This window comes from Acetobacterium sp. (assembly GCF_041752335.1).
Classification (GTDB): Bacteria; Bacillota; Clostridia; order Eubacteriales; family Eubacteriaceae; genus Acetobacterium.
Window position 1 is genome coordinate 1 of record NZ_JBGSHG010000066.1, and the last position, 55,445, is coordinate 55,445.

General features: G+C 43.0%; 50 protein-coding genes and 3 riboswitches. Of the genes, 47 read left to right on the forward strand and 3 right to left on the reverse strand.

From position 1 onward, the window contains the following. Positions 1 to 110, forward strand: a riboswitch (cobalamin riboswitch). This riboswitch is flagged as partial in the annotation. A 115-nt stretch (positions 111 to 225) separates the two neighbouring features. The 19 genes from cobK (at position 226) to ACEW8F_RS08695 (ending at position 26,076) form a co-directional block, all read left to right on the forward strand. Beyond that, on the forward strand, positions 226 to 999 hold the full coding sequence (gene cobK, locus ACEW8F_RS08605; protein WP_373483066.1) for a precorrin-6A reductase: 774 nt from the start codon (positions 226 to 228) through the stop codon (positions 997 to 999). 42 nt (positions 1,000 to 1,041) lie between these two features. Further along, positions 1,042 to 1,911, forward strand: a complete 870-nt coding sequence (gene cbiQ / locus ACEW8F_RS08610) for a cobalt ECF transporter T component CbiQ (RefSeq protein ID WP_373483067.1) — start codon at positions 1,042 to 1,044, stop codon at positions 1,909 to 1,911. 23 nt (positions 1,912 to 1,934) lie between these two features. Continuing rightward, complete coding sequence (locus tag ACEW8F_RS08615; RefSeq protein WP_373483068.1) at positions 1,935 to 2,777, forward strand: energy-coupling factor ABC transporter ATP-binding protein; 843 nt, start codon at positions 1,935 to 1,937, stop codon at positions 2,775 to 2,777. Between the two features lie 139 nt (positions 2,778 to 2,916). Further along, entirely contained in the window at positions 2,917 to 3,681 is a 765-nt protein-coding gene (locus ACEW8F_RS08620) for an energy-coupling factor ABC transporter permease (RefSeq protein WP_373483069.1), read from the forward strand. Further along, positions 3,681 to 4,013: an energy-coupling factor ABC transporter substrate-binding protein gene (locus tag ACEW8F_RS08625; protein WP_373483070.1), complete on the forward strand. Its 333-nt coding sequence runs from the start codon at positions 3,681 to 3,683 to the stop codon at positions 4,011 to 4,013. The genes ACEW8F_RS08620 and ACEW8F_RS08625 overlap by 1 nt, the downstream gene beginning before the upstream one ends. A gap of 42 nt (positions 4,014 to 4,055) precedes the next feature. Next, a riboswitch (cobalamin riboswitch) is annotated at positions 4,056 to 4,254 on the forward strand. A 185-nt stretch (positions 4,255 to 4,439) separates the two neighbouring features. Beyond that, on the forward strand, positions 4,440 to 5,474 hold the full coding sequence (locus ACEW8F_RS08630; RefSeq protein ID WP_373483071.1) for a FecCD family ABC transporter permease: 1,035 nt from the start codon (positions 4,440 to 4,442) through the stop codon (positions 5,472 to 5,474). Next, on the forward strand, positions 5,471 to 6,682 hold the full coding sequence (locus ACEW8F_RS08635; protein ID WP_373483072.1) for an ABC transporter ATP-binding protein: 1,212 nt from the start codon (positions 5,471 to 5,473) through the stop codon (positions 6,680 to 6,682). The genes ACEW8F_RS08630 and ACEW8F_RS08635 overlap by 4 nt, the downstream gene beginning before the upstream one ends. 1 nt (position 6,683) lies before the next feature. Next, positions 6,684 to 7,841 (forward strand): adenosylcobinamide amidohydrolase, encoded by a 1,158-nt coding sequence (locus tag ACEW8F_RS08640; RefSeq protein WP_373483073.1) that lies wholly within the window; start codon positions 6,684 to 6,686, stop codon positions 7,839 to 7,841. Beyond that, complete coding sequence (locus ACEW8F_RS08645) at positions 7,825 to 8,997, forward strand: ABC transporter substrate-binding protein (protein WP_373483074.1); 1,173 nt, start codon at positions 7,825 to 7,827, stop codon at positions 8,995 to 8,997. Before ACEW8F_RS08640 ends, ACEW8F_RS08645 begins: the two co-directional genes overlap by 17 nt. Before the next feature lie 9 nt (positions 8,998 to 9,006). After that, positions 9,007 to 12,756 (forward strand): cobaltochelatase subunit CobN, encoded by a 3,750-nt coding sequence (cobN, locus tag ACEW8F_RS08650; RefSeq protein WP_373483075.1) that lies wholly within the window; start codon positions 9,007 to 9,009, stop codon positions 12,754 to 12,756. Between the two features lie 14 nt (positions 12,757 to 12,770). Beyond that, positions 12,771 to 14,735, forward strand: coding sequence for a VWA domain-containing protein (locus ACEW8F_RS08655; protein ID WP_373483076.1), 1,965 nt, complete (start codon positions 12,771 to 12,773; stop codon positions 14,733 to 14,735). 42 nt (positions 14,736 to 14,777) lie between these two features. After that, entirely contained in the window at positions 14,778 to 15,812 is a 1,035-nt protein-coding gene (locus tag ACEW8F_RS08660; RefSeq protein ID WP_373483077.1) for an ATP-binding protein, read from the forward strand. Between the two features lie 132 nt (positions 15,813 to 15,944). After that, positions 15,945 to 17,078: an ABC transporter substrate-binding protein gene (locus ACEW8F_RS08665; RefSeq protein ID WP_373483078.1), complete on the forward strand. Its 1,134-nt coding sequence runs from the start codon at positions 15,945 to 15,947 to the stop codon at positions 17,076 to 17,078. A gap of 13 nt (positions 17,079 to 17,091) precedes the next feature. After that, positions 17,092 to 18,114, forward strand: a complete 1,023-nt coding sequence (locus tag ACEW8F_RS08670; protein ID WP_373483079.1) for a FecCD family ABC transporter permease — start codon at positions 17,092 to 17,094, stop codon at positions 18,112 to 18,114. Positions 18,115 to 18,239: 125 nt separating this feature from the next. Then, a complete protein-coding gene (locus tag ACEW8F_RS08675; RefSeq protein WP_373483080.1) occupies positions 18,240 to 19,457 on the forward strand; it encodes an ABC transporter ATP-binding protein in 1,218 nt (405 codons plus the stop codon). 115 nt (positions 19,458 to 19,572) lie between these two features. Beyond that, positions 19,573 to 23,325, forward strand: coding sequence for a cobaltochelatase subunit CobN (gene cobN, locus ACEW8F_RS08680; RefSeq protein WP_373483081.1), 3,753 nt, complete (start codon positions 19,573 to 19,575; stop codon positions 23,323 to 23,325). Between the two features lie 107 nt (positions 23,326 to 23,432). After that, on the forward strand, positions 23,433 to 24,275 hold the full coding sequence (locus ACEW8F_RS08685) for an ABC transporter ATP-binding protein (protein WP_373483082.1): 843 nt from the start codon (positions 23,433 to 23,435) through the stop codon (positions 24,273 to 24,275). Next, positions 24,275 to 25,009 carry an ABC transporter permease gene (locus ACEW8F_RS08690; RefSeq protein WP_373483083.1) on the forward strand — a complete coding sequence of 245 codons (735 nt, stop codon included), beginning with the start codon at positions 24,275 to 24,277 and terminating at the stop codon, positions 25,007 to 25,009. Before ACEW8F_RS08685 ends, ACEW8F_RS08690 begins: the two co-directional genes overlap by 1 nt. 14 nt (positions 25,010 to 25,023) lie before the next feature. Beyond that, entirely contained in the window at positions 25,024 to 26,076 is a 1,053-nt protein-coding gene (locus ACEW8F_RS08695) for a radical SAM protein (protein ID WP_373483084.1), read from the forward strand. 50 nt (positions 26,077 to 26,126) lie between these two features. On the opposite strand, the gene ACEW8F_RS08700 is transcribed toward ACEW8F_RS08695, so the two are convergent. Further along, positions 26,127 to 26,591 (reverse strand): EutP/PduV family microcompartment system protein, encoded by a 465-nt coding sequence (locus ACEW8F_RS08700; protein ID WP_373483085.1) that lies wholly within the window; start codon positions 26,589 to 26,591, stop codon positions 26,127 to 26,129. Positions 26,592 to 26,603: 12 nt separating this feature from the next. Beyond that, positions 26,604 to 27,251 carry a hypothetical protein gene (locus tag ACEW8F_RS08705; protein WP_373483086.1) on the reverse strand — a complete coding sequence of 216 codons (648 nt, stop codon included), beginning with the start codon at positions 27,249 to 27,251 and terminating at the stop codon, positions 26,604 to 26,606. A gap of 172 nt (positions 27,252 to 27,423) precedes the next feature. Then, a riboswitch (cobalamin riboswitch) is annotated at positions 27,424 to 27,608 on the reverse strand. 208 nt (positions 27,609 to 27,816) lie between these two features. Between ACEW8F_RS08705 and modA the strand changes: the two genes are divergently transcribed. The 18 genes from modA to ACEW8F_RS08795 all read left to right on the forward strand — a co-directional run bounded on the left by modA (position 27,817) and on the right by ACEW8F_RS08795 (position 42,605). Next, entirely contained in the window at positions 27,817 to 28,614 is a 798-nt protein-coding gene (modA, locus tag ACEW8F_RS08710) for a molybdate ABC transporter substrate-binding protein (RefSeq protein ID WP_373483087.1), read from the forward strand. Positions 28,615 to 28,622: 8 nt separating this feature from the next. Then, positions 28,623 to 29,444, forward strand: coding sequence for an ABC transporter permease (locus ACEW8F_RS08715; protein WP_373483088.1), 822 nt, complete (start codon positions 28,623 to 28,625; stop codon positions 29,442 to 29,444). Continuing rightward, the gene (locus ACEW8F_RS08720) at positions 29,441 to 30,205 is read left to right on the forward strand and encodes an ATP-binding cassette domain-containing protein (RefSeq protein WP_373483089.1); all 765 of its coding nucleotides are present in this window, start codon (positions 29,441 to 29,443) and stop codon (positions 30,203 to 30,205) included. Before ACEW8F_RS08715 ends, ACEW8F_RS08720 begins: the two co-directional genes overlap by 4 nt. Positions 30,206 to 30,285: 80 nt before the next feature. Then, positions 30,286 to 31,131 (forward strand): ModD protein, encoded by an 846-nt coding sequence (gene modD / locus ACEW8F_RS08725; protein WP_373483090.1) that lies wholly within the window; start codon positions 30,286 to 30,288, stop codon positions 31,129 to 31,131. Positions 31,132 to 31,262: 131 nt separating this feature from the next. Beyond that, entirely contained in the window at positions 31,263 to 31,625 is a 363-nt protein-coding gene (locus ACEW8F_RS08730) for a NifB/NifX family molybdenum-iron cluster-binding protein (RefSeq protein WP_373483091.1), read from the forward strand. 98 nt (positions 31,626 to 31,723) lie between these two features. Further along, a complete protein-coding gene (locus ACEW8F_RS08735) occupies positions 31,724 to 32,233 on the forward strand; it encodes a C-GCAxxG-C-C family protein (RefSeq protein ID WP_373483092.1) in 510 nt (169 codons plus the stop codon). A 114-nt stretch (positions 32,234 to 32,347) separates the two neighbouring features. Continuing rightward, the gene (locus tag ACEW8F_RS08740; RefSeq protein ID WP_373483093.1) at positions 32,348 to 32,704 is read left to right on the forward strand and encodes a DUF134 domain-containing protein; all 357 of its coding nucleotides are present in this window, start codon (positions 32,348 to 32,350) and stop codon (positions 32,702 to 32,704) included. A gap of 38 nt (positions 32,705 to 32,742) precedes the next feature. Continuing rightward, positions 32,743 to 33,111, forward strand: coding sequence for a NifB/NifX family molybdenum-iron cluster-binding protein (locus tag ACEW8F_RS08745; protein WP_373483094.1), 369 nt, complete (start codon positions 32,743 to 32,745; stop codon positions 33,109 to 33,111). Between the two features lie 2 nt (positions 33,112 to 33,113). Then, on the forward strand, positions 33,114 to 33,416 hold the full coding sequence (locus ACEW8F_RS08750; RefSeq protein ID WP_373483095.1) for a BMC domain-containing protein: 303 nt from the start codon (positions 33,114 to 33,116) through the stop codon (positions 33,414 to 33,416). After that, positions 33,413 to 34,270, forward strand: coding sequence for a 4Fe-4S binding protein (locus ACEW8F_RS08755; protein WP_373483096.1), 858 nt, complete (start codon positions 33,413 to 33,415; stop codon positions 34,268 to 34,270). Before ACEW8F_RS08750 ends, ACEW8F_RS08755 begins: the two co-directional genes overlap by 4 nt. Next, the gene (locus ACEW8F_RS08760; protein WP_373483097.1) at positions 34,248 to 35,114 is read left to right on the forward strand and encodes an ATP-binding protein; all 867 of its coding nucleotides are present in this window, start codon (positions 34,248 to 34,250) and stop codon (positions 35,112 to 35,114) included. The genes ACEW8F_RS08755 and ACEW8F_RS08760 overlap by 23 nt, the downstream gene beginning before the upstream one ends. A gap of 86 nt (positions 35,115 to 35,200) precedes the next feature. Further along, positions 35,201 to 36,412, forward strand: coding sequence for an iron-sulfur cluster carrier protein MrpORP (locus tag ACEW8F_RS08765; RefSeq protein WP_373483098.1), 1,212 nt, complete (start codon positions 35,201 to 35,203; stop codon positions 36,410 to 36,412). 291 nt (positions 36,413 to 36,703) lie between these two features. After that, the gene (locus ACEW8F_RS08770) at positions 36,704 to 37,228 is read left to right on the forward strand and encodes an FmdE family protein (protein WP_373483099.1); all 525 of its coding nucleotides are present in this window, start codon (positions 36,704 to 36,706) and stop codon (positions 37,226 to 37,228) included. Positions 37,229 to 37,276: 48 nt separating this feature from the next. Further along, positions 37,277 to 38,089 (forward strand): class I SAM-dependent methyltransferase, encoded by an 813-nt coding sequence (locus ACEW8F_RS08775; RefSeq protein ID WP_373483100.1) that lies wholly within the window; start codon positions 37,277 to 37,279, stop codon positions 38,087 to 38,089. A gap of 30 nt (positions 38,090 to 38,119) precedes the next feature. Continuing rightward, positions 38,120 to 39,217 carry an iron ABC transporter substrate-binding protein gene (locus ACEW8F_RS08780; protein WP_373483101.1) on the forward strand — a complete coding sequence of 366 codons (1,098 nt, stop codon included), beginning with the start codon at positions 38,120 to 38,122 and terminating at the stop codon, positions 39,215 to 39,217. Between the two features lie 3 nt (positions 39,218 to 39,220). Further along, positions 39,221 to 40,303: a FecCD family ABC transporter permease gene (locus ACEW8F_RS08785; protein WP_373483102.1), complete on the forward strand. Its 1,083-nt coding sequence runs from the start codon at positions 39,221 to 39,223 to the stop codon at positions 40,301 to 40,303. Beyond that, positions 40,290 to 41,045: an ABC transporter ATP-binding protein gene (locus tag ACEW8F_RS08790; protein ID WP_373483103.1), complete on the forward strand. Its 756-nt coding sequence runs from the start codon at positions 40,290 to 40,292 to the stop codon at positions 41,043 to 41,045. The genes ACEW8F_RS08785 and ACEW8F_RS08790 overlap by 14 nt, the downstream gene beginning before the upstream one ends. Before the next feature lie 228 nt (positions 41,046 to 41,273). Further along, on the forward strand, positions 41,274 to 42,605 hold the full coding sequence (locus ACEW8F_RS08795) for an HdeD family acid-resistance protein (RefSeq protein WP_373483104.1): 1,332 nt from the start codon (positions 41,274 to 41,276) through the stop codon (positions 42,603 to 42,605). An 18-nt stretch (positions 42,606 to 42,623) separates the two neighbouring features. Here ACEW8F_RS08795 and ACEW8F_RS08800 read toward each other — a convergent pair whose 3' ends face one another. Beyond that, positions 42,624 to 43,280 carry a Crp/Fnr family transcriptional regulator gene (locus ACEW8F_RS08800; RefSeq protein WP_373483105.1) on the reverse strand — a complete coding sequence of 219 codons (657 nt, stop codon included), beginning with the start codon at positions 43,278 to 43,280 and terminating at the stop codon, positions 42,624 to 42,626. 99 nt (positions 43,281 to 43,379) lie between these two features. Between ACEW8F_RS08800 and ACEW8F_RS08805 the strand changes: the two genes are divergently transcribed. From ACEW8F_RS08805 to ACEW8F_RS08850, 10 genes are all read left to right on the forward strand, one after another. Continuing rightward, positions 43,380 to 44,177, forward strand: coding sequence for an ATP-binding protein (locus ACEW8F_RS08805; RefSeq protein ID WP_373483106.1), 798 nt, complete (start codon positions 43,380 to 43,382; stop codon positions 44,175 to 44,177). Positions 44,178 to 44,748: 571 nt separating this feature from the next. Continuing rightward, positions 44,749 to 45,534 (forward strand): AAA family ATPase, encoded by a 786-nt coding sequence (locus tag ACEW8F_RS08810; RefSeq protein ID WP_373483107.1) that lies wholly within the window; start codon positions 44,749 to 44,751, stop codon positions 45,532 to 45,534. Positions 45,535 to 45,707: 173 nt separating this feature from the next. Next, positions 45,708 to 47,633, forward strand: coding sequence for a corrinoid activation/regeneration protein AcsV (gene acsV / locus ACEW8F_RS08815; protein ID WP_373483108.1), 1,926 nt, complete (start codon positions 45,708 to 45,710; stop codon positions 47,631 to 47,633). A 15-nt stretch (positions 47,634 to 47,648) separates the two neighbouring features. Next, the gene (locus tag ACEW8F_RS08820) at positions 47,649 to 48,296 is read left to right on the forward strand and encodes a DUF3786 domain-containing protein (RefSeq protein ID WP_373483109.1); all 648 of its coding nucleotides are present in this window, start codon (positions 47,649 to 47,651) and stop codon (positions 48,294 to 48,296) included. Further along, positions 48,296 to 48,952 carry a DUF3786 domain-containing protein gene (locus ACEW8F_RS08825; protein ID WP_373483110.1) on the forward strand — a complete coding sequence of 219 codons (657 nt, stop codon included), beginning with the start codon at positions 48,296 to 48,298 and terminating at the stop codon, positions 48,950 to 48,952. The genes ACEW8F_RS08820 and ACEW8F_RS08825 overlap by 1 nt, the downstream gene beginning before the upstream one ends. Positions 48,953 to 49,138: 186 nt before the next feature. Further along, positions 49,139 to 50,074: an acetyl-CoA decarbonylase/synthase complex subunit delta gene (gene acsD / locus ACEW8F_RS08830; protein ID WP_373483111.1), complete on the forward strand. Its 936-nt coding sequence runs from the start codon at positions 49,139 to 49,141 to the stop codon at positions 50,072 to 50,074. 19 nt (positions 50,075 to 50,093) lie between these two features. Then, entirely contained in the window at positions 50,094 to 51,434 is a 1,341-nt protein-coding gene (gene acsC / locus ACEW8F_RS08835) for an acetyl-CoA decarbonylase/synthase complex subunit gamma (RefSeq protein ID WP_373483112.1), read from the forward strand. 69 nt (positions 51,435 to 51,503) lie between these two features. Further along, positions 51,504 to 52,289: a carbon monoxide dehydrogenase/acetyl-CoA synthase methytransferase subunit gene (gene acsE, locus ACEW8F_RS08840; protein ID WP_373483113.1), complete on the forward strand. Its 786-nt coding sequence runs from the start codon at positions 51,504 to 51,506 to the stop codon at positions 52,287 to 52,289. 275 nt (positions 52,290 to 52,564) lie between these two features. After that, on the forward strand, positions 52,565 to 54,463 hold the full coding sequence (gene cooS / locus ACEW8F_RS08845) for an anaerobic carbon-monoxide dehydrogenase catalytic subunit (protein ID WP_373483114.1): 1,899 nt from the start codon (positions 52,565 to 52,567) through the stop codon (positions 54,461 to 54,463). Positions 54,464 to 54,489: 26 nt separating this feature from the next. Beyond that, the gene (locus tag ACEW8F_RS08850) at positions 54,490 to 55,275 is read left to right on the forward strand and encodes an AAA family ATPase (RefSeq protein ID WP_373483115.1); all 786 of its coding nucleotides are present in this window, start codon (positions 54,490 to 54,492) and stop codon (positions 55,273 to 55,275) included. Positions 55,276 to 55,445: the final 170 nt, after the last annotated feature.

Sequence of the window (55,445 nt, forward strand, 5' to 3'; positions counted from 1 at the left end):
CCGCCGCTGTAAGAGAAGAGTTCCTCCAGGAATGCCACCACTTTGTTGGGAAGGCAGGAGGTAATGTTGACGCTTGAGCCAGAAGACCTGCCTGTTTGTATATCTCAAACTCTACGAGAGATAGAGGAGGTTTATTTTTGTACGCATTTTTGCGACCTCATTGTCTTGTTTAGAGATAATGAGGTTTTTTTGTGCAAAAACGTAAATGGAGAGTGATGGAGCAAGATGTCAAAAGTATTAGTAATAGCCGGGACAACCGATGCCAAGACAGTAATTGAGAGACTATTAGAAAAAAACCATGACGCAGCAGTGACGGTCACCACCCGATTAGGCGCTGGTATGTTGGATGAGTTCAAAAATCTGGATATTTATCAGGGCAAACTGAACAAGGATCATATTACTCAGTTGATCAGAACGCTTAAACCAGCCTGTCTCATTGACGTCTCCAATCCCTTTTCGGCTGAAATAACCCGCAATGCCATCAATGTTTGCAAATTCGAAGCCCTGCCCTATATTCGTTATGAACGGGAGCGGGTAAGCTATGAAGATGACCCGGACATTACCATTGTCAAGAACTATGGGGAAGCCTGTGATGTTCTGCTGAACTGTGAAGGTAATATTCTGCTGACGCTCGGGAGCAATAAGATTGAAACATTTAAAAGAATTCCTAACTTTTCACAGCGGATCTATCTGCGCGTACTGCCAGACTGGAAGGTTTTAAGTAAATGTGAAAGCCTGGGATTTAGTCCCAAGAATATTATCGCCATAAAGGGACCATATAATGAAGCCCTGAACATCGAATTGTTCAAATACTGCCAGGCATCGGTACTGGTGACAAAGGAAAGCGGCAATATGGGTGGGGTAGTGGACAAGATCAATGCTGCTAAAAAGCTGGGGATGAAGATTATTCTCGTCGATCGGATCGAAGAGAGTTGCAGTAACAAATTCAGTTCGGTTGAAGAACTGATGAAATATGTGGACAAAATAGACGCGGGTTGATTGTATCGGCAATCGGAAAATACTGAAAGGTAAATACTTCAAATGGAAAATAGTTTAGGCAAATCGATCAACTTTATTAAAACCAGTGAAAAAGCCCAACATCAAGCGACACATCGCCACAAAATCGGACATAAACATGGGGAAGGCTCAGCCATTGATTTTTATGCCTATGCCTCGAAGCTCCGATGCTGGAACCCTACTTTTAAGGTCGTCTTTTCTTTTCTGACGCTGCTGCTGTGCATTGGGCTGAACAATCCCTTTGTGTCCATCGCGGTGATCATCGGGATGGCGTATTTAACGGTGCTAAAGGGTGGCCTGTCGCTGTCGGCATATATTTCCGTACTGATGATCCCGATTACCTTTATTATCATGGGCACCATCGCCATCGGGGTTGACTTTTCCAGCCAGCCGATCGGGCAATTCAATCTTTTTCTTGGTATGGGTTATCTCTTCACATCAGTGGACAAGCTCCAGGAAATGGCGTTTCTGATGCTGAAAGTTTTTGGCGCCATCAGTGCGATGATCATGATGACCTTGTCGACACCGTCGGCCGAAATTATCGGGGTTCTTAGAAAAGCCCATGTGCCCAAGCTGATTATTGAACTGATGAATTTGATCTATCGGTATATTTTTATTTTACTGGACGTTTTTAATAACATGCGGAATTCGGCGGACTCCCGACAGGGCTATTGTGATTTCAAAACATCCTGCTATACCTTTGGCAGTGTGGCCAGCAATATGCTGGTGGTTTCACTAAAAAAGGCAAATGCCTATTATACCGCCATGGAAGCCAGAGGTTATGAAGGTGAGCTGGTTTTTCTGGAAGCTGAAAAGAAGCTTCAGCTGCGGCAGTTGATTATCGGGGCAGCTTTTCTGATTTTTCTGATTTTACTGGGGATGATGACACACTAAGAAGGGATAGACAGGGACAGAATATGAGCGAACCAATACTAAAGATAAGTGATCTCCATTACAGCTATGGAACCGGAAACCCGGCACTAAAAGGTGTAAGTGTCAATATTTATCAGGGCGAGAAGATAGCGGTGATCGGGTCTAACGGCTCCGGTAAATCCACTTTTTTTCTCAATGCTAACGGGGTGTTAAAAGCCGATCATGGCGAAATCAGTTATCAGGGCACCATCATTAATAAAAAGAATCTAAAGGAACTGCGAAAGAATATCGGGATTGTCTTTCAGGATGCTGACAATCAGATCATTGCATCCACAGTCATGGCCGAGGTTGGTTTTGGCCCGATGAACTTAAAACTGCCCCGTGAGGAAGTCATCAAGCGGGTTGATGAGGCCTTGACGACGATGAACATCCTGGCTTTTAAGGATCGTCCGCCCCATTATTTAAGCGGTGGTGAAAAAAAACGGGTGACCATTGCCGATATTATTGCCATGAAATCGGAGGTTATCATTTTTGACGAACCAACGGCGGCTCTGGATCCCCTTAATGCGCAGATGTTAGAAGCGGTTCTGGTGAAGCTGGGGGAAGAAGGCAAAACCATGTTGATCTCTACCCATGATGTCGATTTTGCCTATCGTTGGGCAGAGCGGGCGATTGTCTTTGATCAGGGAAAGATCATTGCCGATGGGACACCCTTGGAGATTTTTAAAAACTCAAGCATTTTGGAGCAGGCAAATCTGAAACGGCCAGCGATGCTCGATGTCTATGAGATGCTGGTTGACAATAAGCTGATTAAGGATAGCAATAATTATCCCACTACTCCCGAGGATCTGAAAGCCTTACTGGAAAAACAATTTAATCATGGCTGAACCATTCTGGCCGATGATTTTATACAGGGAAAATAAATGAGCTAATGATAAGGATTAAGATGGCTTTGCGGGATTTGAAAAGAGCGCTCAAGAATTTTCGCAAACCCTTAATATATAGATAAAGATAAGAGGAGGAACTATGAACACAAGTTTAAACACCAGAGAAAAAAGATTTATTGCGGTTGCAGCAGCCATCGCATTGGTATTCGGGTTTACCCCGGTGGCCAGTGCCATGCACATTATGGAGGGGTATCTGCCGGTGGGCTTTAGTGTGGCCTGGGGCGTAATCTGCATCCCATTTTTAATTGCCGGTTACCTGTCGATTAAAAAGACCCTCAAGGAAAATCCTAAAACCATTACCTTATTAGCGATGGCGGGAGCCTACGTTTTTGTGCTATCATCGTTAAAAATACCATCCGTTACTGGCAGTTGTTCGCATATGACCGGAACTGGGCTGGGGGCGATTTTATTCGGACCAGCGGCAGTTAGTATTCTGGGTATCATCGTATTGTTATTTCAAGCTATTCTACTAGCACATGGCGGCTTGACCACCCTGGGCGCCAATACCTTTTCGATGGCGATTGCCGGGCCATTTGTAACCTATGGTATTTTCATTCTTTGTAAAAAAATAAAAATTAACCGTCATGTAGGGGTTTTTCTGGCGGCAGCCATCGGGGATTTATTTACTTACTGTATAACCGCTTTTCAGCTGGCTTTAGCCTATCCATCAGAAAGTGGTGGCGTTGCGGCTTCTGTGGTTAAGTTTCTGGCCGTATTTGCCCCGACCCAATTGCCACTGGCCATTATCGAAGGGATTCTAACCGTTGTCATCATCATCGGGCTGGAAACCTATGCGCTACCAGAACTCAATGATCTGGGATATCTTGCTGGAGGTGTAAAATAATGACAGCGACAAAAAAAACAGTGATTGGTTTATTAATATTGGTGGCCCTGATTGCCATTGTGCCGTTGTTCATCCTCCAGGATGCGGAATTTGGCGGATCCGATGATGCCGGTAGCGTAGCGATTTCGGAAATTACCGGAATGGAGTATGAACCCTGGTTTACACCGATTTTTGAAACGGCCATTAATGGTGAAATCCCCGGCGAAGTGGAGAGTTTGTTCTTTTGTTTACAGACCGGTATCGGCGTGGGAATTATTGCTTTTGTAATGGGGCGATTTGTGGAACGGAAAAAGCAGGAAGACGGCAAGACGGGTAAGAAAAAAACCAAGTAGTTTGTCAATTAAGAAGCAGATAGTTTAACAGAAACGAACGAATTGAATAAATTTCGAACAGGTGTCGGTTGCAATCCATTGTATTGCAGGCCGATTAAAAGGGAAGAGGGGTGAAAATCCCCCGCGGTCCCGCCGCTGTAAAAGAAGAGTTCCTCCAGGAATGCCACTGTAGAAATATGGGAAGGTAGGAGGGGATGTTGACGCTTGAGCCAGAAGACCTGCCTGTTTATGCAAAACTCTGCGAGAGACAGAAAAAGGTTTTATTTGCGTGCCGTTTTACGGGCTCATTGTCTTGTTCAGAGATAATGAGTCTTTTTTTATGAAGATTTTTAGGGAAATAATTAAACCATTGTGGTAAGTGATAAATTTAAATGGAGGTTTCATAATGATGAAAAAAGCAGCAAGAATTATGGATCAGAGGTGGTAATGGAGAATATAAAAAATAGAAAAGCCCGACAACTCAGTATATTGGTGTTGATCCTAGGGGCAATCGTGTTGGTCTCGCTATACAGCATTAGCGTGGGATCCATCAATATCAGTATCCCGGACATTCTAGCTATTTTATCAGGACAGACAGTGGCGGATGAGACCTTTGGCCCAATAATTATGAATATTCGTCTGCCTAGAACCCTGGCTACCATCATGGGTGGTGCTTGCCTAGCGCTTTCAGGTCTGCTGCTACAGATATTTTTTAAAAACCCGATTGTGGAGCCCTATATTCTGGGAGTATCGTCTGGAGCGACATTGTTTGTGGGGTTGGTGTTATTGGGCGGATTCTCATTTGGACTTAAGTCCCTGCCGCCGATGGGTTTGTTTACCGGCGCTTTTTTGGGAGCCATGATGGTGATGGTAGTGGTGGTATTTGCCGCTCAGAAAGTAAAGAACATCACGACCCTCTTAATCATTGGGATGATGGCGGGGTTCATTTGCAATGCCTTTACCAGCATCTTGACCGCTTTTGCCGACAAAGAACAGCTTCATGGTTTTGTGATGTGGTCGATGGGAAGTTTTTCTGGATTTTCCTGGCCTCAGGTTCAGTTTTTATATGGAATCGGTTTACCGATGATTATATTGGCTTTTATCTTGAGTAAACCGCTGAATGCGATGCTCTTTGGAGAAAATTATGCCATTTCCATGGGACTCAGTATGAAGAAATTTAGAGTCATTGTGATTCTGATTGCCAGCGTTTTAACGGCAACCATCACTGCTTTTGCCGGACCAATTTCATTTGTTGGGCTGGCGGTTCCCCATATGGTCCGGATTACCATGGGGACTTCGGATAATCGGATTCTGATTCCGGGGGTGATTTTAGTCGGGGCCCTGATGACCGGGGTCTGTGATCTCATTGCGCGAATGATTCTTTCACCCATTGAACTGCCATTAGGGGTTATTACAGCTTTAATCGGTGCGCCGATTGTTGTTTATTTGCTCGTCCATAAAACGAAAGGAAATGAATTATGAAACCAGTAATCTTCACAGAAAATCTGAATGTTGGTTATGATAAAAAGGTAGTTGTTGAACAAGTCAATATTTGTGCAAATCGGGGGGAACTGATATGTTTATTAGGTCCTAATGGATCAGGGAAATCAACAATTTTGCGGACCCTGACAGGTTTACAGCCGCCGATAACCGGCCGGGTTGAAATCAATGGAAAGGATATAGCAACCATCAAAAAAGCAGAGCTGGCTAAAAAAATGGCCATTGTGCTGACTGAACAGGTTTCGTTAGGGCTGTTGACTGTTTTTGAAATTGCTTCCATGGGGCGGTATCCCCATACTAATTTTCTGGGAAGATTATCAATAGCAGACGAAACCATCGTTGAAGAGGCTCTTGATCTGGTTTATGCCGGATATTTGAAGAATCGTTATTATTTTGAACTCAGCGATGGCGAAAAACAAAAGGTGATGATTGCCCGGGCCCTGGTTCAGGAACCGGAACTGATTGTTCTGGACGAACCCACCAGTCATCTTGATGTCCGGCACAAGGTGGAAGTCATCAGCATTTTAAGAAAACTCTGTCTGGAAAAAGGCATCACCGTGGTGCTGTCCCTTCATGACATTGATATTGCCATTAAAGGCTGTCAAAAGATTTTACTGATCGAAAAGGGTAAGGTCAAAGCCCAGGGAACACCGGAAGAGATCATCAAAACCGGCACGATTCAGAGTCTTTATTCAATTGAGGGGGCTAATTATAACGAGCTGTTGGGGTGCCTCGAATTCTGTTCACCGGTATTACCAGAAGTGTTTATTACTGGCGGAAACGGCACTGGTACCGGGGTTTATCGGGCTGTATCCCGGGCCGGTTTTGGCATGTGCTGTGGGGTATTGCACAGTAATGACATTGACTTACATGTGGCAAAGGCCCTCAATTGTGATGTGGTTGAGGAAGACTCTTTTAGTCGGATCACTGATAAGCACTACGAAGATGCGTCAATAAAAATGGCAAAAGTGCATTATGTCATTGACACCGGTTTTCCGGTGGGGAATACTAATGAGCACAATTTGGATTTAATCATTGACGCCATCAAAATGGGGAAAACGGTTTTTAGTCTATCAGAACAAAGTGAACTTAAAAATCGCTTTGGTGATTGGGCAGAAAAAATCAAATGCTGTAAAAATCCGGCCGAGATTCTACAGATCATTCCTAAGCAAACAAGAAGAGGGTGTTAAGATGATGTTGGGTTTAACTGCAACCGGAGATCCCATTCATCGATACCATCGGTGTTTGGTTGTACCTTTTTGTGGATCGCGAAAGGTTGTCAGCACTGCCATGGAACATGGCGGCTATCAGGAAAATTTAACGGCTATATTTAATCAGGATGTTAATCCCGGTCCCGGTCGGCTGTGCGAACATATGGAAGCCGGTCAGGAGGAAAAAATGCAGTCCTTTATCCGGGAGGTGTTAGGGTTAGATCCGGACACCGTAGCACGGATGGCAACCATTGTATCCATGGAAAGTGTGGCGATTAAAAGCGAAACCTATGACATCCTGACGGTGACGGCTATTACCACCGCCAGTCTGGAAGTCAATGGCGGGCGGATTGGTGAAAAAGCCACCAGTTATGAAAAAAATGGCGAGTATGTCAACTTAAGACCGGGAACGATTAATAGTATGGTCTTTGTCAGTGGCAACATGACGCCGGGCTGTATGGCTCGAGCCATGGTGACAGCAACGGAAGCCAAGACCGCGGCCTGTCAGGAACTGATGGCCGGCAGCCTTTACTCAAATGGTATTGCCACTGGATCAGGAACCGATAATCTAATGATTATTTGTGATGGTGAGTCGACTAACCGACTGACCTATGCTGGAAAGCATGGCAAGTTGGGAGAATTGATTGGTCGGCTAGTGCGGGATACGGTGAAAGAATCCCTTAATCAACATATGGCCTTAAACCCGGTTACCCAACATCGGCTATTTGCGCGAATGAAACGCTATGGCGTTACCGAAGGAACCTTTTTTAAAAAATTCAATGAACTCAGTCAAGAAGGTCAACGCGATTTTCCCAAATGGATCGATCGTCTCCATCGGTTGGATCAGGAGGATGAGCTGGTAACCATGACTTCCCTCTATGTTCATCTGCTGGATCAGCTGGGCTGGGGGTTATTGTCCGGATCGGAAGCCATCAATGGTGGGGTGATGATTCTTAAGCAGATTGCCAAGGCGCAGTCAATTAATCTTGAACGATCGATCAAACAGCATGAATCCGCTGAAGTGGTGATTCAAAAAATGGTAAATTCTTTTGTGACGACCCTTTCCGAAATGGTCATGGCAAATGAAATAAATTTAAACTCAGAAGGAGAAAAGAAGAGTAATGAAAAGACAGTTTAAACGGTTAGCAGTGATTGCGATCACTGCGGTAATGGCAATGACAACAATGGTAGGACTGACTGGTTGTCAGTCGAGTGACAAGACTTACAAAAGCGAGGATGGTAATAGTATCAAATTGCAGTATGCCAAAAATTTTAACATCGAATATCTCGACAATAATAACAAGATTGTCACCGATGGCGAAGGAAAACAAATGTTGCTGCTGCAAAAAGGTCAGGAGGCGCCAGAGGAATACAAGGATCTGCCGTCGATTAATATTCCCATTGATCAGGCGATTTACACCAGTACCACTCAAGTTGGTTTTTTACGGGCCTTTGATGATGAAACCCTGTTTGACAGTATCGTCGGGGTGCGCTTAAAAGCTGAAGAATGGGATTTTGATGCCATGAAAAACCGGATGTTAGAGGGCAAGATCAAGGATATCGGCTCCAATTCGGCCACCAGCAGCAGCTATGACTATGAAGTGATTCAATCGTTGAAACCAAAAATCGTCTTCACTACCACCGGGATGGGCAGTGAACAGCAGAAATTGATGGAGATGCTGACCCAGAATAATATTCCGTACCTCTATGATTCATCCAGTACCGAAACCGACTATCGTGGTACCATGGAATGGATGAAATATTATTCGGCTTTCTATAATCTGGAAAAAGAAGCGACAGAATACTATGATGCAGCGATGGTTCGCATCGATGAAATGAAAGCCAAGGTAGAAAATGCCGAAAAACCAAAGGTTGCCTGGGCCATCGTCTCTTCTGGCAAAATTTATGTTCAGAATGCCGGGTCAAAAGCAGCACAAATGGTTCGCGATGCCGGCGGAGAATACCTTTTTGATGACATTGGGGTTGGCAAAGACGGTGTCACCGTGTTAACCCCGGAAGAGTTTTACAGTCGGGTTTCCAAGGCCGATTATTATATTAACTCCGGGATGCCAAAATATGGGCCGGATATTAAATCCATTACCGATCAGGTGCCGGTGGTAGCGGATCTACCGATTTGCAGCAGTGGCAATGTCTGGCAGATTACTGATAATTTCTGGTCGACTTATCACACCATCGATGAAAAATATCTGGAGCTGGCAGCCATTTTCCACTCGGATCTTTATCCGGATGCGGAATTCAGTCATTTCAGACAAATGCCTGCCGTTGCCAAATAAGGTGAAAAAATGTTGAATTTAGTCATTATTATGACCAGTATGGAGCCTTTCCTGACTTTCAGGGAGGCTCTGGTCAGTCTGGACCAAAAATATCCAAATGCTTTTGGCGTCGAGCTTTTTAATACGACCGAACTGGAAAATAAGGAGCGATATGAAGCCTGTGTAGCCACATCCGAACAGGCTGATTTTATTTTCATCAATCTGCATGGTTCACTGTCTTTTTTCAAACCTTTTTATGCATATTTTAATCAGTTTAAAAAGAAAAAGCCTTTCTTTATCAATACCACCATTGAAGAAGAGGTCGGTGAGGTTTTCCCGGATTGCAGCATTATGCCGGAGGACTTCAGGACGATTTATAAATATTTTAAATCGACCAGCGTGGGAAACTTTGAAAACCTGATCAAGTGGATCGCCAATCAGTTTGCTGGTGGGGAATATCCCCTTGATGCCCCGATACTGCCAAAATGGAGTGGGATCTATGATCCGGATCGCGATACCGCGGATGAGCCGGCATATTTAGCCGAACTCCGCAATAATGGTCGATTTACCATTGGCATTATCATCAATGTGTTGCTGATTCAGAAAGATAATCTGGCTCACATCGATGCCTTGATTCGGGAGATCCGAAATCAAGGGGTCAATCCGCTGTGTATTTATTCGGATATGCTGCCAGATCTGGATCTGGGCTGCGAAGGCATTCGCAATGTGCTGGAACGCTGTATGATTCAGGATGGTCAGGTGATTGTCGATGCCATCATCAATACTACCGCCTTTAGTCTGACCATTCTTTCCGATCCGGGGGATGGCTCAAAGCCCAAAGACACCAGCATTTTCGAATTATTCAAGGTACCGGTTTTACAATCCATGACCACCCTGCAATCATTGGCGGACTGGGATGAATCAGTGCGGGGTCTGGACCCCCTTTCACTTAGCTTTTGCGTGTTTCAGCCGGAGTTTGACGGTCAGGTGATTGCCTATCCCTTTGCCACCACCGAAAATGAAGACACCCCTCTTGGTTCGAAGCGGGTTTCCAAACCCATTGCCGAACGGGTTAACCGGATTGTTACGCTGGCGCATAATTGGGCCAGATTGCGGCATAAAGATAATGCCGAAAAAAAGGTGGCCATCATTCTGCACAATAACCCACCCCGTAATGATAACATTGGCGGCGCCGCCGGACTGGATACGCCAGTTTCGGTTTATCAGATGATGAATGCACTGGAGGACAGTGGTATCTTTACCGCCTATCATTTTGAGGATGGTAAAGAAATTATTGACCGTATTACCAGTGGATTAACGAATGACGGCCGCTGGTCTTCGCCGGAGGCGATGCTGGCCAAAAGTATTGACACAGTTAAGAAAGAACAGTATCAGCAGTGGTTTGATCAGTTTATTCCCCGGATCCAGGAAAATCTGGTCAAATATTGGGATCAGCCAGTGGGGGACTTTATGGCGGTAGAGAATCAGTTGCTCGTCCCCGGGATTCTCAATGGTAATGTTTTTATCGGACTGCAGCCACCCCGAGCCTTTGAGGATAAGGCTGAAGAAATGTACCACAGCACCGATATGCCCTGTCCCCATCAGTACATTGGGGTTTATAACTGGGTTGAAAAAATTTTTGAAGCCGATGTGATTATTCATGTTGGCACTCATGGTACCATCGAATGGCTGCCGGGTAAAGAGGTGGGGCTATCCAAAAATTGTTACAGCGATATCTGCATTGGCACCATCCCCCACCTCTATTCTTATATTATTAATGCTCCCGGTGAAGGCACCCAGGCCAAGCGGCGAACCTATGCCACCCTTTTAGATTATATGGTACCATCGATGTTTGAAGCCGGAGTTTATGATGAACTGGCCGAGATGGATGAGTTGATGAAACAGTACTATCATATTCAGAGTGCCGACCCTAAAAAGCTGCCAATTATTCAGCAGGAAATCAGGGAATTGGCCATCAAGATGAATCTGCATGACGATATTGGCATTACTGCTGAACAAATGGAAACGGATATTGATGGCTGTATTCATGAATTCCACTCCTGGGTTACCAATGTTCAGGCTTGTGATATTTATGACGGCTTTCACATCTTTGGGATGGTTCCGAAAGGTGATAAATTCAGAAACATGCTGAAAATGCTGGTCAGAAACCGTAATGGCAGTGTCCCCTCACTGCGGGATGGGGTTTGTGATTTGCTGGGTTGGGATCATGAAGTTTTGTTGGCTGAGCCGGACAAAGCCACTGGTGACGGTAAATCCTATGGGATTTTGTTGGCTGAAGCCGATGAACTGGGACGGACTATTTTTCTGGAACTGGAGCAGCGGGAATACAATCCGGAGTCGGTAGCTGCGATTATCGAAAAATTTAAAATAAATGATACCAATTCAACGAAACGGTTAAGAGTGACCCTGGATTATGTTTGTACTTTTATCAGACCACGGGTGATGCGGATTACCGATGAAAGGGATCACTTTGTCGATGGTATCCATGGAAAGTTTATCCCGCCGGGACCTTCCGGGGCACCGACCCGGGGAAACGCCGGCATTCTGCCCACCGGTAGAAATTTTTATTCCGTCGATCCTGGTGCGATGCCGTCCCGACCCTCCTGGGAAATCGGCCAGGTATTGGGAGATCAGCTGATGGAGCGCTATCAGAAGGATGAAGGGAAATATCCGGAGAGCGTCTCGATGCTGGTCTACGCCACCGAATCGATGCGAACCTATGGGGATGACATTTCCGAAACCTTTTATCTGCTGGGAACCCGACCTGTCTGGCTGGGGAACACGGACCGGGTGATTGGGGTTGAAGCGATTCCGCTTAGCGAGTTGGGACGACCCCGAATCGATGTGACCCTGCGGATCACCGGACTGTTCCGGGATGCCTTTCCCAATCTGATCGAACGGGTCGAAGATGCGGTCAATCTGGTTGCTGCCCTGGATGAACCCGATGAGATGAACTATATCCGCAAGCATGTCAGAGAAGAAGTGGCAGAACTGGTTAGCCAGGGCATTTCCCTGGAACAGGCCGAACGTCAGTCACTGTTGCGGGTCTTTGGTGATCCACCGGGAGCCTATGGTGCCGGCACCAAAAATGTTGTCGAAAGTCAGAAGTGGAAGGACGTCACCGATCTGGGGACCGTCTACACCACCTGGGGCTGTCATGCCTATGGGAAAGATGTCCATGGTGAAAAAATGCCGGAGGTCTTTACCCGACGTTTCAGCAAGATCAATGTGGCGGTGAAGAATGAATCGACCCGGGAAGTGGACATGCTCGACAGCGATGATTTCTATAATTATTTTGGCGGCATGGTGGCGGCCATTACCACCCATAGCGGTTCTCAGAAGCCGGCCTATGTGCCCAGCACCTCGGATACCGATCATATTGAAACCCTGAGTCTCCATGAAGAAGCCTCCCGGGTGATGCGAACCCGGGTCAATAATCCCAAATGGATTGAGGGCTTGAAAAACCACGGTTATCGGGGGGCCAAACAAATTTCGGCGATGGTGGATATTACCTTTGGCTGGGATGCTACTACTAACGTCATTGACGACTGGATGTATGATGCCATTGCAAACCGTTATGCCTTCGATCAGGAAACCACCGACTGGATGCGGGAAGTTAATCCCTGGGCCCTCCATAATGTCGCCGAACGGTTGTTAGAAGCCAATCAGCGGGGCATGTGGCATGCCGCCGCAGAAAGTGTGGAGAAACTCAAAAAAATATATCTGGAGATGGAAGGGGATCTGGAGTCGCTTGGTTAAAGGAGACGAAAATAATGAATAATACTGTTTTTCCTTTTGTGGCCATTGTTGGTCAGGAGGAAATAAAAAATGCGTTAATATGGAATGTGGTCAACCCGAAAATCGGAGGCGTTCTGATCAGCGGTGAAAAAGGAACTGCGAAATCATCGTTAGCCAGAGGGGTCTGCAATCTGACCGTGGAAATGGAATTGGTTGAGTTACCACTTAACACCACCGAAGACCGCCTGCTGGGTACTATCGATTTTGAACATGCCATCAGATTTGGGGAACGACGCTTTGAAGCCGGGATTCTTAAAAAAGCCGATGGGAATCTATTATATGTGGATGAGGTAAACCTGTTAAGTGATCACCTGGTTAAATCGTTGCTGGAAGCGGCTTCATCCGGTGAAAATATCATCGAACGGGAAGGCATGTCATATCGGCATGCCGCCAATTTTGTTTTGGTCGGCAGCATGAATCCTGAAGAAGGTGGGTTACGGCCACAATTTCTCGATCGCTTCGGTTTATATGTTGAAGTGAAAGGCGAGACCGACACCCGGGTTCGGGCTGAAATTGTCCGACGACGGATCGATTATGAACGGAATCCGCTTGCTTTTGAAGAAAAATGGCGGGACCAGATTGTTGAACTGAGTAATCGGATTGAACGCGCCAGAGCAGACATCGGCAAGATTGTTGTGTCCGATAATGCCATGCAACTGGCCGCCTCGGTGGTGGATGAAGCTAATTGTGCCGGTCATCGGGCGGAACTGGTGATTATTGAAACGGCGAAAGCCATTGCGGCTATGGATGCCAGAAAAATGCTGAATATTAATGACATTAAAGAAGCAGCTAAATACGCTTTGCCGCATCGGATCCGTGAGAATAATGATCAGCCGGAAGCTTCGCCACCACCACCAGAACCGGAAGAAGAGCAAGAGCCGGAAGAAAACCCAGATCAGGAACAAAACGAATCTGGTAATGAACCGGAAGAAGGATCGGAGCAGTCACAGGATCAGCCAGAACAACCGGATAATCCGCCGACTGAACCGGAAGAAAACCAGGAACAGGAACAGGAACAGGAATCGGACTCCGAAACGCCGGAAGATTCCGGGGATGATCAAACTGATCAGGATGATGATTTTTTTCAGGGTGGCGAAGAAACCCTCGATGCGCCGGAGCAGATCTTTCAAATTGCCCGGTGGATATCAGAAACCGATAAGGGGACGATCTCAAAAGGAAGTGGAAAACGCAGCCTGATGGTAACCTCGTCGCTCCAGGGACGTTATGTCAGAAACCGTTGTCCGGCTAAAGGCGCGATCAAGGATATTGCCATTGATGCGACGCTGCGAACCGCAGCCCCTTATCAACGGTACCGCGAAAAAAATGGCATGGCCATTGCAATTAGTCAGTCGGATATTCGGGTCAAGATCCGGGAAAAAAGAACCGGAAATACTATTATTTTTGTCGTCGATGCCAGCGGTTCCATGGGTGCCAACAAAAGGATGAAAGCCGTCAAAGGGGCCGTTATCTCGATGCTTAATGATGCCTATCAGAAACGCGATAAGGTGGGGATGATCGTGTTTAAAAATCACTCCGCTGAATTGGTGTTGGGCGTCACTCGCAGTGTTGAATTGGCTGAAAAGAAACTGACGGCTTTGCCGACTGGCGGAAGAACGCCACTGGCAGCTGGTTTGAATATGGCTTTTGATGTGGTGAAAGCAGGAAAAATTAAGGATAAGGATATGCTGCCGGTGATTGTACTGATCTCCGATGGCCGAGCTACTTACAGCGATCAGGGAAAAGATGCCTTTGAGGAAGCGATGAAAGTGGCCGGGCGCATTCAGGCCGAAAAGATCAAAACCATTGTCATCGATACCGATCAGAGTTATATCAAACTCAATCTTGCCGAAAAACTGGCGGTTCGGATGGAGGCTGATCGTTATCAGATCGAAGAACTTCAGGCGAATAGTCTGATGACTGCGGTAGCACTGTCGCTATGATGATTAGAAAGACAAAATAACAGAAAAAGAAAAGGAAAAGTAATGAAAAAAAATATCAAAATCTACCCATTTACGGCCATCGTCGGGCAGGAAAAAATGAAGCTGGCACTGATTCTCAATGTCATTAATCCCTCACTTGGTGGGGTCTTGATCAGAGGCGAAAAAGGAACCGCCAAATCAACGGCAGTTCGTGCCCTGGCAGATTTGTTGCCGGAGCGGGATCAGGTCGAAGCCTGTAAGTTTTCATGTGATCCATCAAATCGGGATCAGGCCTGTTCCGAGTGCCTGGAAAAAATAAAAAGTGAGAAGATCAATACGGTTCAAACAAAAATGAAGGTGATTGATCTGCCGGTGAGTGCCACCGAGGATCGGGTGGTCGGAACATTGGACATTGAACATGCGATTAAAAAAGGGGAAAAGCGCTTTGAACCCGGCATTCTGGCTCAAGCCAACCGGAATATTCTTTATGTTGACGAAGTAAACCTGTTAGACGACCATGTCGTTGATATCCTTTTGGATTCAGCAGCCATGGGCGTAAATACCATTGAGCGGGAAGGGATTTCATTTACCCATCCGGCTAAGTTTACCCTGGTGGGGACCATGAATCCCGAAGAAGGGGATCTACGTCCTCAGCTCCTGGATCGTTTTGGCTTGGTGGTCGATGTGTTAGGTGAAGGCGATATCAGCCAGCGGGTGGAAGTTATCAAAAGACGGTTGAATTTTGAAAAAGAGTCGGATTTGTTTCATCAGGAATTCAATGCGGAACAGACGGCATTGGCGGACACGATTCAAAAAGCCATTGAATTTTTACCGGATGTAAGCTTTGATGATCAGTTGCTCGAAATCATCGCCAGGATATCGACGGCGCTGGGGGTGGATGGTCATCGGGCTGATATTGTTATGATGAAGACAGCGATGACCATTGCCGCTTATCATGGTAGAGCAGAAGTGACCAAAGAAGATGTCAAAGAGGCGGCCGGTTATGTGCTGCCGCATCGGATGCGCAAACGTCCGTTTGATGATTCCCAGTTTAGTCGGGGCAGCATTGACGAAATTGTCGATGAATTGGTTGGCTAGGTAGAAAATAATATCTAAACAGCGTGTTTTATTGTGCCGGGAACAGCAGGCGGATATGGCCTTAAAAAATAATGTGGCCCTGAAATTTAGGATCACTTGATGTCAAAAATAAATTAATTGAGGAGATTTAGGATGAAAAAGTTAAAAAATATCTTGATACTGTGTGTCATGATAACGGTAGGGTTATTCTGTCTGGCAGGCTGCAGCAGTTTGTCGGACAATGTGGATGGAAAACTGGAATTTGATTCAGCGATGGAATTAAAATATGCACAGAACTTTTCGGTTGATTGTTATAAGGGCGGATATAAAATTATTACCTTAAAAGATGGATCACGGTATCTGACTGTTCCTGAAGGAAAGAGTGTTCCGGAAAATCTTGATGCTGATTTAGTGGTATTGCAACTGCCATTAAACAATGTATGTTTGGGATCAACAAGCGCTGCTTCGTTGATGACTGGTATTGATGCCCTGAATGCCGTCACTTTGACAACTCAGAGTCGTGATAGTTGGTATATTGATGAGGTTGGCGCAGCCATGGATTCGGGACAGATTGCCTATATCGGCAAGTATGATACCCCGGACTACGAAATGCTGGCGGCACAACAACCCCAGCTGCTGATCTATTCCGGGATGCTGGATACCCATCCTGAAGTATCCGATAAATTTAAAGAGCTGGGTCTTAACTATATGGTTGACCGTTCATCCGATGAACAACATCCTTTGGCTCGAGTTGAATGGGTGAAACTTTTCGGCATTCTGTTTGACAAGGAAACTGAAGCTCAGGCGTTATTTGAAGAACAGGAAAAGGTTGTGGATGGAATTAAAGCTGAACCAACCGGAAAATCTGTCCTGGCATTCTATCGGACTACCAAGGGAGATTGTTATGTTCGAAATGCCGGAGATTATTTTCCCAAAATGATTGATTTGGCTGGTGGCACCTATACACCAGGGGATCTGAAACAAGATGAAGGCGGAACGACAAAAATGGATTCGGAAACCTTTTATCAGACCGCTGTTAACGCCGATTACATTATTTACATCGATTTCAGTTCAACCGAACAAATCACGAAGCTCGATGAGCTGGTGGCAAAAGATCCCTTATTTGCTGATCTGAAAGCGGTAAAAAATAAAACCGTCTGGAGTACCAGACAGGATTTCTGGCAAGTCACTGCGACATTGGGTAATATGATTTCAGATATCAATACGGCGATTACCGCTACCGATAATTCACAGGATGAGTTGACCTATCTTTATCGGTTACAGTAGGTAAAACTGAAATATGAAAATAAGTAGCGTTGGCAGGATTGCCCGCTATCAGATTGTTTTTGTGCTACTGACTTTTGCTCTAATTGGGGCATTGGTTTTCAGCATCAATTCTGGTAGCGTGGAGATGTCAGTCAAAGATATTATTAAAATTATTGTTTTCAGAGCGCAGGAAGGTTCGGTTGAAAGCAATGTCATCTGGAAAATCAGGCTGCCGCGTTTAATTGCGGCAGCCATTCTCGGTGGGGCCTTATCGGTATCTGGTTTTCTGCTGCAAACCTTTTTCAGAAATCCGATTGCCGGGCCCTATGTATTGGGGATTTCGTCAGGGGCAAAAATGTTTGTCGGGTTTACGATGGTCGTTTTGATGAGTTATGTCAGTGTCTTGCCATCGGCGATTATCGTGCTTGCAGCATTCGCCGGCTCGCTGTTGTCGATGGGATTTGTCTTGTTAGCGGCCAGAAAAGTTTCCAATATGTCGATGTTACTGTTGGTTGGCGTGATGATCGGCTATATCTGCTCGGCGTTGACTGATTTTTTTGTTAATTTTGCTGAAGAACGGGATATTGCCAATCTGACCAACTGGTCGATGGGCAGTTTTTCCGGTATTGGATGGTCAGATATCAGGGTCATGTCGATTATTGTTTTTATCTCGTTGATTGTGGTACTGATGTTATCTAAACCAATTGGAGCCTATCAATTAGGCGAAGGATATGCCCAAAGCATGGGCATTAACATTAAATGGTTTCGGATTCTGCTGGTTTTGTTTTCAAGTCTGCTTTCAGCAACGGTGACGGCATTCGCCGGGCCCATTGCTTTTGTGGGAATTGCGGTGCCACAAATCGCAAAAATTCTCATGAATACCTCAAAACCGATTATCATTATTCCAACGACATTTTTAGCAGGCTCAGTATTTTGTGTTTTCTGTGATATTCTTGCCCGTACATTGTTTGCGCCAACAGAATTGTCGATTGGAACAGTGACGGCATTTTTTGGTGCACCGTTTGTGATCTGGTTGTTGTTAAAACGAAAAAAATAAAAGCTTGTATTTGCTGGCGGGACTTCAGAGATTAATCCATAACGCCCAGAAGTGGCAGGCAGCGAGGAGTCCTAAATGATCATTTGGGAGAAGGAGGATGAGCTGAAAATCAGTTCTAAATAATTATGTATTTTCAAACAGATAATCTATCGGTTGGTTATGGCGGAAAAGCATTGATTAAGGATATTAATATAGGTGTCGAAAAAGGCAAAATTCTTTGTTTGCTGGGGCCAAATGGGTCAGGAAAATCCACGGTGTTACGGAGTATTTCAAAGCATTTGAAAAAAATAGCCGGAACAGTTTTTATCGGAAAAGAAGACATCAATCATTTAAACAGCGTTGAGACGGCGAAAAAAATATCGGTGGTGTTGACCGATCGGGTGGCGCCAGAATTGATGACTTGTCAGGAAGTCGTTGCAACCGGGCGCTATCCTTATACCAATCATTTTGGCAAACTGACTGAAAGGGATGAGCAGATAATCGAAGAATCGATGAAATCGGTAAAGGTTCTTGAACTGCGGGATAAAGATTTTACGCAGCTCAGCGATGGCCAAAAGCAGCGCGTGCTTCTGGCCCGGGCGATTTGCCAGAAACCTGAAATTATTATTTTAGATGAACCGACTTCTTATCTGGATATCCGCCACAAAATTGAGTTGTTGGGTATTTTGAGAAAAATGGCTGTGGAAGACAATGTAACCGTCGTATTATCGCTTCATGAAGTCGACTTGGCGGCAAAATTGGCGGATACCATTATTTTGGTTAATGATAATCGGGTTTATGGATGTGGCTGTCCCGAAGATATTCTGGATGATGCGATCATTCGAAATCTCTATGGGATTGAGCAGGGCAGTTTCAATATGCTGTTGGGAAGTGTGGAGTTGCCTAAGACATGTCATACTGATCCCAATGTTTTTGTTTTTGGTGGAGATGGATATGGAACCCCGTGTTATCGGGCATTGAACAAAAAAGGGATTTCCTTTTGCACCGGTGTTTTGTACCATAATGATGTGGATTATCAGGTTGCCAAAAGTCTGGCACACGAAATTATTTTTGAAAAAAGTTTTCGACCGATCGGTGATGCCGTTTATGAAGCTGCGCGAAAAGCGATGCTTAAATGCGATGTGATCATTGATAGCGGCTTTGAATTGGAGGGCGAAAACAATCGTAATCGGACATTGCTGGAACTGGCCAAAAATACCGACAAAACGATCTTGAGTTTGCGGAGGAGGCCATTAAAAACGAGTGGCTCCGTTCGGTATTTTGATGATATTCAGACGATGATCAACAGTGTAGAACTGGAAGTGTTAGCATCTGAGAAAAACGAAGTGGCGTTATGCAGCTGAGGGGATCGGCACGATTGCGGGGTCGTAAAGAATCAGAAGCTTTGAATAAAAAAAGAAGGATTCCCAAGCTAATTTTGTTGGGAACGATATTATAAATGGAGCGGGAGGAAGAGTAATGTATCGAATTGTTTTTATTTGTTCACCGATGGATCACTCCTATCATATTAAGGATGCGGCACAGCAATTGAAACAAGAAACAGCTGATATTTCAGTTGATTTTCTGGACAGCACAAGTATCGATCGTTCATCAGATGAACAGCTTCTGGCGCTGGAAAAGCTGGAAAAAGCTGATTTTGTTTTTGTTTTTATGCATGGTGGCCTGACTCAATTTAAGTCCTATGCGATGATAATGGAGACGTTTGAAAATAAAAAACGATTTTTCGTCTGGTCGGGTTATGATGAAGAAAACCGGCTGGCATTAAAAAAATCTGGTATTTCACCGATGGAATATGAAGCGATCCAGCACTATGTCATGGATCATCGCGTCGGTAATGCGATCAATCTGTTAAAATATCTGGGTGCATATTATGGATACTTGAAACTTGAATACCTGGCGCCTGCCCATGCCCAGTGGGAGGGTATTTATTATCCGGGGAAAGAACTAAGCATTGAAGAAGCGCTGAAGGAGGCTGCAGCCAGCAGTAAACCGGTAATTGGCATTCTGCTTTATAGCCGCTTGATGCAAGAAAATAATCTCGAACATATTGCCGCATTGATTGCGGAAATTGAAAAGCAGGGAGCATACTCACTGGCGGTCTATTCGGCATCGGCACCGGATCTGACCATCGGCTGCCGGGGTTTTCACTGGGTTGTCGATCATGTGTTTACGACGGATGGCAAGCGGAATGTCGATGTTATTATCAATACCATGAGTCATTCTCAGAGCATTCTCTCAGATCCGGGAGATGGCTCGCAGACGGTTGAAAAAAGTATTTATGAAAGCATCGATGTCCCGGTGATTAAGGGGCTCAGCACCTATCAAAGCGATGAAGACTGGCAGGAGAATCTTCGCGGGATTGATAATATGTCTTTTCCCGGAAGCGTCTATTATCCGGAGTTTGACGGACAGATCATCAGTTTTACCTTTGCATATACTACAATGATCCGGGATGATATCGGTGAAAAAACAATCAATCAGCCGATTCCGGATCGGGTAGTAAACCTGTGTGAGCTGGCCATTAATTGGGCGAAGTTGTCACATAAGGATAATAAAGACAAAAAAGTTGCCATTCTCTTTCATAATATGCCGCCGCGAAATGATATGATTGGTTGTGCCTTTGGCCTGGATACGCCCCAAAGTGTTTTTGATATGGTTAAGGCCCTGGAAAAAAACGGTATCACAACGGCCTATGATTTTGAAAATGGGGATCAAATCATTCAGAATATTATTAATGGGGTCAGCAATGATACCCGGTGGTTGTCGGCAGAGCAGGCAATTGAGCGAAGTATTGCGATCATCGAAAAGAATGAATATGATCAATGGTTCGAGCCGCTGGATGAAAAAAGCCGTCAGGAAATGATTCGTGACTGGGGTGAGCCCCCAGGAGAAAATATGGTGCATCAGGGCAGAATGCCAGTACCGGGTATTCTTAATGGTAATATTTTCATTGGACTGCAACCGGCCAGAGGTTATGAAGATAAAGCCGACGAGGTCTATCACAGTACCGATATTGTGCCGCCTCATCAGTATATTGCCTTTTATAAATGGATTAAGTATGGATTTCAGGTGGATGTGATTGTCCATGTGGGGACTCATGGGACGCTGGAATGGCTGCCGGGAAAAGAAATCGGCTTGTCATCGGCCTGTTATCCCGATATTGCTATTTCTAATATTCCTCATCTTTATCCCTACAGTATTACGGTTGAAGGCGAAGGGATTCAGGCGAAAAGGCGCTCTTATGCGGTGATCCTGGATCATTTAATTCCATCATTGACCTTAAGTGGATCTTATGATGAAATGGAAGAACTGGATGATCTGATTAAGCAGTATTATCGGGCACGAAGTACCGATGCCGGCAAGATGAGTTTTGTGCAGGAAAATATTGAAAAAATTGTTATGGAGGGTGACTACTTAAAAGATTTGAATCTGACGGTCGCAGCGATGCAGTCAGATTTTTCGGGATTTGTTGAACAGTTGCATAGCTGGGTTGAAGAGATCAAGAATACTTTGATTAAAGATGGCCTTCATATCTTTGGTAAGGCGCCGAGTGAAGAAAAACGTCATCAGTTGGTTTGTGCGTTGTTGCGTTTGTCCAATGGGAAGGTGCCTTCTTTGACCCAGGCCACCTGTCGGGCGAAAGGTTATGATTATGAGGTTCTTAAAAACGAACCGCAGGCAGTCGATCAGCAGGGAATTACGAATTTGATGAAATTCAATGAAATTGAAGCGATCAGTCACAAACTGGTGACGGATTATTTCAGCAATCAGCTGGAACCGACCTTTGTTTTGGAAAAGTCGAGCGATTATTTTGAAACAGCGGAGTCATCTGATTTGGAGGATCTGGTGACGGTATTTCAATTCATTAAAAATACCGTTGTGCCAAAACTCGAGGCAACGACCGATGAGATGAAATATCTGGTGAATGGAGTGGATGGAAAATTCGTTCCGCCTGGGGGTTCAGGCGCACCGACCAGGGGACGGGTCAGCATCTTGCCAACTGGTCGGAATTTTTATGCCATTGATCCCTCAGCGGTGCCGACCCGGGCCGCCTGGGAAGTTGGGAAGCAATTGGGACAAAAAATGATTGACCGCTATGTTAAGGATGAAAACAAATTTCCGGAAACGATGGTCATTGTCGTTTATGCCGGCGAAACCATGAAAACATCTGGCGATGATATTGCCGAAATCTATTACCTATTGGGTGTCAAACCAAAATGGCTTGAAAATTCAGATAAGGTGATTGGACTGGAAGTGATTCCGATCGAAGAATTGGGCCGGCCCCGGGTTGATGTGACGTTGCGGATTTCCGGTTTGTTCCGGGATACCTTTCCCAATCTGATTGAATCAGTCGAAGCAGCGGTCAATATGGTTGCGTGCCTGGATGAATCGGATCAGGACAATATTATCAAACGGAATTTTCAAAATGAAGTGCGGGAACTGATTAAAAATGGTACCAGTCTTGAAGTGGCTCAGGAAGAGGCGGGAATGCGAATTTTCAGTGATCCGCCAGGAACCTATGGAGCTGGTGTCACCCAGTTGATCAACAGTAAAAACTGGCAAAGTTATACCGAGCTGGGTAATATTTATACCTTCTGGGGCGGCCACGCTTATGGCAAAAATGTGCATGGGAAACGGGTGACCGAAGTTTTTGCCAGGCGTTTATCCAAGGCGCAGATTACGGTGAAAAACGAATCATCGATGGAAATTGATATGCTTGAAAGCGATGATTTCTATAACTATCATGGGGGATTAATTGCCGCGGTGCGAACCGAATCGGGTGAAAAGCCGCATTCCTATTGTGGGGACACCAGTGATCCATCGCGGGTGGGTTTAAATAACGTCAAAGAGCAGACCGCTAAAATCATGCGCGCCCGGATTTTGAATCCGAAATGGTTTGACGGTTTGAAAGAACATGGTTACAAGGGGGCCCAGGAGATCTCGGGAATGGTTGATTTCGTTTTTGGCTGGGATGCGACATCAGATATTGTTGAAGACTGGATGTATGAAAAAATCAGTGAGAATTTCCTCTTTAACGACGCACGACGGGAATGGATCAAGGACGTAAATCCCTGGGCCATTCAAAATATGACCGAGCGTCTGCTGGAAGCGGCACAACGGGGAATGTGGGACGCCAAAGCAGAAAGCCTGGAAAAGCTTCGCGCCATGTATATGGATATTGAGGGTGACATTGAAGGATTCAGTGAATAGGAAAGGGAGTGAAAATCGATTCCATAATATGAATAAAGATCTAAACAAAAGGTGGCCGGAATAGAAATCATGTTTCGGACTGAAGTGATTGAGGAGGAAGGGAAAAAATGCTGGAAATAAAAAATTTAACCAAAGCGTATAAAAATGTTACTGCGGTGGATCATCTTGATTTAACCATCAAAGATGGAGAGTTTTTTGGTTTGCTGGGGCCCAATGGGGCCGGAAAAACGACGACAATTCGCATGATCAGTACCATTACGCCAAAAACGTCGGGAGAAATCGTGATTGACGGAGAAAGTATCGATCGGAACTTAACGGCGATTAAAGCTAAAATTGGGGTCGTTCCGCAGCAGAATAATCTGGAAAATGAGACGTCGGCCTGGGAAAATCTGGAAGTACATGGCATCTTGTATGGAATCAGCAAAGAAAAGCGGCGCAAGAAGATTGAAGAGCTGTTTGAATTTACCGGCTTGACGGATCGTAAGGATGATCTGGCAAAAACCTATTCAGGCGGGATGAAGCGTAAACTGATGATTGCCAGAGCGCTACTTCATGAACCGGAGATTTTGTTGCTGGATGAGCCGACCGTCGGGCTGGATGCATCAGCCAGACGAAAAATGTGGGATCTGTTAAAACGATTGAAGTCAAATGGTTTAACAGTGTTGTTGACCACCCATTACATTGAAGAAGCAGAAGTTTTATGTGACCGGGTTGGTTTAATAAATAAAGGGAAACTACTGAAATTGGATACCCCCTGGAACCTGATCGAAGAAGTTGGCAAGGTGACAGTTGAATATTTTAAAAACGGAGAAACCCAGGAAGAATTTTTCAGATCCCGGGAAGAAGCCAATGTTTATGCTGCTGAACTGGAAGGTGATGTGCGCATTCGTCCGTCGAATCTGGAAGATGTCTTTTTGAAATTTACGAACAGAAGGGTGGAGGAAGCATAATGAGTGGATTATATGGCATTTTATGGCAGGAATTTATTGTCTTTAAACGAAAATTCTGGGCCACGACGATTGGCTTTTTAGTTTCGCCCATCTTATATCTGGTGGCATTTGGCTGGGGGCTTGGAAGCGGTATGGAGATCGATGGCGTGTCCTATATGGCCTATATCATACCGGGGATTATTGCGATGAATACAATGATGACAAGCTTTAACAATACCGCTAATTCAATTAATATCTCGCGCATCTTTTATAAGACATTTGAATATTATGTGATTTCACCGATTAATATGACAATTTACGCATTGGGAAAAATAATTGCCGGCGCCTTTTATGGTATTTATTCCGGAATCTTGATTACCGTGATCGTGTCGATTTTTACCTCGGATCTGGTGATTACGCCATATTTTATTTTTATTGCGTTGTTAAACTGTTTTGTCTTTTCGGCGCTGGGGTTTTTAATTGGGTTACTGATTAATTCTCATGCCGACATGTCCAAATTTATGAGTTTTGTGATTACCCCGATGTCTTTTTTATGTGGAACCTTTTTCCCGATTGACAAGATGCCGGAAATTTTACGATGGTTTATTTATTTATTACCCCTGACCCATACTAATATTGCATTGCGGACAACGGGGGAAACACCCGGAAATATGATGCTGCATGCAGCGGTGTTAATGCTTTATTTGATCGTGATATTTATCATCAGCATACGGTTATGTAAGAATGTGGAATAAAAGGTAGTATGGGCATGAATCAGACTAATAAGGGAAAAGAATTATTAACGATGGCGAAAGAAAAAGTGTTGATTGTACTCTGGACTACCGGCCGCTGTAATCTGGCCTGCAAATACTGCTATGCCGGTTCAACCCATTTAAAAGCGGATATGGATTTTGAGACGGCGGCTCAGACTTTGGATCTGTTTTCAGATCATACCATGAAAATTCAATTCGCCGGAGGAGAGCCGCTGCTTAACTATCCACTGATCTGTCGGGTTGCTGATTATGTCAAAGCGAAGGGATATGATGCCAGCTTTCAGATGCAGACCAATGGCACCTGCATTACCCCGGAAATTGCGGTTGGCCTGAAAAAAATGAAAATTGCCTTAGGGGTCAGCCTGGATGGCCCCCCGGAAGTGAATGAGTTTACCCGGGGAAAAACCCGGGAAGTCATCGCCGGAATTCAATATCTGGCTGACGAGGGGATTAAAATTAACTTGAACAGTGTAGTGACCAGTCACAGCGTGATGCAGTTGCCCAAGCTGGTCAATTTTGCCTATTATCTGGGAAATGTGGGTGGGATTGGCCTTGATCTGCTCCGGGAGGCCGGACGGGCCAGAGATAACACAGATACAATCCAAAAAGCCAGCCCGGAGCAATTGCAAAAGGCGCTAAAAGGCATGGTCGAAACAGCTAGGGAACTATATGAATTGACTGATAAAAAGATCGTCATCCGGGAGATCCATGAAGCCAGACAACGGTTAAAAATGTCTCCCTGCAGCAAAGCGTATTGTTATGCTTCTTGTGGCCGATCCTATGTGGTCTTGCCTAATGGCGATGTTTATCCCTGTGGATCGTTGATTGATGAGCCGGCATATTATATGGGGAATGTGAAAAAACCACCTTTAAAAAACGTAGCTATTGGGAGAGCGGAACCGGAAATCTGCAAAATTTGTGACTTTTATGCAGTCTGTCCTGGGGGCTGTCCCTCCCGGCTGCTGATCAATGATAATGATGGCGAAGATCGGTCTTTAGATTGCGTGCTGAAAAAAACCGCCTTTGAGATTGCCAGAAAGAGTAGTTGAACGCTGTAAAAGAGCCGCATTTATTTTTAAACGGATTAAGGTTCTTCATCTCAGACTTCAAAAGCGATATATTCTTGAATAGTTTTTTTCAGTTCAAGGATCCCTTCCCCGGTAATCGCACTGACAGGATGAATTTTATCGGGGCGGATCCCGGCATAGGTCAGGTAGCGCTGACTGCGTTTCAGGTCGCAGTGCTTGTGATCGATTTTGGTAATGATCCCAATCACCGGGATGTTGTAGGTACAGACAAAATTTGGGGGCACCGAGTTTTGGTGATCCGTGCTGGAATTAATCAGAATAATCAGCCCTGAATCGCAGGTCACATTGATGGCCTGGGGACGAAAACATGGCAATTCAACAAATTCACCGGGGGTATCAATAAAATGATCAGAATAACTGACCTGTTGGGTTTTGCCATAATTAATCAATTCATTGGTCAGCCGTTGGAGTAGGGTGGTTTTACCACTGCCAATCCGTCCGATCAGAGCGATGCGGTTTTTATTATTAGCTATCAATAGTCCTCCTGTTCAGGCTGATTGGACAAAACGGGCTTCGCGGCCGATACAGGCGTCAATGGGACAGGTTTGACATTCACAGTAGTCTAATAAATCCTCAAAAAGAATGCCGGAAGAACTGTAAAGCGGTCGCATGGTGCTGTGCTTGGTTATTTCCATGCCAATGCTTTTGGGGCTGTTGCCGAAGGTATCGAAGATGATTTGATTGGCTTCAATCGACCAGTCTGGGATCAGTCCGGGATTGACCATCCCGATTTTTTCTAAGTCATATTCCTGCTGAACCATTTTTTTAAGACGCTGCATTGCCGTAACGATCACTGGCATTTTAAGCGAATTGGCCAAATATTTTTCGCCCAGGGTGAGATCTGTCGGCATTTCGCCAATGGTCAGCAAATAAAGAAATACTTTCTGATTGCCTGAGAAGAGGTGCTTCAGCATTTTGCTTTTATAAACATGACCACCGATCAGAATCGCATGGCTGTTTGTTATTTCTACTGGACACTCTTTTAGAATCGCTAGGGGTTTAAACCAGTTGTTCAAAGCATCTTTAGTATCGATGTATTCATAATAGGTAGGGGAATCCGTCTCAACCGGCTTTTTTCCCAGCAAATTTTCAACATCCGAACTGATAGGGATATTTTTGATAACGACGTCTTTCATTTTTTCCTCTTTTCATGATTGTTGGTTTTCTATTTTAACAAAAAAATAAAAAAACCTTTTCAAAAAAAGGTTTACAAATACTGTGTTGTTTCCATGACGCTTGTGATCCCGCTGGATTGGCAGTGCGTCATTTCGTTTTATGCTCACATTTTGCAGCCTTCTTTGAAGCTTCAAACAGATAATGCGTTTACAAAAATATCCTGACTTGGAGGGACCTTCTGCATCCAGCCTTCTCGGTTTAATCCAATGACTGATTGCGTCCATATTCTCCTTACAGTAGCAAAGAAACTGTCACGGGTTTTCACCGCGTTCCTTTTGTAAATGCTTACTTTTCATTTATTATAGTCTAAAAATCGACACGAATCAAGTGAGTTATTATTGTTTTAGCAGGACAATCAAATATAATTGGTAAAAATACGGAGTTAACATGCCATTTTTGGTCGGAATATAATTTTCAGTTCGTTTTCTTGTGGATTAGATGCTTGACACAGGACTATAACATATAATATAATTCAAAACATATTAAAACATAACAAAACAAAACGAATATAAAGGAAAAGGTTGGATGATGAGAAAATTTAAAAAATGGTTAGTGGTATTAGTGGTAATGGGCACAATTGTCAGTTTGGTGTCGGGTTGCACCAGCAAAACTGATAAAGCAGAAGAAAAAGTCGATGAAGGTCAAAGTCTCGCTGGTCAAACCTTGTTTGTTTATTGTGGGGCTGGTATGACCAAACCGTTTGGTGAAATAGCCGATAAATTTAAAACAGAAACTGGTTGTGAAATGGAAGTAGTTTATGCCAATTCAGCCCAAAGTCAGAATCAGATAAAAACAACCGGTGAGGGAGATTTATTTATTGCCGGATCTGCTGATGAATTGACACCGGTTAAAGATGTTGTTACCGAAAGCAAAGATCTGGTCAAACATATACCGGTATTAGCGGTGAAAAGCGGAAATCCAGTGGGGATTGCAGGCTTAAATGATCTGACTAAGGAAGGGGTTGAAGTTGTATTAGGTGATGCCGAGGCCACCCCAATTGGAAAAATAGCCAATAAAGCGCTCACTGATCTGGGAATTCTAAGTAATGTCAAAGTCATTGCCCGGGCAGCCACAGCACCTGAAATATTTAATGCGTTATCGGTTGATGAATGCGACGCGATCATTGTCTGGAAAGAAAATGTGACCGGTTCGACCACTGAAATTGTCAAGACAACTGACCTCGATGCCTATGTAAAAAAAGTACCAGCAGCGATACTAAGCAGCAGTAAAAATACCGAAGCATTGGATGCGTTCATGACATTTTTAGATTCAGATTCAGCTAAAACGATCTGGGAAAAATATGGATATGAAGTAATCAACTAAACGATCTGATGAGAGAACGATTTTCGATATTCAGTTTTTTTGAAATCTTCACGATTATCATTGCGATCATCGTCGTTAGCTTCACTGCAGTATTGATATTAGCAATCGTGTTAAAAGGGCTTCCTTATCTGGGTCAGGCCTTTTACTCAGAAGAAGTGCGGTTTGCTGTTAAGCTGAGCCTATACACTGCAAGTATTTCCACAATCATTTGTATGACTCTGGCGATTCCGACGGCATATGCATTGACGCGGACATCGTTTCCCTTTAAAAAAATGTGCCAGATGATTATTGAGCTGCCATTATCGATGCCCTATCTGGTTTTGGGTTTGAGTTTATTGATTATTTTTTCGTCGGATTTTGGAAAAGCCATGAAAGAATTGGGATTTAAGGTTGTGTTTGATAAGAATGGCATCATCATTGCCCAGACGGTTGTTAATCTACCCTATGTGATCCGATTTATCCGGACGGCATTTGAGGAAGTTGACGAGCGGTTGGAATTTATTTCCGGCAGTCTGGGAGCAACGAAGTGGGAACGCTTTATTACCATCACCTTGCCACTGTCCAAAAATGCCATTATCACAACGATAATTCTTGCCTGGTCCAGAGGTCTCGGCGAATTTGGCGCGACACTGATGCTGGTTGGTGCCACCCGGATGAAAACAGAAACCCTGACCACTTCCGTTTATTTAAATCTGGCAACCGGGGATACCGGTGCTTCGATGGCATCGGCAACAATTATTTTGATTATTTCACTGATCTCTCTTTTTCTGACTAATTGGATTGGTAGGAAAAATCCCCAGGAGAGCAGGATGAAGGATGTAAACCGATGATAACAAATACAATGGTTGAAATCAAAAATTATTCCATTCAATTAGGATCCTTTCAATTGAACAATATCAATTTAAGCATCAGTGAAAAAGAAATTTTTGCGGTCCTGGGAAGAACAGGATCCGGCAAAACTGTGTTGCTGGAATCCGTGGCGGGATTTTACCGAAAATTTTCCGGTGATGTGAGCATTCAGGGAAAACCAGTGATTGAAATTCCGCTGGAAAAACGGCAGATTGGCTTTGTCTATCAGGATTTTGGTTTGTTTCATCATATGACCGTATATGAGAACATTACTTACGGATTGAAAATTCAAAGAAAAGACAAAGCCTATAAAAAAGAAATGGCTGATAAGATGGCCGAAATTTTGTCAATTGGACGTATTTTGAATCAGTATCCGGGAACCTTAAGTGGGGGTGAGCGTCAAAGAACAGCGCTTGCCCGGGCACTGATTCTTAATCCGAAATTGTTGCTGATGGATGAACCCTTTTCATCCTTGGACCCGGCCACCAAAGAAATGATGTATCAGCAGATTAAGGAAATCCATAAAATATTTGGATGTACCATTTTGTTTGTCACTCACGATTTTAATGAGGCCCAGATAATGGCCGATCGAATTGGTATTATGGTAAAGGGTGAATTAAAAGGGATTCGAAAAAGCGCAGATTTATTTGAAGACTGCCAGGATCAGGAAATCAACCAGTTTTTGCTGGGTCATCATGAGAAAAAGAGATCACTGTATGAAAGAGCTTGTTTTGCAGGTTAATGGCATTATGTGTCATCAATGCGTTAAAAAAATAGAAGAGAAATCATTTAAAATAATTAATTAAACATGGGGGAAGGAATATGGCATTTATATCAGTTGATGAAATCGACCGGTTAATTAACGAGGACGTTCCTTATATTGACTTAACCAGCTGGACGCTGGGGATCAGAGAACAGGAGGGCCGGATCACCTATTTTACAAGAGAAGATGCTGTTGTTTGCGGAACTGAGGAAGTCAAAGCTATCTTTGATCGTTTGCATATTGAGATGGATCATATGGTGCCATCTGGTCGGAAGATCACCGCTGGTTCTGAGCTCATTACAGGAATTGGTCGGGCTGAGGATTTGCATATAGCCTGGAAAGTGGGACAGAATATTCTGGATAACTGTTCGGGAATTGCGACAAAAACTAGAAAAATGGTTGATGCTGTTAAGTTTCATAACCCGAATATGGCTGTTCTGACAACCCGGAAGGGCTTTCCCGGAACCAAAACCCTGGCCACCAAAGCCATTATGGCAGGAGGAGCCATGCCTCATCGGCTAGGTTTGTCGGAAACCATTCTTATTTTTAAACAGCATATGAATTTTATTGGCGGATTTGAGGGATTGCTGAATCAACTTCCAGAAATAAAGGCAGAATGCTGTGAAAAGAAAATCATCGTTGAAGCAGCCACACTGGAACAGGCCATCAGTCTTTGCCGGGCCGGAGTAGATGGTATTCAGTTTGATAAAATGAGTGTCGAAGACCTGACCAAAGCAGTGGAATACTTAAAAAATGAGTTTTCATCCTGTGTTTTATTGGCGGCCGGTGGAATCAATGAGACAAATATTTCAGAATACGCCAAAACAAATGTAAATGGGATTATTACAACAAGTTTATACAGCGCTAAACCCATTGATATTGGGGTAAAAATTGAAAGAAATTAAAAGTTCCTGAAATGAAAGTTAGCCAGAAAACTTATTATTGACATATGCTGCTAATGCAGTATAATTAGTTATTACAGGCATATGTCAATAAACATGTGCAATTATGAATTTAAACTTTTCTGGAGGAATTTATGAAAATCGCATTACCGACTCGTCAGAATTTGATCGATGAGCATTTTGGACATTGTGAATATTATACTATTTTTACTATTGATGACAGCAATAAAGAAATATTGGCTGAAGAAGTTGTCGCGTCACCAGCAGGATGTGGATGCAAATCTAACATTGCCGGAGTACTTGCGTCAATGGGTGTCAATCTTATGATAGCCGGCAATATGGGCGATGGCGCTGTGAATGTTCTGAGACGATCAGGCATCGATGTGCTGCGAGGGTGTTCTGGTGACGTTAAAGAAGTTGCCTTAAGCTGGTTGGCTGGTTCAGTAACTGATTCAGGAGATGTCTGCCATGAACATGAGCATGGATGTAGTCATTAATCCTCACAATGGTTGAAAATAAATTAAAGCTGATTTCTGCAGTTCCGAGGAATCAGTTTTTTTTAATCAATTTTTAAGGAAGGGATTGAAAAATACAGATGATACGTCAAAATATAGCAAAAGACTTTCATTGTGAACAGGAAAAAAAACACTCAGAAATTGCCAGCGAACTATTCAGGCAAGGTTATAACTGCGCACAGTCAGTTTACCTGGCATTTTGCGATGAATGTGGGATGGACTTTGAAACAGCGGCCAAATTAAGTTCGTCTTTCGGTGCCGGAATGGGAAGGCTTCGGGAGGTTTGCGGGGCAGTCACCGGGATGTTTATGGTGGCAGGACTCCTTTACGGCTACACCGAACCAAAAGATCAGATGGCGAAAACTGTGCATTATCAGCGGGTTCAATTACTGGCAAAGGAATTTGAAGATAAAAACCACACAATTATCTGTCGAGAACTTTTAGGACTTGAAAAAGGCAAAGACAGTCCAATTCCTGAACTGCGGACAGAAGCTTATTATGCGAGTCGCCCATGTGAATTATTGGTTGGAATAGCTGCGGAAATCATGGAGAAATACATAAACGAAGAAAAAAAGTTCCTTAATAAATAGCAATATAAATACAGATCAGTCGGATAAAAAATAAAATAATAATTGACATATGTTTTTAAAGGGGTATAATAAAGATGTTAAAGACATATGTCAATAACAAAAGGAGTAATACATATGCCAAGACCTGTAAAATGGAAAAAAGTCTGTTGTCTGCCGGAAACGAATTTATTTGGACCGCTTAATGCAAAAAATCTGGATGATGGAATTATCACCATGTCTGTTGAAGAATATGAAACAATCCGTTTGATTGACCTGGAAGGAATGCTCCAGGAAGAGTGCGCAGAAAGCATGAATGTGGCCCGGACAACGATTCAGCGGATTTATAATGATGCCCGGAAAAAATTGGCCGATGCATTGGTCAATGGATTTGTCTTGAAAATTGAAGGCGGCAATTACAGATTATGTGAAGAAGGTCAAGAAACAATCGGTTGTGGCAGATGTCGTAAAGGAAGATTCAAAGAAAATCAATGATTTTAGATCATAAAATAAGAAATAATAAGGAGAAGTCAATGAAAATTGCAATACCAGCAGATGAAAAGATTTTGAACAGTGAAGTGTGTATGTCGTTTGGACGGGCCCCATATTTTTATATTTATGAAACATTAACCAAAATGGGAGATTTTATCAAAAATGAAGCGGCCAAAAGTCCGGGCGGAGCGGGAATCAAGGCGGCGCAAATTGTAGTGGATCAACATGCCGATGTTCTGATCACACCCCGATGTGGAGAGAATGCCGCAGAGGTGTTTAACGTGTCCCAATTGCAAATCTATAAAAGTAAGAATGGCTCAATTTCGGAAAATATTGATGCTTATTTAAATAATAAACTGAACAAGCTTGAGAGTTTTCATGCAGGGTTCCATGGCGTGGGAGGAAACTGACAATGAAAATTGAATTGATTAATGGCGTATCTCAAGGCACACTCGGTATTATTTCCCGAAAAATCGGTGACCGAAAAATAATTGAAAGAATCATGCAGAACGAATTCACAGCTGTTGGATTATGTCAGGGAGATGTAATCAGCATGTTGATTGCCAGTGATATCGCCGAAAAAACATCCGATGTTGTCGTCAGTGAAATTTCGGGCGTATGCCCACAACACATTACTTGTCTCGCTATATTGGGGGATGTAACCTCGGTGGAAGCATCTTTGAAAGCAATAGAAAGTAGGTTGAATGCCAAGTGAAAATAGCAGTACTCAGCGGAAAAGGCGGAACCGGTAAAACCTTGGTATCCGTCAATTTGGCGGCTGTTGCTAAGAATTCTGTCTATGTCGATTGCGATGTGGAAGAACCAAACGGACATTTGTTTTTTAAACCATTGGGGATAAAAAATGAAAAGGTAAGTATTAAGATTCCGGTCGTCGATGAAGATCTTTGTCTGGGTTGCCGGAAATGTGTCGACTTTTGCAAATTCAATGCTCTCGCTTCCATTCTTAACAAGTTAATTGTTTTTAATGATATTTGTCACTCATGCGGGGGTTGTATCATGCTTTGTCCTAACAACGCTTTGACCGAAAAGGACAAGGTTATTGGAGAAATAAAAACAGGTATTTCCGAAGAGGTCAAAGTGATTTCCGGAATATTAAATCCGGGTGAAGCATCGGGAATACCTATTATCAAAGAAATGCTGAACAAAATATCATTAGAAGAAAAGATGACCTGGATTGACTGTCCACCAGGAAGCGCATGTATTGTAATGGAAAGCATTCGTGATGCGGATTATTGTGTTTTAGTCGCAGAGCCCACAATTTTTGGGTTGCACAACCTCAAAATGGTTTATGAACTGGTTAGTTTGTTTGAAAAACCTCGTGGGGTGGTCATCAATAAATCTTTAGAGAATAATCGTTTAATTGAAAACTTCTGTGAAGAGAATCAGATTAAGGTACTAAGCAAGATTCCCTATGACAATGAGTTGGGAAAGCTTAACTCCAATGGTGAAATCGCCGTAAGAAGAAACACGACATATCATGGATTATTTTCATCATTGTTACAAATAGTCGTTAAGGAGGCAGAACATGAAACAGTTACTCATTCTTAGCGGCAAAGGCGGAACCGGGAAAACAACCCTTGCCAGTGCGTTTATTAAACTATCTCAGGCGAAAGCTTATGCCGATTGCGATGTGGATGCACCTAACTTACATCTGGTTCTGGAACAGCCGGTTGAACCGCAAAAGAAAGATTTTTACGGGATGCCCAAATCAGAGATTAACCCGCTGCTTTGTGCAAAATGTGACCGATGTCGGGAGCATTGCCGATTTGATGCAGTATTTATCAAGGATGGGATTTATCAGATTGATCCATTTGCCTGTGAAGGCTGTGGCGTTTGTGAGTTTGTCTGCCCGGTTCGGGCGATCAGCATGAAACCTCATATTGCCGGGGAGTTAATGCTTTATGATAATAAGGATGCGGTGTTTTCCACGGCCCAGCTAAAAATGGGCAGCGGCACATCCGGGTTGCTGGTTACTGAAGTGAAAAAAGAAATGCGGTCGGTTAATAAGGGTGCGGAAATTGCCATTATTGACGGTTCCCCGGGAATTGGTTGTCCGGTTATTGCTTCCATCACGGGAGTGGATATGGTCTTAATTGTTGCCGAACCGTCGGTTTCGGGAATCAGTGATCTGGAACGAATTGCCAGGACAGCAGAAACTTTTCATACAAAGATAGCTGTTTGTGTCAATAAATTTGATTCAAATCTGGAAAAAACCCGTAATATTATGGACTACTGCAAACAGAATAACATTCCGTACATGGGAAATATTCCCTATGATGAAAATGCGGTAAAGGCTATTAACGACGGGATGACGATCGTCGATATTTATTGTGATGCCGGGTGTGCAGCCCAGGAAGTTTTTAACAAAACCATGAAGGAATTGAATCTCTAACGATTTTCAGTCTTTCTCAATTACTGAGAAATTTGAAGATGGTTCGTGATAAATGACAAAAAATCAAACAAAAGAGGAGAATTTGTATGAGTGAAGAGTGTAATCAATCTTGTGGCACTTGTGGTGAAGAGTGTGAAGACCGAAAAGTAGATTTTTCAGAACAACCCCATGAATTAAGTAGAATAAAAAAGGTGATTGGTGTTGTCAGTGGAAAAGGCGGGGTTGGAAAATCAATGGTTACGTCTTTGATGGCCGTTACCATGAAAAGAAGAGGCTTCAACACCGCCATTCTTGATGCGGATATTACCGGACCTTCAATTCCAAAAGCTTTTGGTCTCAATCAAAAGGCGATGCCAAGTGAATTAGGTTTATTCCCAATTTCAAGTAAAACCGGGATTGAAATTATGTCCATTAATTTATTGCTGGAAAATGATACCGATCCAGTGGTTTGGAGAGGGCCAATTATAGCCAACACTGTTAAACAGTTCTGGACCGATGTGATCTGGGGCGATGTGGATTATATGTTTGTGGATATGCCACCGGGAACGGGTGATGTGCCTTTAACCGTATTTCAATCCCTGCCGGTGGATGGCATCATCATTGTTACTTCTCCACAGGAACTGGTCTCAATGATTGTTGCCAAAGCCGTAAATATGGCAAAAATGATGAATATTCCCGTGCTTGGACTGGTTGAAAACATGTCTTACTTCCAATGTCCGGATTGCAATAAGAAACATTTTTTATTTGGTGAAAGCCGTATTGAAGAAGTGGCAAAACAGCATGGCATTGATGTTGTCGCAAAAATGCCCATTGATTCTTCCCTTGCAGGCGCATGCGACAAAGGGCTGATTGAATTGTTTGATAATACCTGGCTGGATCATATAGCCGATATGTTAGAACAAAATATAGAAGAAAATTTAAAAGATAATGGAGAACAGCAAATGAAAATAGCAGTAGCAAGCGATAACGGGATGGTTTCAGGTCATTTTGGGCATTGTGAAAATTTTATGATTTATGATACCGTGGACGGAAAAGTTGTGAAAAGTGAAGCGGTTCCAAATCCTGGCCACAAACCTGGATTTTTACCAGTGTTTTTGAATGATCAGGGTGTCAATGTAATTATTTCCGGCGGCATGGGCGGCGGCGCTGTTGATATTTTCAACGAAAAAAATATTGAAGTAATTACTGGTGCTCAAGGAAAAGCCGAAGATTTAGTCAATAGCTATCTGTTGGGCGAACTCGTTTCAACCGGATCTGTTTGTCATGAACATCAACATCATGATGAGTGCGGCGAATAAATAAAAAATTCTTAGCCAGGTGGAATAAAACAGTTTATAACGATCAAAGTTAAAAATAAAAAATAATATCCAGTAGTGAAATTAGTATTGACTACTGGATATTACTATGTTAGAATAATGCTTGTATATACAAGGAGTTCATATTCTGCTGAAGCAGAACGGCATTTAAGAAAAGTGCGTTGATCCAGGATATACGATATACCAAAATTGTTTATAGAATTTATAACGATGCGTCTGAAGACTCACTTTTGTGAGTCTTTTATTTTTTGAAAACTTAAGGAGAAAAACAAAATGAATCAGAAATTATGGGAAAAATCGGTAGAGTTTCACGGACATCATTGTCCCGGATTAGCCATTGGGGTTAGAGCATCACAGGAAGCGATCAAAGCACTGAATATTTCTTTTTCAGAAGACGAGGATGTAGTCTGTATCACTGAAAACGATGCCTGTGGTGTTGATGGGGTACAGGTTATCTTAGGATGCAGTGCTGGTAAAGGAAACCTGATTTTTCGAAATCGCGGGAAACAGGCTTTTTCGTTCTTTAATCGAAACACCGGTGAGAAAATTAGACTGGTTTTAAAAGACTTACCAGGAATGGAACGGGATGAAATGGAAGCATATATTTTAAATGAACCGGATGCCAGCAAAATTTTTGACTTTAAGACTCCAAGTTATGAATTACCGGAACGGGCCCGAATCTTTCAGAGTGTTATCTGTGAAGAATGCGGCGAAAAAACTGCCGAACATATGATTCGACTGGAAAACGGCAAAAAAGTCTGTGTTGATTGTTCCAGCCCCTATACCCGTGGGATTTAGTAGTAGACATTTAGTACGGTATTAATTCGAGAATAAATGAGGGAAAAATTGAATATAGAAGATGTAAAACAGAAGTGGGATTATCATGAAAGAGATGTAGCGGCCAGTGTCGAAATGTGGGATTCTATGGCTCAGGAGTTTGCTGAATTTGAGATGCCAACGAAAGAGAACAGTTTCTTAATGAAAATGATTGCGGAAAAAAATCTGGTCAACAATGAAGGAACAATCCTTGACGTTGGTTGTGGGGCAGGAAAATTCTCATTTGCGCTTGCCGATACCTGTCATCAGGTAACGGGCCTTGATTTGTCTCCAAAAATGATCGAAAAAGCAATCGAAAAGAAAAGTGCATTAAGTAAAGAAAATGTCGAATTCTTTGTCAATGATTGGCATGCTTCAGATCTTGAAAGTATGGGCTACAAAGGAAAATTTGATCTGGTTATTGCCAATATGACTCCGGCAGTTAGAAATGCCCAGACCTTTTTAAAGCTTAACGAAGCCAGCAAGGGACATTGTGTCTTAACAAAACCGATCAAACGTAAAGATCCAGTCTCGGATGCGATCCGGGAAATGCTCAGCATTGAAGAAAAGAAAGAATCCGCAGATATTGAGGTCTTATATGCGCTGGAACTGCTCTGGCTTCAGGGGATGCTGCCGGAAATGCACTATGAAGAGCAACTCTGGGAGATGAAAAAACCCCTTGATGCGGCCTATAAGCTGTATGCCAATCGGATGAAGTCCTACCGGGCATTGACTCAGGAAGAAGAAAAGAAAATCAGGGACTACTTAGTCTCCATTTCAACAAATGGTTACGTCGAAGAAAATGTGGAAACAACGATTGTGACAATCTGCTGGAAAGTATAAAGATAGTATTAAAAAAATCAGGAGAATGAAATGAAAAGAATAGTAGCAGTTTTATTGAGTTTAATGATGGTTGTGACCTTTGCGGCCTGTAGCAACACTAAAGCGGAAGACGCAGATAAAAAAACGGCTGAAGCGACATCAAAGATTGTGACGGATAGTTTAGGTCGACAGGTGGAAGTGCCTGCTGAGATCGACAGTGTCGGTTCTCTTGGTGTGATGCGGCTGTTAACCTATATGGATGCGGTTGACCTGGTAAAAGGCGGAACGGATATGGATAATGTTCAGGAATTGACTCGTCCATACACCTTGGTTAATCCTAATTTTGCATCCCTGGCACAAATCGGTCAAGGTGGTGCTGGTGGAATTGTACCTTTTGATGAGGAAATCATCAAATTAGCACCCGATGTGATTTTTGTCGTGTCAGACTATACCCAGGCTGATGAATTACAAGCCAAAACGGGTATTCCGGTAGTGGCGGTCGCCAGCCCTGGTCTTTTCGATGGAAAAATGAGTGCCTCGATGGATATTATTGGCCAAGTACTGGGCAAAGAAGACCGGGCTAAAGAAGTCAACGCATTTATGGATGCCGCTCAAAAAGATCTTAACGATCGGACCAAAGATATTCCTGAAGCTAGCCGGCCAACAGTTTATAATGGTGCTCTGAACTTCAAAGGCAAGCATGGCTTTGATGGTACCAGTGGAAATTACGGACCCTTCGTGGCAATCAATGCCAATAACGTGGTTGATCAAACTGGGCAAAAAACCGCCTTCACTGTTGATCTTGAACAGGTATTGGCCTGGAACCCAGAGATTATTTTCCTGAATCCGGAAAATATGGGTCTGGTCAACGAACAATACACCCAAAATCCTGATTTCTTTAACTCACTGAAGGCGGTTCAGAATAACAAGGTTTATACTCAGCTGGCTTACAACAATAACTATACCAATGTGGAAATTGCCTTGGCGGATGCCTATTATGCCGGTACCATTATTTATCCTGATAAATTTAAAGATGTCAATATCGAGAAAAAAACTGACGAAATTTTTAAATTCCTGCTGGGAGAGAATTTGTATTCAAAATACGTTGCAGCCGGTCAGGGCTTTGGTCCGCTGACAATCGGTAAGTAAAAAATGGAAAACAAAAAAAAGACAGCCTGCGGAGTTAACTATGATCAATACGTACACCGCAAGGTTTTGACCATTGTAACTCTGGTGGTATTGACATTTCTAACGGCCCTTTTTGCTATATCCGCTGGTTCAGCTGATATTCCAGTCTCGGAAGTGCTCAAGGCATTATTCGGATTAGGCGCTGCAAAAAATGTGCTGGTTACTGTTAATATCCGGTTGCCGCGGATTCTGATGGCGATTGTCGGAGGAATTGGTCTGGCAGCTGCTGGCTGTGTCATGCAGAGCATTTTAAAAAATCCTCTGGCATCGGCATCAACCCTGGGGATCTCTCAGGGAGCTTCTTTTGGAGCTGCTATTGCGATTACATTTTTGGGTGGCGGCACCGTGCTGGGGAATACTGCAGACGCAGTGACAATTAATAACCCTTATTTAACCAGTTTTTGCGCATTTGCCGCTTCGATGTTTGTAACCTTTGTGATTTTAGGATTATCTAAAGCCCGAAAGGCATCACCGGAAACCATGATTCTGGCCGGGGTAGCCCTCAGCTCTCTGTTTGCCGGCGCAACAGCGCTGCTGCAATACTTTTCTTCGGACGTTCAAATGGCTGCCATTGTTTTCTGGACTTTTGGGGATCTGGGGCGGGCCAGCATGCAAAATATCCAGGTCGCCGCCGTGGTGACCTTTGGCGCATTGATTTATTTTATGTTTAACCGCTGGAACTACAACGCCCTGGAATGCGGCGAACATACGGCCACCGGCCTGGGGGTCAATGTATCCCGGGTCCGTTTAATCGGAATGACGGTGGCCTCCCTGACGGCGGCAACCATTGTATCGTTTGTGGGGATTATCAATTTTATTGGTTTAATTGCTCCCCATATCATGCGTCGTTTTGTAGGCAATGATTATCGTTACTTATTGCCGGCATCAGCCTTAATGGGGGCCCTGATGTTACTAATCAGTGATACCTTTGCCCGGCTGATCGTCTCACCGGTTATTTTGCCCATCGGAGCCATTACCTCATTCCTTGGGGCTCCATTATTCTTATATCTCATATTTAAAGGAGTTGGTCATAATGCTGAAAATTGATGCGTTGGAATTTGGGTATCGATCCAATCGAAAAATTCTGGATCACATTGAATTTGATGTTTCCAATGGAGAATGTGTAGCGATTTTAGGGAATAACGGTGCCGGAAAAAGTACCATGTTAAAGTGTTTGAATAAGATTATTTCACCTCAAAAAGGCCGGGTGGTAGTGAACGAGGTGGATATTCTCAAGCTGAATCGACTTGATATCGCTAAAAATACCGCCTATGTTGCTCAAAAAAGTGAAGGTAGCCGCATTACCGCCTATGATGCTATTCTATTAGGGCGAAAACCCTATATTAAACTGGCGCCAAAAAAAGAAGACTACGAGATTGTTGAGAATATCATTGCCAGCATGTCGCTGGAAAAATTCTCGCTGCGCTATATCGATGAGTTAAGCGGCGGCGAACTCCAAAAGGTTATGATCGCCCGGGCCCTGGCCCAGGAGCCAAAGGTGCTGCTTCTGGATGAACCCACCAGCTGTCTTGATCTCAAAAACCAGCTGGAAGTACTAAAACTGATCCAGAATATTACCAAAGAGAAAGACATCGCCGTGGTCATCGTGATTCACGATCTGAACCTGGCACTGCGGTATTGTGATCGGTTCCTCTTCCTGAAAGACAATGAGATTTTCTGTTATGGTGGCATGGACGTAATGACATCCGAAAACATCGGTGCTGTTTACCAGGTCCCCGTCACCGTCCAATCCTATCAAAATCAAAAAGTCGTGATTCCCTTAACCTGAAAATGCAAAAAAACTCTGGTTCATTTAGTTGAACCAGAGTTTTTTTTATTAAAAGTGCAGCAAGCGGCTTTGGCGAGAAAGCTCGCTTTCGCAGACAAAGACATTTGCTGCACAATCATATAAGCGTAGTGAAACGAGCGAGTTCTGATTGCCATTGCGCTAAATAATATGATTGTCGATCATGGTGAATTCTGATAGAATAAAAGAAAAACCCAAGGAGGGTGTTTTATGTCAGCATTTAAAAATACAGCACCAGTTGTTTGGTTATTGATATCCATTGCAGTTTTCATAGGCGGGCTGATTATGCTGCTAAACGTCAAACTTGCCTGGGGTATTATGATGATGGGCATGTCCATTATGCTGATTGTCGTGGGGGTTATGTATCTGGCAGCGATTTTTCTAAAAAAGAATGAAAGTAAATTTAAAGAACTTGGCATTGGATTGCTTTGTATCTTTGGGGGGATTTTTGTCTATTCCTATCCGCTGTTTCTCAAAGGTCCCTTTAGTTTTGCAGTTGGGATGTTGGGGATCATCATCGGCTGTTTTGTTTTAATCAGCAGTTTGAAACTAAAAAAAGATGGAGCACCCTGGGTATGGACCCTACTGGTGGCATTGGTGTATATCGGACTGGGCGTTGAGATGGCTTTTTTTGCCACCACCGGACGTTTATTCGGAATCATTTTTGGAATTTATCTAGTCTTTTTTGCCGTCAATATTTTTGGAGACGCCTTGGTTAGTTTGATGAAACACAATGATGGGGCGCAAAAAGCCAAAAAACACATTCGCGTGACTCTGCCCCTGGTTTTCGCAGCTTTTTTACCGATGCGGATGTTGAAAAAAGTGAATGCGCTGGTGGAAGAAGAACCGGATGCCTTATTGCTGTTGGAAGATCATTCCCGAGAACGAACCACCGACATGGAGATTTTTATCCATACCAAAGAAGGGTTGATTCCGGGGATGGGTCATGTGGATGCATCCATCGGGGAGAATGTATACAGCTATGGCAATTATGATGATTCCACCTGGAAACTGGGCGGATTTTTAGCCGATGGGGTGCTGGTTGAAATGCCCAAAGCAGAACATGTTCAACAGGCGCTAAAAGTTGAAAAGAAAATCTTAATGGGATATGGACTAGCGCTGACTCCGGAACAAAAAAAGGGCGTCCAGGATCAATTGGACAATCTCCTTTCTCAGGTGTGTCCCTGGAAACCGAAGGCTGAACAGGCGGATAAGGGGGAAATCGAAGGAAGTCCAAAGGATTTTGAGGATGTTTCCAGTCAGCTTTATAACGACGCGAAAGCAAGCTTTTATAAATTTCAGCAGGGCAATGAATTCAAAACCTATTATGCCCTGGGCACCAATTGCGTCAAGCTGGTGGATACCATAGTCGGTAAAACCGGGATTGACCTGATCAAGGTCAATGGCATTATTACCCCTGGGGCCTATCTGGACTATCTGGATCGTCTCTATGACCGTGGGGACTCCATTGTGGTGTCCCGGACCCTGTATCAGGATATTGAAAAAACGATGGATAAGTCGGCAGAAGTCAGTCCGGCGTAAGACTGCATCGATGCAGTTTTAAAGAAGCCTGAAGTGCTTATGGTCGTATTCGATGATCTCTTCTTTTTGAAGTTTAGAAAGAACCCGGGATAGGGCACTACGGTCGACACATAAAAAATCTGCCAGTTCATTGCGGGTAAAGGGAATCTCAAAGGTGAGGTTTCCTTTTTTTTCGGCCTGCAGCGATAAATAAGAAAGAACCTTATCCTGAATCGTCCGCCGCGACAATAACTGATTTTTATTGCTCAGGAGAATATTCTTTCGGGCTAAAATCTTCAGTAGATTTTCAATCAGGTGATTGTGAAAAATACAGGAGTTGGGGCAGGTATTAATAATCCTTTCAATCCCCAGAAACATCACAGTGGTGTTGGTTTTAGCCAGCACAGTTACCGGGCTTTCTTTAATACCGGCACTGGCAAAGGCTTCACCGAAAATATGGCTGGAATTCAATTCAGTGAGAATGGAACGATTGCCATAATAATCCTCTTGAATTACCTGGACTTCTCCAGATAAAACAACCCCTACAGAGGTCACCGGCTGTCCGGTCAGCAGGATAATTTCCCCCCGGTCATAGGTTTTTTCCTCACCGCCCAGACATTGAAGCATGGCTTCGAGGTTTTCATCAATCCCATCGAATAATTTAACTTTTCTTAAAACATCTAAATTTTTATTCATAACTTCCCTTTGCGTTGCATATGCAACAGTATTTTTGGGTAGATTATATTATGATTGGGTCAAGAAATCAATATATAATATTCCAGGGAGGAAAAAAAGATGATACGAAAAATAATTACAATAGATAAAGAAAAGTGCAATGGTTGCGGATTATGTGCCGAAGCCTGCCATGAAGGAGCCATTGGAATGGTTGATGGCGTGGCAAAATTATTAAGAGATGATTACTGTGACGGATTGGGAGATTGTTTGCCAAGCTGTCCTACCGGGGCAATCACCTTTGTCGAACGGGAAGCGGCAGCTTATGATGAGGCCGCTGTTCTTGAAAACATGAAAAAGAAAGAAGTGGCACAAGACAGTGGCGCGAAAAAAATCGGCGGATGTCCGGGAACCCAGGCAAAAACAATTGTCCGGGAAGCAGCAGTAGACGATGGTTTGGAGCCACTTGCATGCGGATGCCCGGGCTCATCATCTAAGGCAATTGTTCGCGAAACCGCGGGAGCGGAAAAACCAGCAACAACAGCTCCAGAATCTCAATTACGACAGTGGCCAGTGCAAATTAAGTTGGCTCCAGTTAATGCACCTTATTTTAATGGCGCGCACCTGTTGATTGCGGCAGATTGTACCGCCTATGCCTATGCTGACTTTCATAATCGTTTTATCAAAAACAAGATTACCTTAATTGGTTGTCCGAAGTTGGATGCTGTTGACTATGCTGAAAAGCTGACCGAAATATTAAAGCTTAATGATATCAAAAGCGTCACCGTTGTACGAATGGAAGTCCCCTGTTGCGGGGGTATGACAGCAGCGGTAACCACAGCGCTCAAAAATTCAGGAAAAATGATTCCATGGCAGGTATTAACAGTTACAACAGATGGAAAAATGCTGGAAAATGCATAAAAAATTATCGTAATAAATTAACAAACAACAGAAAAAATCGCTAAGCGCATCCGTGCTGCCCCGGCTAACGGTAATCAAAGATGTTAAAAGATGTCGTTTTTTGTCAATTGAGAGCGTAAATTAGATCAGTTGATCAAGAAAAACACCTAATAACATCAACACCGATAAAAATTTGTCCTATAATTTGTTGCCTAAAAAATACGGCCATATCCTAAATCTCCGAGGATATGGTTTTTTTTTCTTGAAATTAAAAAAAGACGGTCTTTAAGAGAATGAAAATTAAATAGATTTTAAATACTCAATGCAAAGATGGAAAGCAAAAAAATGTAGTAATTACCATGGTTTCGTAAACCTTTGCAGAAGTAGAGAAAAAATATTTTACAAAGGCCTGAATTTGAGATTTATATGTCAAAGTTCTGTTGTAAAAACAGAATGATTATGATATGATAGCCCTGTCGATACATATATATACAAGTTGACAAAATACGAATTTTTCCTGTTGAAAAATCAGTGAGAATAACATACACTGATTAAAGAAAATTGACCGGGAAATGATAATGGAGGAAACATTATGGCTTTTAATATTGCAGTTGCGGGTAAAGGTGGCGTTGGTAAAACAAGTCTTACCGGAATGCTTATTGAATATTTAGTTGCAGAGGGTCTGGGTCCAATTTTGGCAGTGGATGCCGATGCCAATGCAAACCTTAACGAAGTGCTTGGGGAAGAAGTGGAACTTTCTATTGGTGAAATCAAAGAAGAAGTAAATCATGCCGAAATGGATGGGGTACCACTGCCTCCAGGCATCACAAAAACAGACTTTTTGAGACTCCGTTTAAACCAGGCAGTTGCTGAAGGAAATGGTTACGATCTTCTGGTTATGGGCCGAAGTCAGGGAGCTGGTTGCTATTGTTACGTCAACGGAATCCTGAAAACTCAAATCGATATGCTGGCAGGTAATTATCAGTACATCATCGTCGATAACGAAGCCGGGATGGAACATCTAAGTCGAGGAACCCTCGGTAGAATCGATATGCTCATTCTTGTCAGTGACTGTTCCCGTCGCGGGATTCAGGCCGTTGGCCGAATCAAAGAGTTGGTTACTGAACTTAAACTGAAAGTACCAGTTATTAAACTGATCGTTAACCGCGCCCCAGATGGCATTTTAAACGAAGGAACGGCTGAAGAAATTAGAAATCAGGGTCTTGATCTCATTGGTGTTGTGCCACTAGATCAAAATGTTTTTGAATATGACGCCTATGGTAAACCACTGGTTCAGCTACCCGCTGATTCACCAGCCAAGGTTGCATTAAGAGATATTGTCGATAAATTGGAAATTATCAAAAACGGCAAAAAATAGATTTTAGGGCTGATTAATGCGCTTAACACTTATAGACAAGCGGATAAAGTAGTACCGACAATTGTTACATCTACAACAGATTAGCAATTGGTCGGTACGATAGTTTGTCGACAAACTATGGGGCTGTTTAGCAGCCCTTTTAGACGGAAACTGCGGAAAAGGGGAGATTGTGTATGAATAAGGTACGATTTAAAATCAAAGGAAAAAGAAGCGTTGATTTAATAGCAAGAGACAACGAGAACTTACTGGAAGCAGCCAGAAGAGCCGGTGTCATGATTGACTCACCCTGCAGCGGGAACGCTACCTGCGGCAAATGCAAGGTGAAAATTGCAACGGGTCAGGTTAAAACAGAAAAAAGCAGACATATTTCTGAGGAAGAAATGGCCAACGGGATCGTTCTTTCCTGTAATGCAACCATCATTGAAGATATCGAGGTAGAAGTACCAGATTTAGCCTCTTCTTTTGTAAACGAAATGCAGATCACTGATCTTTCAAACAACGAAAATAAAAATATCAAATATGTTCGCAAGAAAATGATTAAAGAAGGAATGACCAATGCCAGTCGGCTCTGGTCAGAGATCATTCAATTGCCATGTCCCAACATTGAGGATAATAGTGCTGACGAAGATCGGCTGAAACTCTATTTTAAACACAATTTAGGTTATCAAGATATTACCATCAGTTTGAGTGTGATGAAAAAACTGCCGGATGCCTTTAGAAAAAATGATTTTTTAATTGAAGTCGTCTATTTAAAACGCCGGGACGTGGCCGAAATTCTCGATGTCAAACCGGCAACCAGCGAAAAGTCGGTGCTTTACGGCATCGCGTTAGATATCGGAACAACATCCGTGTCAGCCTGTCTGGTGGATATGAACACCAATGAGATTTTAACAAAAGCCTCGATGGGAAATGCCCAGGTTAAGTACGGGGCTGATGTTATCAACCGGATTGTCTACTCCGAAAAACCCGGCGGATTAGAAAACCTTCGCCACGCCATTGTCGACGAAAGTATCAATAATCTGATCGAAAAGTTGGTGAAAACAGTCGGCATCAACAAAGAAGATATTTACGAAGTCTGTGCCGCCGGAAATACCACCATGAACCACCTGTTGTTGGGATTGAACCCGGATTATTTAAGACGGGAGCCGTTTATCCCGGCAATTAATGACATTCCCGAAATGAAATGTGCCGAATTGGGGATTAATGTTAATCCTGAAGGAAAAATATATCTGGCCCCATCCGTTGCCAGTTATGTTGGCGGAGATATTACGGCTGGGGTTTTTGCCGTACCGGTGTGGATGCGCGAAGACTTCACCATGCTGGTAGATCTGGGAACAAACGGCGAAATCGTCTTTGGCAACAAAGACTTTTTAATGACCTGCGCCTGTTCGGCCGGTCCGGCTTTTGAAGGTGGAGAAATCAGCTGCGGTACCCGAGCAGTGCCTGGAGCCATTGAACAAGTAACCATCAATGATGAAGATTTAAGACCTTTTTATAATACCATTGGCCATGTCAGCCCTGTGGGAATCTGTGGTTCCGGGATCATCGATTTAATTTGTGAAATGAAGCGAACCGGCATTATCAACGGAAAAGGTCGAATGGAACGGGATCTGAATCATCCCCGGATTAAATTTGATGAATACGGGATTGGCCAGTATTATCTTTATTCTAAAGAATTAGATAATGGCTCAAAAGATATATATATTACTGAAATTGACATCGACAGCTTTATCAAGGCCAAAGGAGCAGTGTTCTCTGCCATTTATATTTTAATGGAAAGCCTGGATATGCCCATTGATGTGCTGGAAAACATTTATGTTGCCGGGGGTATCGGTACCAATCTGGATATCACCAATGCCATCGCGCTGGGGATGCTGCCAGATATCCCGGTGGACAAGTATTATTATATTGGCAACAGTTCGATGCAGGGATGTTATCTGGCCCTGACCCTCAGCGAAGGAAAAGACAAGATTCGCGAGATCTCGCAGAATATGACCTACATGGAATTAAGCGTCCACCCGACCTATATGGATGAGTTCATATCGGCTTGCTTTATTCCCCATACCAATATGAATTTATTTCCGTCTCTGGAAAACTAAAATAGGAGATTTTGAATGGAAAATACGTTACGGGATGAAACCGCAATTGAAGAGAAAAGAAAAGATAAAATACCCTACGAACACTATAAGGGCTTATTAAAAGAGCAGGATCCCCATACCATCGCGCAAAACAGTACCTGTTCCTATGATGAAGCGAGCAGCTCTTTTACCGCTACCCTGATGGGAACCCCTTACAAGGTCGCCTATCCTCAGGGTGATGTGACCGATATCGATGGACAGGACGTTGATAATTATAAACTGAAAACCATGATTTTACGTTATCTGATTAATGCCAAAGGGGTTAAGGCCACCGGCGAAAATATTGCCTATCGGGATGTTTCGGGCGGCAATGTTTACTTTGCCTGTTTTGAAGGCCGCTGTCTTAAACGTTTTGCCTTTACCTTCAATTACAACATTGACGGTTTGAAAAAGGCCATGGCAGTTCTGAATGCTGAGCCTCAAAAGCTGGGAGATTTATCCTGGCGATTTGAGGTTATCAATAATATGTTCATGACCGTGATCTTATGGATTGGTGATGATGAATTCCCGCCGGAAGCACAAATATTATTTGACGCCAATTTCCCCAGTGCCTTCAGCGCCGAGGATATGGCCGTGATGGGTGATATTTTCATTCCGGCATTAAAAGAACTCAGCAAGAAATAATGAAACAATCAAAAATACTTGATATTGATCCCCATTTTTCGGAAAGTAGTTATGTCGTCAATCGTGATTTGTTCAAAAATTATGATCCCTTTGAGATGGGTAAAAAATCGTTTTGCTCCTACGATCCGAAAAATGGGCGGTTTGAAGTGACCGTCCTTAGTGAATCTTATTTTGTTGACCACCCCAGTGGCATCGTTTTAAATGCCCGGGGCGAGGAATTTGATAATTATTCGGTCAAAATTTTTATTCTCAGATATTTAATGAACGCCACCGGAAAAGAAGCGACCAATAAATGGCTCAGTTTTAAAGAGTTCCCGGATGGCCCCTTATACTACTCGAATTTTCATAAACGCTGCATTCAAGTTTTCGCACAAATAGGCAATGAGATGCCGGAACATCTAAAAAATTATATGAGTTGGCAAAAAGCCGTAACTTATGGCAAAGGAGATCTTTCCTGGCAGTTCACTGTGACGCCTGGGGTTGAGATCGTCTGGATTTTATGGTTTGGGGATGATGAGTTTGAAGCAGAGGCCCAGATATTATTTGATAAAAAATTAACAGACATCTTTAACATCAAAGATTTAGCAATTTTAGGGGATGTTTTAATGATTTCGTTGAAAACCTTTACTTTCTCTCTCGACTCTAAAAAAAAATAGGATAAATTTTAGAAAAATGCCGAAAATTAATTGACAAACTTTTAACTAATATAGTACAATCTGTGTATACTTATATATACAGGTAAAAAGCTGTAACATATGTAATGGTTTTAATTTGGTTTTAAAGTGTGAAACTTTGAAATAAATATTTTGAAAAAAGGTAACAGGTTAGGAGGAAACAAAAAAATGCCATACAAAAAAACAGAACAAAAATTTAGTGGCAAGATCAACGCATGTGAGATAGGTGTAGGAGATGCAGCTATCAGCATTGGCGGAGAAAACTCATTACCATTTTTAGGTACTGAAGGGTTCAAGACCGCAGTTGGAATCGCAATCTCTGACACAACTGATGAGTGGTCAGATTGCTTTGGAACAATTTACGGTGACGATCTTAAAAACCCAGCTGCTTTTGCAAAAGCAGCAGTGGAAAAATCAGGTGCTGATTTCTTGTTAATTAAACTTGAAAGTGCAGATCCAAACGGAGCTGACAATTCAGTAGAAAACTGTGTAGCTACAGCGGTGGCTGTAGAAGCGGCAATTAGTGTACCTTTAGTTGTAGAAGGATGTAAAAACGCAGAAAAAGATGCTAAGTTACTGGAAAAAGTTGCCCAAGCTCTTGAAGGAAAAAATGTGGTTTTATTCTCTGCAGTAGAAGATAATTACAAAACAATCGGTGCTGCCGGCGGAATGGCTTACGGACAAAAAGTATCAGCTGAATCTGCAGTAGACATTAACCTTGCAAAACAATTAAATATCTTATTAACACAATTGGGTGTTAAGAGTCAAGACATCATCATGGATGTCGGAACAGCAGCAGCCGGTTACGGTTTTGAATATGTTGCTTCAACCATGGATCGTATTCGTTTAGCAGCCTTAGGTCAAAACGATGTAGCTTTACAGATGCCAATTATTACCAATATTTCAAATGAAGCATGGGGAGTAAAAGAAGCTGTTTCCACAATTGAAGATGCACCAGAATGGGGCGATCAGGAAGCACGCGGTATCGGTATGGAAGTTACAACAGCGTCAGCTTGTGTAGTTGGCGGATCAAACGCGATCATCGTAAGACATCCAGAATCAGTTAAGGCGATCAAAAGCCTAGTTTCTGGAATCATAGGTTAGGAAAGGAAGGCGAATACAAATGGCAGTAAAAGGTTTAGATATTTTCAAACTCACTCCAAAAACAAACTGTAAAGAGTGTGGTTTTCCAACATGTATGGCTTTCTCTATGAAGGCAGCTACTGGAGCTGTACCTATCGAAAAATGTCCATATATTTCAGAAGAATCCAAGGAATTATTATCAGAAGCAACCGCTCCTCCAATGAAATCCATCAAAGTTGGCTCTGGCGATACTGAAAAAACACTTGGTGGCGAAACAGTCTTATTCAGACACGAAAAAACATTAGTAAACAAAAACTTATTTGCAGTTGAATTATCAGATGCAATGAGCGATGCTGATGTGGATGCAGCGTGTGCTAAATTACAAAAAGTTAACTACGAACGTATCGGCGAAATGATGTTCGTTGAAGTTGTAGCTGTACGTTTTGCGTCTGATGCAGCAAAATTTGCAGCGTTAGTTAAAAAAGTTGCAGAATGTGGCAAAATTCCAATGATCGTTACAGTTGATGCTGAAGTAGCAAAAGCAGCGGTTGCAGGTGCAGGCGCTGGCGCAATTATCATGGGTGCAACTAAAGATAATTATGTAGCAATGGTAGACGTAGCAAAAGCTGCAGATGCTGTTCTTGGTGTTTCTGCAGACAGTATTGAAGCATTACACGATTTAGTAGAAGCAATTGAAAAAGAAGGCTACAAAAAATTAGTCTTAAACGTAGGAGAAACTTCTATCAAAGAAGCATACGCAAATGCAGTTGACATTCGTACCGCAGCAATCAAAGGCAATGACCGTTCCTTCGGATATCCTTCAGTAGTATTTGTTAACAAATTGGCAGCTGGTAACACTAACCTGCAAATTGCTTTAGCATCTGCTTTTGTTCTGCGATTCGGTTCAATTATCGTTATGGAAGAAATGGACTTCAACGCAGCTTTACCACTGTTTGGTTTAAGACAAAACATCTTTACAGATCCTCAAAAACCAATGCGTGTTGAACCTAAGGTTTATGAATTCAATAAACCAACCGGTAAAGATCCAGTTCTGGTAACGGTTGACTTCGCATTATCATACTTTGTTGTTGCCGGTGAAATCGAACGATCTAAAGTTCCTGCTTACCTGGCAATTCCAGATGCTGGTGGTTACTCAGTTCTTACTGCCTGGGCTGCTGGTAAATTCGGTTCAACCGTTATTGCTAACTTCATTAAAGAAGCAGACGTTGCTAGCATCACCACATCTCGTAAGTTAATCTTACCTGGTAAAGTTGCTGTTCTTCAGGGCGATTTAGCTGAATTACTGCCTGAATGGGAAGTAATCGTTGGACCAAACGAAGCAATGCAATTACCTAAGTTCTTAAGAGACATGCAAGCATAATACTTAATCTGTGCTCGGGGTTATTCCCGGGCACACCTAAATATTTTTTCAATTTGAAAGGGGAACAATATGTCAAAATTTATGGTTATTGGTGAAAGAATTCACTGTATTTCTCCTGCAATCCGACAGGCATTTGCAGATAGAAACCCTGAACCAATTCTTTTAAGAGCAAAAGAACAGTTAGACGCTGGTTCAGATTATTTAGACTTAAACATCGGACCGGCTGAAAGAGGCGGCGAAGAATTAATGCAGTGGGGTGTTAAATTACTTCAGGAAAACTTCGACAATGTCCCATTAGCACTTGATACAGCCAATATGAAAGCCATCGAAGCTGGTATTCAGGTTTATAACCGATCAAAAGGAAAACCAATCGTAAACTCTGCAGATGCTGGTGATCGTATTGGATACCTTGATTTAGCTGCTGCTAATGACGCTATGGTTATTGCTCTTTGTTCTGGAGATGGCGTACCGGCAAACAATGACGAACGTATTATGTATTGTTCACAATTGCTGGAACGTGGGATGGAACGTGGAATGGAACCAACTGATATATTATTTGATCCATTATTCATCGTTATCAAGGGCATGCAAGATAAGGTCGTTGATATCTTAGAAGCAATTCAAATGATTACTGACATGGGCTTATTGACAACCGGTGGACTTAGCAACATTTCTAACGGTGCACCAAAGCATATCCGTCCAATATTAGACTGCAATATGCTAGCAATGGCTATGCAATGTGGATTCAGCTCTGCAATCGTAAATCCTTGCGACAAACGATTAAGAGAAACAATCGTAGCTTGCGATATTATCAAAAATAATATCCTTTATGCAGATTCAGTTCTCGAGTTTTAATTAGAATACCTTTTTAAATCAATAAAACAGGTATTTGAAAATACTCAATAAAAAAAAGCCCCCGACCACAATTCATCACTTGCCGCACAAGATTAGATGAAGGTCAGGAGCAAACAACTATGTATAATGTATCACTCACCTACATTGTATAACATTTAACAATGTTTGTAAAGGGATTTTTCTCTTAATTCGAACTTTTTTACAAATATGCAAAAAATGAAACTACGAAACAGGTGCGTTGATATAAATTATAAATTTAGAGAGGTAGAAAAAATATGAGTAATGAATATTTAACATTTGACGAAACAGCTGAAGCTCTACTTGCGAAAGCGAAAAGAGATGGCGCAGAAACAATGTGGGATCGTCGTGCTGCCCAAAAAACCCAATGTGGTTTTGGAGAAGCAGGGGTATGTTGTCGAATTTGTGCAATGGGTCCATGTCGTGTAAGTCCAGTTCCTGGAAAAGGCGCTGAAAGAGGTATTTGCGGAGCGAATGCAGACACAATTGTAGCAAGAAACTGGGCCAGAATGGTAGCCGGCGGATGTTCTGCCCATTCAGATCATGCCCGTGATATCGTTCATGCGCTGCATGCAGCAAAAGCTGAGGGTCCTTTCAAAATCCGTGATGAAAAGAAATTAAGAGTACTTGCTGGCGAATGGGGCATTGCAGACGCTGATACTAAAGAAACTTACGCTTTGGCTCATGACGTAGCTAATATCGCTCTTGAAGAATTTGGTAAACCTTTCGGAACTCAACGGTTCTTAACCAGAGCACCACAATCTCGACAAGATATATGGAAAAAAGAAAGAATTGCACCACGAGCTGTAGATATGGAAGTAACCACATTAATGCACTCCACCCATATTGGTTGTGCATCTGATTACGAAAGCATCTTCCGACGTGGAATGAGAACTGGTTTAGCAGATGGTTGGGGCGGATCCATGCTTGGAACCGAAATCTCCGATATCTTATACGGAACACCGACAGCACGAGCAACTGAAGCAAATCTTGGTTGTATTTCAGATGACATGGTAAATATCCTGATCCATGGTCATGATCCAAATCTTGCTGAAATGATCGTACTGGCCGCTCAAAACCCAGAAATGGTTGAACTGGCTAAAGCTAAAGGTGCAAAAGGCATTAACCTTGTCGGTATGTGCTGTACAGGTAATGAAATGACCATGCGTCATGGCGTTAAAATGGCCGGTAACTTCTACCAACAGGAAATGTGTATCATTACTGGTGCTATTGAAGCCGCAGTTGTGGATGTACAATGTATCTTCCCAGCTCTACCAGCCTTGGCTAAAAATTACCATACCCGTTTTATCAGTACTTCTGAAAAAGCGAAAATTGCCGGTGACCTGTATCTTGAATTCACAGAAGCAACCGGATTAGAAAACGCAACTGAAATTGTTAAAATTGCCGTTGAAAACTTCCCAAATCGAGATGCTGCCAAAGTAGAAATCCCAGATTTCAAAATGCCTGCAATGGTCGGTTATTCAGTAGAAGCTATCATTGATCACTTAGATGCAGTTGTAAACAGCCAATTAGAAGATAAACTAGGTGGGGTTAAACCATTAACCGATGTTATCTACGCTGGTGTTATCCGAGGCGCTGCCGGTGTTGTTGGTTGTAACAACCCGAAACAAACACATGATTTAGCCCATATCAAAATAATGGAAGAGTTAATTAAAAATGATGTTATCTGCGTTGCTACTGGTTGTGCCGCACAAGCTGCTGCAAAAGCTGGTTTATTAACACTTGATGCGAAAGAAAAATGTGGCCGTGGTCTGAAAGAAGTTTGCGAACGTGTAAACATTCCACCAGTTCTTCATATGGGTTCTTGTGTTGATATCAGCCGTATCCTTGTATTAGTAAACTTATGTGCTGAAGAAAAAGGAGTTGATCCTGCAGCATTACCAGTAGTTGGGATCGCGCCAGAATGGATGTCAGAAAAAGCCGTTTCTATTGCCAACTACGTAGTAGGTTCTGGTATCAATACTTACCTTGGTGTAATTCCACAAGTTTTAGGAGCACCAAACTTTGTAAAATTAATAACTGAAGATGTTATGGATATAGTTGGTGCAAAATTTGTATGGGAAAAAGATCCAATGGTCATGGTAGACATGATTATGGAAGATTTGGAAGCTAAACGTACTGCATTAGGTATCTAATTTTTAAAAGATAGACAGGTGAAAAAATGAAAATAGCATTAACAGGAAAAGGCGGAGTTGGAAAAACAACCATCTCAGCAAGTCTAAGCCGATATTTTGCCGATGAAGGATATAATGTGTTAACCGTTGATGCTGATCCCGATGCGAATCTTGGTCTTGCCTTAGGCATGAGCGAAGAAATGATTGCCGAAATTGTCCCTATTTCAGAAATGAAAGATCTTGTGGAAGAACGTACCGCTGCCAATACCGGCTCCTTTGGTTCAATGTTTAGAATGAACCCTGAGGTGGCTGATATTCCCGAGCGTTATGCCAAAGAGTTTCATGGGGTCAAACTGCTAACCATGGGAACCGTAGACACCGGAGGATCCGGTTGTGTATGTCCCGAACATGTTTTGTTAAAAACACTGATGAATCATTTAGTGCTTTATCAAAAAGATGTGGTGATTATGGATATGGAAGCAGGAATTGAGCATTTGGGTCGTGGTACTGCCGGTGCAGTCGATGCGTTTATCGTCGTCGTTGAACCAGGCGTCCGTAGCATTCAGACGTTTCACAAAGTTAAATCCATGGCAATGGATATTGGTGTCAAACAAGTTTATGTTATTGGAAATAAAATCCGGAATGACGGAGATATCACCTTTCTTACCGAAAAAATCGGAGCTGGAAACATCATTGGTTTTTTAAATTACCGGGATGCCATTTCAGAATCTGATCGCAACAATCAATCACCCTATGACGATCCGGTTATGAAGGAAGATATTGCCGTATTAGGCAAGAAAATTCTGGCGATTGTCGAAGAAAAAAAGAAATAACGAATTTTTAAGTTTAGAATAAAACAAAAAAAAATCTAATGTTAATTGAACTAATCTAAGGAGGAAAAAGTCCATATGAATATGAATCTTTTTGATATAATTTACGACGGTCAAGCCCAATACCTTCAACGTGCTGAAGAAATGGTTGCCAAAGTCGTTGCTGAAAAGGG

Excerpts from the sequence above, each read along its gene's own strand:
- cobK (WP_373483066.1), top strand. The coding sequence starts at position 226 with ATGTCAAAAGTATTAGTAATAGCCGGGACAACCGATGCCAAGACAGTA.
- cbiQ (WP_373483067.1), top strand. The coding sequence starts at position 1,042 with ATGGAAAATAGTTTAGGCAAATCGATCAACTTTATTAAAACCAGTGAA.
- ACEW8F_RS08615 (WP_373483068.1), top strand. The coding sequence starts at position 1,935 with ATGAGCGAACCAATACTAAAGATAAGTGATCTCCATTACAGCTATGGA.
- ACEW8F_RS08620 (WP_373483069.1), top strand. The coding sequence starts at position 2,917 with ATGAACACAAGTTTAAACACCAGAGAAAAAAGATTTATTGCGGTTGCA.
- ACEW8F_RS08625 (WP_373483070.1), top strand. The coding sequence starts at position 3,681 with ATGACAGCGACAAAAAAAACAGTGATTGGTTTATTAATATTGGTGGCC.
- ACEW8F_RS08630 (WP_373483071.1), top strand. The coding sequence starts at position 4,440 with ATGGAGAATATAAAAAATAGAAAAGCCCGACAACTCAGTATATTGGTG.
- ACEW8F_RS08635 (WP_373483072.1), top strand. The coding sequence starts at position 5,471 with ATGAAACCAGTAATCTTCACAGAAAATCTGAATGTTGGTTATGATAAA.
- ACEW8F_RS08640 (WP_373483073.1), top strand. The coding sequence starts at position 6,684 with ATGATGTTGGGTTTAACTGCAACCGGAGATCCCATTCATCGATACCAT.
- ACEW8F_RS08645 (WP_373483074.1), top strand. The coding sequence starts at position 7,825 with ATGAAAAGACAGTTTAAACGGTTAGCAGTGATTGCGATCACTGCGGTA.
- cobN (WP_373483075.1), top strand. The coding sequence starts at position 9,007 with ATGTTGAATTTAGTCATTATTATGACCAGTATGGAGCCTTTCCTGACT.
- ACEW8F_RS08655 (WP_373483076.1), top strand. The coding sequence starts at position 12,771 with ATGAATAATACTGTTTTTCCTTTTGTGGCCATTGTTGGTCAGGAGGAA.
- ACEW8F_RS08660 (WP_373483077.1), top strand. The coding sequence starts at position 14,778 with ATGAAAAAAAATATCAAAATCTACCCATTTACGGCCATCGTCGGGCAG.
- ACEW8F_RS08665 (WP_373483078.1), top strand. The coding sequence starts at position 15,945 with ATGAAAAAGTTAAAAAATATCTTGATACTGTGTGTCATGATAACGGTA.
- ACEW8F_RS08670 (WP_373483079.1), top strand. The coding sequence starts at position 17,092 with ATGAAAATAAGTAGCGTTGGCAGGATTGCCCGCTATCAGATTGTTTTT.
- ACEW8F_RS08675 (WP_373483080.1), top strand. The coding sequence starts at position 18,240 with ATGTATTTTCAAACAGATAATCTATCGGTTGGTTATGGCGGAAAAGCA.
- cobN (WP_373483081.1), top strand. The coding sequence starts at position 19,573 with ATGTATCGAATTGTTTTTATTTGTTCACCGATGGATCACTCCTATCAT.
- ACEW8F_RS08685 (WP_373483082.1), top strand. The coding sequence starts at position 23,433 with ATGCTGGAAATAAAAAATTTAACCAAAGCGTATAAAAATGTTACTGCG.
- ACEW8F_RS08690 (WP_373483083.1), top strand. The coding sequence starts at position 24,275 with ATGAGTGGATTATATGGCATTTTATGGCAGGAATTTATTGTCTTTAAA.
- ACEW8F_RS08695 (WP_373483084.1), top strand. The coding sequence starts at position 25,024 with ATGAATCAGACTAATAAGGGAAAAGAATTATTAACGATGGCGAAAGAA.
- ACEW8F_RS08705 (WP_373483086.1), bottom strand. The coding sequence starts at position 27,251 with ATGAAAGACGTCGTTATCAAAAATATCCCTATCAGTTCGGATGTTGAA.
- modA (WP_373483087.1), top strand. The coding sequence starts at position 27,817 with ATGATGAGAAAATTTAAAAAATGGTTAGTGGTATTAGTGGTAATGGGC.
- ACEW8F_RS08715 (WP_373483088.1), top strand. The coding sequence starts at position 28,623 with ATGAGAGAACGATTTTCGATATTCAGTTTTTTTGAAATCTTCACGATT.
- ACEW8F_RS08720 (WP_373483089.1), top strand. The coding sequence starts at position 29,441 with ATGATAACAAATACAATGGTTGAAATCAAAAATTATTCCATTCAATTA.
- modD (WP_373483090.1), top strand. The coding sequence starts at position 30,286 with ATGGCATTTATATCAGTTGATGAAATCGACCGGTTAATTAACGAGGAC.
- ACEW8F_RS08730 (WP_373483091.1), top strand. The coding sequence starts at position 31,263 with ATGAAAATCGCATTACCGACTCGTCAGAATTTGATCGATGAGCATTTT.
- ACEW8F_RS08735 (WP_373483092.1), top strand. The coding sequence starts at position 31,724 with ATGATACGTCAAAATATAGCAAAAGACTTTCATTGTGAACAGGAAAAA.
- ACEW8F_RS08740 (WP_373483093.1), top strand. The coding sequence starts at position 32,348 with ATGCCAAGACCTGTAAAATGGAAAAAAGTCTGTTGTCTGCCGGAAACG.
- ACEW8F_RS08745 (WP_373483094.1), top strand. The coding sequence starts at position 32,743 with ATGAAAATTGCAATACCAGCAGATGAAAAGATTTTGAACAGTGAAGTG.
- ACEW8F_RS08750 (WP_373483095.1), top strand. The coding sequence starts at position 33,114 with ATGAAAATTGAATTGATTAATGGCGTATCTCAAGGCACACTCGGTATT.
- ACEW8F_RS08760 (WP_373483097.1), top strand. The coding sequence starts at position 34,248 with ATGAAACAGTTACTCATTCTTAGCGGCAAAGGCGGAACCGGGAAAACA.
- ACEW8F_RS08765 (WP_373483098.1), top strand. The coding sequence starts at position 35,201 with ATGAGTGAAGAGTGTAATCAATCTTGTGGCACTTGTGGTGAAGAGTGT.
- ACEW8F_RS08770 (WP_373483099.1), top strand. The coding sequence starts at position 36,704 with ATGAATCAGAAATTATGGGAAAAATCGGTAGAGTTTCACGGACATCAT.
- ACEW8F_RS08780 (WP_373483101.1), top strand. The coding sequence starts at position 38,120 with ATGAAAAGAATAGTAGCAGTTTTATTGAGTTTAATGATGGTTGTGACC.
- ACEW8F_RS08785 (WP_373483102.1), top strand. The coding sequence starts at position 39,221 with ATGGAAAACAAAAAAAAGACAGCCTGCGGAGTTAACTATGATCAATAC.
- ACEW8F_RS08790 (WP_373483103.1), top strand. The coding sequence starts at position 40,290 with ATGCTGAAAATTGATGCGTTGGAATTTGGGTATCGATCCAATCGAAAA.
- ACEW8F_RS08795 (WP_373483104.1), top strand. The coding sequence starts at position 41,274 with ATGTCAGCATTTAAAAATACAGCACCAGTTGTTTGGTTATTGATATCC.
- ACEW8F_RS08800 (WP_373483105.1), bottom strand. The coding sequence starts at position 43,280 with ATGAATAAAAATTTAGATGTTTTAAGAAAAGTTAAATTATTCGATGGG.
- ACEW8F_RS08805 (WP_373483106.1), top strand. The coding sequence starts at position 43,380 with ATGATACGAAAAATAATTACAATAGATAAAGAAAAGTGCAATGGTTGC.
- ACEW8F_RS08810 (WP_373483107.1), top strand. The coding sequence starts at position 44,749 with ATGGCTTTTAATATTGCAGTTGCGGGTAAAGGTGGCGTTGGTAAAACA.
- acsV (WP_373483108.1), top strand. The coding sequence starts at position 45,708 with ATGAATAAGGTACGATTTAAAATCAAAGGAAAAAGAAGCGTTGATTTA.
- ACEW8F_RS08820 (WP_373483109.1), top strand. The coding sequence starts at position 47,649 with ATGGAAAATACGTTACGGGATGAAACCGCAATTGAAGAGAAAAGAAAA.
- ACEW8F_RS08825 (WP_373483110.1), top strand. The coding sequence starts at position 48,296 with ATGAAACAATCAAAAATACTTGATATTGATCCCCATTTTTCGGAAAGT.
- acsD (WP_373483111.1), top strand. The coding sequence starts at position 49,139 with ATGCCATACAAAAAAACAGAACAAAAATTTAGTGGCAAGATCAACGCA.
- acsC (WP_373483112.1), top strand. The coding sequence starts at position 50,094 with ATGGCAGTAAAAGGTTTAGATATTTTCAAACTCACTCCAAAAACAAAC.
- acsE (WP_373483113.1), top strand. The coding sequence starts at position 51,504 with ATGTCAAAATTTATGGTTATTGGTGAAAGAATTCACTGTATTTCTCCT.
- cooS (WP_373483114.1), top strand. The coding sequence starts at position 52,565 with ATGAGTAATGAATATTTAACATTTGACGAAACAGCTGAAGCTCTACTT.
- ACEW8F_RS08850 (WP_373483115.1), top strand. The coding sequence starts at position 54,490 with ATGAAAATAGCATTAACAGGAAAAGGCGGAGTTGGAAAAACAACCATC.